The following is a 56,086-nucleotide window of genomic DNA, read 5'->3' on the forward strand; positions in this document are numbered from 1 at the left end:
GTTACTGCCCGGATACCCCATTCTGGCGGTAACCTCAAGTCTTATGGTTTCCATAGGTAACGTATCGAGCTACCTGACTGGCATCGAAACTCGGAGAACGGAGACCAAGATGAAACTCTACTATTCCCCCGGCGCCTGTTCGATGGCGTCCCATATCGTCCTGCGCGAGCTGGGCGAAAACTTCGAGCTGGAGCGCGTCGATACCGCGACCAAGAAGACCGAGAAGGGCAGTGACTTCTACGCGGTCAACAGCAAGGGCAAGGTGCCCGCACTTGCCGTCGATGGCGAAGTGCTGACCGAAGGCCCCTCCATCCTGCAATTCGTGGCCGACCGTGCGGGCGACCGGCATCTGGCGCCGCAGGCCGGAACGCTCGACCGGGCGCGGGTGAACGAGCTTCTGAACTTCACCGGCACCGAACTGCATGTGGCCTTCCACCCGCTCTTCAACCCAGCCTCGACTGATGCCGCCAAGGAGGCAGCGCGCAAGAATGTCGGCACCAAGTTCGACTGGCTGGAGGCGCGGCTTGCCGACGGGCGCCTGTATCTGACCGGCCAGAATTTCACCGTCGCCGATGCCTATGCCTTCGTCGCCTCCAACTGGGCCAACTTTACCGGCATCGACCTTGGTGCCTGGCCGAAGCTCAAGGCCTTCGTCGAACGCGTCGCGGCGCGCCCGGCCGCCCAGGCGGCGATGAAGGCCGAAGGGCTGATCGCATGAGCGCGCATGCGGCGGAATATGGCGCCGTCGCGGCAGTGATCGAAGAGTATTTCGACGGGCTTTATCACTCTGATACCAAGCGGTTGCGGCGGGTCTTTCATCCTTTGGCGCAGTATGTCTGCGTCACGGACGGCACGCTGCTTTACCGGACGATGGAAGAGTATTTCCCGGTGGTCGACGCCCGTCCCGCGCCCTCAGCGCGGGGCGAGGCACGGGCCGATCGCATTCTCTCGATCGAATTCGCCGGGCCGGGAATGGCCCGCGCGGTCCTGAACTGCGCGATCGGCGACCGGTTCTTCACCGACTGGCTGACCTTCATCAAGCTCGAAGGTCGCTGGCAGGTGATGTCGAAACTCTTCCACTATGAACCGAGAGGGGCCGCCTGATGCCTTACGTGAACATCAAGATCACCCGCGAGGGGGCGACGGCGGCGCAGAAGTCCGAACTGATCAGCGGCGTGACCCAGCTTCTGGTCGATGTGCTTGACAAGAACCCGGCCACGACCTTCGTTGTCATCGACGAGGTTGCGCTGGAGGATTGGGGCGTCGGCGGTCTGCCGGTCGAGGACTATCGTCAAAGCCTTAAGTCCCAGGGCTGACGGTCGGGCCGCGGCGGGTTCCCTCACCCCCATCTCAGCCGCCGCGGCCCACTTCGATAGCTTCCGCTCAGGACAGGAGAGTCATTTGGAAACAGCGCGTTACACACTTGTCATGCTTCTGGCGGGGATCGGCATTCCCGTTCTGGCGGCGCTCAATGCGCAGCTTGGCACCCGCGTCGGATCGCCCGCGGCGGCGGCGCTGATCCTGTTCTTCGTCGCGGCGACGGCGGCGGCCGTCATGGCGCTGGTGACGGGCGGTCTTCCGGCGCTGCCGTCGGCGCGCGGCCAGCCGCCGCATCTTTTCCTCGCGGGGCTGCTTGTCTGTTTCTACGTCCTGTCGATCACCTGGATCGCGCCGCACTTCGGTGTCGGCAACGCGATCTTCTGCGTGCTTCTGGGGCAGATGATCTCTGCCGCCGCGATCGACCATTTCGGGCTTTTCAACGCAGCGGTCAGGGCGCTGACGCCGCTCCGCGCCAGTGGAATCGCTGCGATGGCGGCGGGGCTCTTGATGGTGCGGCTGGGGTAGATGCCCGGGTTCGGGGGCGCCCGCCGAAGCACTGCTTTTTTGCGTGAATTCCGGGCGTTAACTGTTGAAATCCGCGGGTTCTTCTGCGACCAATTCTTATGGCCCGTCCCGCGGGACCAAATCATAACAACCGGGAGGTAATCACACCGATGGACCGTCGTTCCTTTCTGACCAAGGCCGCCGTTGGCGCGGCCGGAAGTGCCGTTCTGGCGGCACCTGCAATCGCGCAGGAAAATCCCAAGCTCAACTGGCGCGTGACCTCGTCCTTCCCCAAGGCGCTCGACACGATCTATGGCGCGGCCGAGACGATGGCGAAATATGTGAACGAGATGACCGAGGGCGGGCTGACCCTTCAGGTCTTCCCGGCGGGCGAACTGGTGCCCGGCCTTGAGGCCGCCGATGCGGTGACGAACGGCACGGTCGAGGCCTGCCACACCGCCTCCTACTATTTCTGGGGCAAGGACCCGACCTATGCGCTTGGCACCTGCGTGCCCTTCGGCCTGAACTATCGGCAGATGAACGCCTGGCTTTACTACGGCGGCGGCATCGACATGCTGAACGAGTTCTTCCACACCCAGAACCTGCATTACATGCCCTGCGGCAATACCGGCGTGCAGATGGGCGGCTGGTACCGCAAGGAAATCAACTCTGTCGCCGACCTGCAGGGCCTGAAGATGCGCATCGGCGGTTTCGCGGGCAAGATCATCGAGAAACTGGGCGTCGTGCCGCAGCAGATCGCCGGCGGCGACATCTATCCGTCGCTGGAAAAGGGCACGATCGATGCCGCCGAATGGGTCGGTCCCTATGACGATGAGAAGCTCGGCTTCTACAAGGTCGCGCCCTATTACTACTACCCGGGCTGGTGGGAAGGCGCGCCGACGCTGTCGACCATGGTCAACCTCGACAAGTGGAACGAGCTTCCGGCGCACTATCAGTCGGTTCTCAGCACGGCCTGCGAGGCGGCGAATTCCAACATGATGGCCTCCTACGACCACAAGAACCCCGGGGCGCTCCGCTCGCTCGTGGCGAACGGAACGCAACTTCGTCCGTTCCCGCAGGATGTGATGTCGGCCGCTTTCGATGCGGCAATGGCCACCTACGAGGAGGTTTCGGCAACGAATGCCGCCTTCAAGAAGATTCACGACAGCCAGAAGGCCTTCAAGGCCGATGCCTATCTTTGGGCGCAGCTTTCGGAATACAACTATGACGTCTTCATGATGGGCCAGCAGCAGGCCGGCAAGCTCTGAGCTGAGCTGAAGCGAGATGAGGAAAGGCCCCGACGAATGTCGGGGCCTTTTTCATGTGCGCCTCCTCGTCGCCTTCGGCGCTCGTCGGTCGCGGCGTCCGCCGGGCACCTCCGACGAGAAGCCGGAGGCGCCCGAGGAGGTCTCGCGTCAGGGATTGACGACCGGTGCGCCAAGCTTCGGGGCGCCGAGGGTTGGCAAGCCGCCCGTTCCGCCGCCAAGCGGCTGCAGCGTCGGCACGGTGATCTCCACCGTCGAGGGATCGATCACCTTGCCCTTGTAATGCATGACCATGCCGGGGAAGCCGATGGTGATGCCGATCATCACCACCTGGATCACCACGAAGGGCACGGCCCCCCAATAGATCTGCCCGGTCGAGACGCCTGCCAGCTTCTCGCCTGTCACCTTGTCCAGGTAAGAGCCGCGCGGCGCGACCGAGCGCAGATAGAACAGCGCGAAGCCGAAGGGCGGGTGCATGAAGGATGTCTGCATGTTCACGCCAAGGATCACCCCGAACCAGATCAGATCGATCCCCAGTTTCTCGGCCGCCGGGGCCAGAAGAGGGACGATGATGAAGGCCAGCTCGAAGAAATCGAGGAAGAAGGCCAAGAGGAACACCATGATCGAGACGATGATCAGGAAGCCGAGCTGCCCGCCGGGCAGGCCGGTCAGCAGATGCTCGACCCAGAGATGGCCGTCGACGCCGTAGAAGGTCAGCGAGAAAACCCGCGCGCCGACGAGGATGAACATCACGAAGGCCGAAAGCCGCGTGGTCGCGGTCAGCGCCTGCTGCACGACGTTCATCGTCAGCCGCCGTTTCATCGCCGCCAGTCCCAGCGCGCCGACCGCGCCCATGGCGCCACCCTCGGTCGGCGTGGCGATGCCGAGGAAAATCGTGCCGAGGACGAGGAAGATGAGCGCGAGCGGCGGGATCAGCACCATGATCACCTGTGCGGCGAGCCGGGACAGGAGGCCGATGTTGAGTGACCGGTCGAGGACAGCGAAAAGATAGACCGCGCCGATGCCGGCACAGGTGCCGAGGATGCCGGCGTTAGAACCGTGGCCCGGCCTCAGATAGCCGGTCGCGAGATAGGCGACCGCGACGCCCGCCGCGAGCGCCAGGACTAGAGAGGCGACGCCCGACCCGAGCGTGCGCGCCTCTTTCGGCAGCGCCGGCACCCAGGCGGGCCGGAAGACCGAGACGAGAAAGACATAGCCCATGTAAAGCCCGGTCAGCACCAGGCCCGGCACCAGCGCGCCCTTGTACATATCCCCGACCGAACGGCCGAGCTGGTCGGCCAGAACGATGAGGACAAGCGAGGGCGGAATGATCTGCGCGAGCGTACCCGAGGCCGCGATCACCCCAGTCGCCACCCGCCGGTCATAGCCATAGCGCAGCATGATCGGCAGCGAGATGAGGCCCATGGCGATGACCGAGGCCGCGACGACGCCGGTCGTGGCGGCCAGAAGCGCGCCCACCACGATCACCGCATAGGCGAGGCCTCCGCGGATCGGACCGAAAAGCTGGCCCACGGTGTCCAAGAGGTCCTCTGCCATGCCGGACCGTTCCAGCACGATCCCCATGAAGGTGAAGAAGGGGATGGCCAGAAGCGTGTCGTTCGACATCACCCCCCATAGTCGCTGGGGCATGGTGAAAAGGAGCGGCCAGTCGAGATGGATCGAGTCGGAGAAGGGCGCGAGCCAGACGCCGATGGCGAAGAACACCAGCCCGTTGGCGGCAAGCGAGAAGGCGACCGGATAGCCAAGCAGCAGAAAGACCACCAGCGAGGCGAACATGATCGGCGCCATATTGTGGGCGATAAGCTCGATCATTTCGCATCTTCTCCCTTGGTCTGCTGTGCGAGTGCGGCACCTTCCAGTTCCGCCGCCTCATGGGCAGAGACGAACGGGTGGGGGTCATCGATCAGGCCGCGCATGACAGCGATCTTCTTGATGATTTCGGAAATGGCCTGTGCGACCAGAAGGATGAACCCCAAGGCGAGGAAGGCACGGGCGGGCCAGATGATCAGTCCGCCGGCGTTCGTCGAAATCTGGCCGATCCGCCAGGCCTGAAGCGTGTAGGGGACCAGCATCCAGCTCATCAGGGCAACGAAGGGCAGAAGGAAGAAGACATGGCCTATGAGGTCGATCCAGTGCTGGGTCCGGCGGGTGCGGGTGCCGTAGAAGATGTCGATGCGGATATGTTCGTTCTGCATCAACGTATAGGCCGAAGCGAGCATGAAGGCGGCGCCGAAGAGATACCATTGCGCCTCGAGCCAGGCGTTCGACGACATGTTGAAGAGCTTCCGGATGATGGCATTCACCGCGCTGATCATGATCGCGGCAAAGATCAGCCATGATACCCAGCGGCCGATGAAGCCGTTGATCCCGTCGATCAGCCTCGACAGGCCAAGCAATATCCCCATTCATTCCTCCCGCGCGGCGTTGACGCCGTCATTCTCGAAAATTGGTATAGCTACCTTACCAGTCTGGCAAGATTGACGTGGCCGCCGATCCTGCTGTTTGCCATCTGGGCGCAGCTTACCCGGTGCGGACGAAGGGCGCATCGGAAATCAGGCGCTCCGATCCATGGACCCTCGCTGCGGGCGCTCTCTGCCGCCTTTGTCTACGCCGGTATACAATCAGCGGCGGGTTCGGAAATCAACCCTGTGGATAGCGTTCGATCAGGTCCCAGCGGTTACCGAACGGATCCCTCCACACCGCGACGATGCCATAGGGTTCGTGCCGGGGTGCTTCCTCGAATGTGACGCCGGCGGCCAGCATCGCCGCATGGTCGCGGGCGAAGTCGTCGGTTTCGAGGAACAGGAAGACCCGTCCTCCGGTCTGGTTGCCGATGGCAGATGTCTGCGCCTGGCCCACGGCCTTCCCCAGCAGCAGCGCTGCGCCGCCTTCCGGCGCGACGGTGACCCAGCGCTTGTCCGGGCCTTGCCGGATATCCTCGATCAGCCGGAAACCGAGCCGCCCCACGTAAAACTCGATCGCTTGATCATAGTCAGGCACGACAAGCGCGACGGTAGAAAGCGTACGATACATCGCTGGCGGTCAGCGCACGGGGCGCGCTTCGGGCAGCGTGATCCGCGCCACCTGCTCGGCGATCGGGTCGACCGAGAGGGGATGGGTCTCGCCCGTATGATCGGCCGGGTCGCCGATCGGCTGCCAGCGGCCGGACTTGTAAATCTCGACCGCGGTGAAATTGGCCTTGTAACCCATCTTGCGGCTGCCGGGCACCCAATAGCCGAGATAGACATAGGGCAGACCCGCCGCGCGGGCGATCTCGACATGGTCAAGGATGATGTAGGTGCCAAGGCTGTCGCCTACCTTGTCGGGGTCGTAGAAGCTGTAGACCATGCTCACCCCGTCATCGAGCACGTCGGTGAGGCAGACGGCGGTCAGCGCGCGGCGCCCGTCGAGTTCCGAAGGGGGCGCGACATATTCGATGACGCGGCTCTTGACCGGCGTCTCCTCGATCATCGCGGCGAATTCGAAGATGTCCATGTCGGCCATGCCGCCGTCGGAATGGCGGCTGTCGAGATAGCGACGGAAGAGCGCATACTGATCCTCGGTCGCCCAGGGGCTGGTCGCCTCGCGCCTCAGGTAGCTGTTCCGGCGGATCGTGCGGCGCTGGCTGCGGGAGGGTTCGAAATCGGCCACCCGGATGCGGGCCGAAAGGCAAGCCGTACAATCGGCGCAGGACGGGCGATAGAGCACGTTCTGCGACCGCCGGAAGCCCTGTTTCGACAGGGCGTCGTTCAGCCGCACCGCATTGTCGCCCGGCAGCGCGGTGAACAGCTTTCTTTCATACCTGCCGTCGAGATACGGGCAGGGCTGCGGAGCCGTCACATAGAACTGGGGCGCGATGGGCAGCGTATGGCGCATGGACCTGCAGGACTTTACCTGCCCGTCACGTTAGCAAGGCCCGGACCGTCCGCCAAGAGTGCTGTTGCAGCGGTCCGGGCGGCAGCGATTCACGACGGGAAGGCCCGGTATTGGATGAGGCCCGGAAACGGTACGGCGGGCACAAAAGGCCCGCCGCCGGTTCATTCCGCGACCTGCGGGAACTGGGCCTTGCCACCGCCCAGCCGGTCCTCCAGCGCCTTAAGCCGCTCGCCGATGGACGCAAGCTCGGCCTTGCCTGCATCGACGGCCTCGGCGAGTTCGATCGGGTCGGGCGCCTCGGGCTCTTCTTCCTTCGGACCGATGAAGAACGACGCGCCCTTCGCCAGCCAGTGCTGAAGGTCGTCCATGATAAGGTAGAAGGACGGCACAACGACTAGCGACAGCACTGTCGAGACGATGATGCCGCCCATCACCGCGATGGCCATCGGCGCGCGGAAAGCGCCGCCTTCGCCCACGCCAAGCGCCGAGGGCAGCATGCCCGCCGACATGGCGATCGAGGTCATGACGATGGGCCGCGCCCGCTTGTGGCCCGCCTCGATCAGCGAATCCAACCGGTCCATGCCCTGACGCCGCATCTCGATGGCGAAATCGATCAGAAGGATGGCGTTCTTCGCGACGATCCCCATCAGCATCAGCATGCCGATCATCACCGGCATCGACAGGGCATTGCCGGTGACCAAGAGAGCGGTGGCCACGCCGAGGATCGACAGGAACAGCGAAAAGACGATGGTGACCGGCTGCAGCGCGCTCTTGAAGAGAAGGATCAGGACCGACGCCATGAGCATCAGGCCCATGATCATCGCATTGACGAAGCTCTTGTTCAGTTCGGCCTGAATCTCGGCATCGCCGGATTCGGTCAGCTTGACCGACGCAGGCAGGCTAACCGATCTGGTGATCTCCTCGAACCGGGCCTTGCCGGTGTCGAGCGCCACGCCGATGGGCAGGCTCGCGCCGATCGTGACCTTGCGCTCGCGATCAAGGCGGTCGATCGTGCCGGGGCCGACGCCCACGCGCACGTCGGCGACCGCCGAAAGCGGCACGCTCGCGCCCGTCGCCGTGGTCAGGCGCAGGGCGGCGATGCGGTTCACGTCCTTCTGCACTTCATCCGTCAGCTGGACGCGCACGGGAATGAGCCGGTTGTCCATCGAGACCTTGGCCAAGGCCTGATCGACATCGCCGATGGTCGCGACGCGCAGCATCTCGGCGATCTGCGCCGTCGAAATGCCAAGGCGCGCGGCTTCTTCCAGTCGCGGCGTAACTTGCAGTTCCGGCCGGGGCAGGGCGCCTTCGTAGGACACGCCCGCAAGAAGCGGATCGCCCCTGAGCGCCGCCTCGAGCTTGTTTGCGGCAAGGGCGAGGTCTTCGCTGTTGGGCGAGCGGATCGAGAAGGAAATGTCGCGCTCAAGCCGGTCGTTCAGCTTGGTGATCCGCACGTCGGGCACCGAGGCGAGCCGCGCGAAGACCTCCTCCTCGATGGCGTTCTGGGGCCGGACCCGGCCTTCGGGCGCGACGGCGGGAAGGATCGCGCCGACAACCGGAATGGATTCGACCATTTGCGACAGCTTGAAGAGCAGCGTCTGGTCCAGATGCTCAAGCTCGACAGTGATCGCGGCGCGGCGCAGGTCAAGATCGCCCTTGGGCGAGGCGCCGTTCAGGACGAAGATACCCTCCACCCCTTCGACATCCTTGATCAATTCGCGCATGGCTTCGGTCTTGCGGTCGGTATCGTCAAGCGACGAGCCCGTCGGCAATTCGACCGAGATCATGAATCGCGACACATCCTCGGGCGGCAGGAAACTGCCGGGCACGCGCAGGAGAAGGACGATCGACAGGGCGAAGATGACGAGCGCACCGAGCAGAGTGAGGTAATAATTGCCGAAGTTGAAGCGTGTGCGCGGAATGCGCCAGCTGTTCAGCGTGTGATGCACGACCCAGAGATAGCCGCGCATCACCGGCCCGTCTTTCTCATGCTCCAGATCTGCGTCCTTGGCACTCATCAGATAGGCGGCCATCATCGGCGTGATGAGGCGGGCGACCAGCAAGGAGAAAAGCACCGCGACCGCGACCGTCAGACCGAACTGGCGGAAATATTGCCCCGGGATGCCCGGCATGAACGACACGGGTACGAAGACCGCGACGATGGTCATCGTTGTGGCAATCACCGCAAGGCCAATCTCGTCCGCCGCCTCGATGGCCGCGCGGTAGGGGGTTTTCCCCATGCGGATGTGACGGGCGATATTCTCGATCTCGACAATCGCGTCATCGACGAGGATGCCGGTGGCAAGCGTCAGCGCGAGGAAGCTCACGAGATTGAGCGAGAAGCCCAGAAGGTCCATCACGTAGAAAGTGGGGATCGCCGACAGCGGCAGGGCGACCGCCGAGATAAGCGTGGCGCGCCAGTTCTTGAGGAAAAGAAGCACCACGATGACGGCGAGAAGCGCGCCCTCCAGCAACGTGTGCAGCGCGGATTCGTAATTGCCATAGGTATAGAAGACCGCGTCGTCGACCTTGCTGATGGCGATCTCGGGATGATCCTTGCGCAACTGGTCGATCACGCCGTTCACGGTCTGATCGACGGTCACCTCGCTCGCCCCCTTGGCGCGGAAGATCGCGAAGGTGACGACCGGCTCGCCGTTGAAGCGCGCGAAGGAGCGCAGTTCCTGATAGGTGTCGGTGATCTGGCCGAGGTCGCCCAGCCGCACATGGCGGCCCGAGGGCAGGGCGATGGTGGTCTCGGCCAGGCTTTCGGCCGACTGCGCATCCCCGAGCGTGCGGATCGCCTGCTCACCGTCGCCGAGCTTGGAACGGCCCGATCCGATATTGGCGTTTGTCGCGCGCAGTTGCGCGTTCACCGCATTGGCGGTGATCCCGTAGCTGTCTAGCTTCAGCGGATCGAGCTTGATCTGGATTTCCCGGTCTGCGCCGCCATAGCGGTCGACCCGGCCGATGCCGGATTTCGCGCGCAGCGCGCGGGTAACGGTGTCGTCGACGTACCAGGATAGTTCCTCGACCGTCATGCCGGGCGAAGACACGGCAAAGCTGAGGATCGCATTACCCTCGACATCGATCTTCTGGATGATCGGCGTGTTCGCCTCGGGGGGCAGGTCTCCCTGCACCCGGTCGACCGCGTCCTTCACATCGTTCAAGGCCGTCTGGGTCGGTACAGACATGTCGAATTCGGCATAGGTCATCGCGCTGCCGTCATTGACGGTCGAGCCGATGTGCTTCACGCCCGAGATGCTGGCGATGGCATCTTCGATCTTGCGGGTGACCTGCGTTTCCAGTTCGGCCGGGGCCGCTCCGGGCTGGCCGACGCTGACCGCGACGACCGGTACGTCGATATTGGGGAACTTGGTGATCGGCAGCGAGAAGAAGGACTGGATCCCCAGGACCATGAGGATCACGAAGGCGAGGATCGAGGCGACCGGGTTCTTGATCGACCAGGCAGAGAAGTTCATGACAGGCTCCTCAGTTGGTCATGTTGGCCGCGTCGAGCGGGACCGGATCCACAAGATCGCCATCGCGGACAAAGGATGCGGCCTTCGCAACCACCAGATCCCCCGCCGAGACGCCGCTTTCGATCTCGATCATGCCACCGTCCTGAACGCCGGTGAGCACCTCGGTGCGGTGGACCATCCCCTCGGCGTCGACTGTCATTAGAAAGGCCCCGTCGGCGTCGGTGCCGAGCGCATTGATAGGCACAGCCACGACCTCGCGTGTCGAAATGTCGATCTCGGTTTCAAGGAAGGTCCCGGAGCGGACGCGGTCGGGCTGATCGAGGGTGATGCGCACGCGGCCAAGCCGGGTCAGAGGGTCGATGGTCGGCTCGACCAGCCGCACGACGCCGGTCAGCGGCTCGCGCTGGCCAGCGGCGCGCAAGGACACCTTCTGACCCGAGGCGACGCGCGCCAGATCCTGCTCGGCCACGTCGGCGTTCAGTTCCAGAAGGCCGTCGCGCACGATGACGAACATCGGCTGGCCCGCGGCGCTGGCGATACCCCCGGCCACCGCGTTCTTTTCAACCACCTCGCCCGCGAAGGGCGCCTTGATCTCGGTCCGGCTGAGTTGCAGCTCGACATTGGCGATCTGCGCGTCAACGAGTTCGAGTTGTGCCTTGGCGGCGGCAGACCCCTGGGTCGCGACCATGACCCGGGCATTTGCCGAGGTGAGCGCGGTCGCCGCCTGATCGGCCGCCGCCTGCGAGGCATTGCCCTGCTTGCGCAGCTGTTCGGCCCGGTCGGCGTTGCGCTTGGCCTCGGCGGCCGAGGCGTTCGCATCGACAAGCTGGGCCTCGGACTGGGCGATCATCGCCAGCGCATTGGCGCGCGAGGCGGCAAGCTGGCTTTTCTGCAGAAGAAGGGCTGTGTCCGACAGGCGGGCAAGAACCGCGCCTTCGGCGACATGATCGCCGACCTCGGCGAGGATCGCGTCGACCGCCTGGCCCTCGACCTGCGGCTGGACGAGCACCCGTTCGACCGCGCCGACAAGGCCCGAGGCGCGCACCCGGTCCTTCAGGACCGCCGTCTGCACGGTCGCGACCGAAATCGCGGGGCGGCTCGCCTTGGTTTCCGGTGCCGCACCCGCTTCGGAAGCAAACTCTGTCGGTGCGTTGGCGGTGTCCTCGCCCGGGGACAGGGCGACATATCCTCCAGCCGCGACGACAAGGGCACCGGCGATCCAGAATAGCGTGTTCTTCTTGGTCATGATCTCAGCTCAGTTCCTGCGACCGTCCGCCGCGACTGCGGCAATGGTCTGTTCGATAGAGTTCTTTACAAGCCGGCGCACAGGGTCTTGCGCATCCTTGGGCATATTGCAACCCTGCCCGTGCAACCTTTGCGCGATGGTCTTGAACAGCAGCATCACGAACCAGGCCTGGCCCAGATAACGCTGCCGCGCCACCTCGGGGCTGCATTGGGCGATGCGGGCAAAGACGGCGAAAAGAAAGGCACAGACTTCGGTTTCCATCGTGCCCGCGACCTGGGCGATCTCCGGGCGGCGGCGGGCGGCGGCGTCGATCTCGGACCAGAGCGGGCCATCGTCGCAGTCGAGCGTGTCGAGCTTGTGCTCGAACGCGGCAAGCAGAGCCGTCGCCGGATCGTCAGAGGCCATGACCTGACCGAAGGCTTCCTTCACCTCCTCGAGGTCGCGCGCGATCATCGCCTCGATGATGGCATTTTTTGACGGGAAATAACGGTAGAAATTGCCCGCGCTCATCCCGGCTGCGCGCGCGAGGTCCTGCATAGACGCCCCGTCGAAGCCCTTCTCCGCGAAGGCCTTTTTCACCGCCTCGAGGATCGCGGTCGTCCGGGTGTCATATGTGCCAAGGGTATCGGCCATGAATCAACTCGCGAGAATGAACGTTCATTCAGCGATCTATGCCGTAACGTCGCCTTGGTCAAGGGGCCTTCAGGTAGCGCCGGTCAGATCAGGGCGGGAAGCGCCTCGCAGATCGCATAGCGGCCTGCCAGATGGGCGGGCGCAAGACCCGCGAGCCGGTCAAGTTCCGCTAGGACCGCCGCGCGCCCGAGCAGTCGCGCGCTTTCGAACGGGCCGCGCGGGAAGTTGAGGCCGAGCCTCAGCGCCCGGTCGATATCGTCCGGCGCCGCGCCGCCCGCCGCGACCAGGGTCGCGGCCTCATTGGCAAGCGTCGCCTCGACCCTCAGCCGGATCGCGTCCGCGTCGGCGGGTGCTGCGGCCGGAACGGTCGGGAACAGGAAGCCGTGGCCCGACTTGCGGCCAAGGTGTCCTGCCGAAACCTGAGCCTCCAGCGCCTTGAAGACATGGTAGCGCGGGTGGTTCGACATGGCGGCCGCGAGGCCGCGCGTCGCCGCGAGGTTGATGTCGGCGCCGACAAGGTCGATCAGGCTGAAAGGTCCCATTCGGTAGCCCGCCGCCACCATTGCCGCATCGACGTCGGAGGCGCTGCGGCCTTCCTCGAAGAGCGCAAGCGCCTCGCCATAATAGGGCCGGGCACAGCGGTTGACGATGAAGCCGGGGCTGTCCGCGCAGGCGATGACCTCCTTGCCCGCCCGCGCGGTCATGGCGCGGGCGCGGGTCAGGGCGCCGGGGCTGGCGCCGGGATGCGCGACAAGTTCGACAAGCCTCATCACCGGGGCGGGGTTGAAGAAATGCAGGCCGACGAGCATCTGCGGCCGGGCAAGCGACGACGCAAGCGCGCCCACCGACAGGGCGGAGGTGTTGGTGGCGAGGATGGCCTCTGGCCCCGAAAGGCTTTCGACCGCGCGCAGAAGGTCGCGCTTGACGGCGAAATCCTCGATCACCGCTTCGATCACCAGATCGCAGGGCGCGAGTGCCGAGAGGTGCGGGGCGATGGCGATGCGGTCGAGTATCGCGTTCATCTCTTCGGCAGGCAGTTTTCCGGTTGCGACGCGCGGCTCCAGGCTGCTTCGCATCCGGTCCGGCGCGCTGTCGCGCGCGGCCGCGCTTGCGTCGAAGGCAATGACCGCATGGCCCGCCTGCGCATAGACCTGCGCAATGCCAAGGCCCATGGCCCCTACTCCGACGATGCCGACCTGTTCCATCCGTCCTCCTGTCGTCCCGAGCATCCCGCGCGTCGGCGGAAACTTCAAGATAGAAATTTCAAGCTTGAAATATCTATCCCCCGATGGCAGGCTCGGAGGCGAAGCGATGCGAGGAGGGGCCAGTGAAGATTCTCTGTCTGGGCGGCGGACCGGCGGGCCTTTACTTCGCCATCTCGATGAAGCTGCGCGACCCATCGCATCAGGTGACGGTGCTGGAACGCAATCGTGCCAACGACACGTTCGGTTGGGGCGTTGTTCTCTCGGACGACGCGCTGGGCCGGATGCAGAAGAACGACCCCAATTCCACCGACGCTATCCGCTCGCACTTCGCCTATTGGGACGATATCGCCGTTGTCCACGACGGGCGCCGTACCGTGTCCGGCGGCCACGGCTTCGCCGGGATCGGGCGCAAGCAGATGCTGGTCCTTCTGCAGGAACGCGCCCGCGAACTCGGCGTCGAGATGAGGTTCGAGACCGAGTTCCGCTCGGCCGAGGACTACCGGCGCGACTATGATCTGGTGGTGGCCTGCGACGGGATCAATTCGGTTGTGCGGCGCGAATATGAGGCGACCTTCAAGCCCGATATCGACACGCGCAAATGCAAGTTCGTCTGGCTCGGCACCCATCAGAAATTCGACGATGCCTTCACCTTCATCTTCGAGAAGACCGACCATGGCTGGGTCTGGGCGCATGTCTACCAGTTCGACGCCAAGACCGCGACCTTCATCGTCGAATGCCTGCCCGAGACCTGGGACCGCTGGGGTTTCGAACGTATGTCGAAGGAAGAAACGGTCGAGACCTGCCGCAAGATCTTCGAACGCCATTTGGGCGGCCATGACCTGATGTCGAACGCCGCGCACCTGCGCGGCTCGGCCGTCTGGATGCAATTTCCCCGCGTCATCTGCGAGCGCTGGTATCACGAGAATGTCGTTCTGATGGGTGATGCCGCCGCCACGGGGCATTTCTCGATCGGGTCAGGCTCGCGTCTGGCCTTCGACAGCGCCATCGCGCTGGCCGACTATCTGCACAGCGAACTCACTCTGGAAGCGGCCTTCGAGCGTTATCAGGAGGAGCGCCGGGTCGAAGTCCTGCGCCTGCAGTCGGCCGCCCGAAACAGCCTGGAATGGTTCGAGGAGGTCGAACGCTATCTCGACATGCCGCCCCTGCAGTTCGCCTATTCGCTGCTGACGCGCTCGCAGCGGATCAGCCACGAGAACCTGCGCCTGCGCGACCCCGCATGGCTGCGGGAGGCCGAGGACTGGTTTCAGACACAGGCCGGCGGCAAGCCCGGCCGCGCGCCGATCTTCGCGCCCTTCCGGCTGCGCGACATGACGCTGAAGAACCGCATCGTCGTGTCGCCCATGGCGCAGTACAAGGCGGTGGACGGATGCCCGACCGACTGGCATTTCATCCATTACGCCGAACGCGCCAAGGGCGGCGCCGGGCTTGTCTATGTCGAGATGACCTGCGTCAGTCCCGAGGGGCGGATAACGCTCGGCTGCCCCGGCCTCTATGCAGCGGAACATGAAAAGGCTTGGAAACGGCTGACTACCTTCGTCCATGCCGAGACCAGTGCAAAGATCTGCTGCCAGATCGGTCACGCGGGCCGCAAGGCGTCCGTTCAGGTGCCGTGGGAAGACGATGAGGCGCCGCTCGGGTCCCGCGGCTGGGAAACCATCGGCCCGTCAGCACTCGCCTGGTCGCCCGCCCATCCCGCGCCGCGCGAGATGACGCGGGCGGATATGGAACGGGTGACGGGCGAGTTCGTGCGTGCCACGGAAATGGCCGCGCGCGCGGGCTTCGACATGGTCGAACTGCATGCCGCGCATGGCTATCTGATTTCCTCCTTCATCAGCCCGATGTCGAACCGCCGGGCCGATGCCTATGGCGGGTCGTTGGAAAACCGCATGCGCTGGCCGCTGGAAGTCTTCGCGGCCATGCGCGCCGTCTGGCCCGCGGAAAAGCCAATGTCCGTCCGCATCTCGGCGAACGATTGGGTCGGCGATCACGGCGTGACACCAGCAGAGGCGGTCGAGATCGCGCGGAGGTTCGCGGGCGCGGGCGCCGATATCATCGACGTGAGCGCCGGTCAGACCTCGACCGAGGCGAAACCGGTCTACGGCCGGATGTTCCAGACGCCCTTCTCCGACCGGATCCGCAACGAGGCGGGGCTGGCCACCATGGCCGTCGGCAACATCACCGAGGCCGATCAGGCCAATTCGATCCTGCTTGCAGGCCGGGCCGATCTTATCTGTCTCGCCCGGCCCCATCTCGCCGATCCCTACTGGACGCTTCACGCGGCCGTCGAACTCGGCGATGCTGAGGCGGACTGGCCCTTGCCCTACCGCGCGGGCCGCGACCAGGCACGCAGGTTGCGCGAAAAGGCACAGGAGGCGATCCGCGCATGACGCTGAGCGGCAAGCGGGTGCTGATCACCGGTGGCGGCTCCGGCGCCGGGGCCGACCTCGCGCTGGGCTTCGCCCGGGCGGGGGCGGAGGTGGTCATCACCGGTCGGCGGCTGGATGCGCTGGAATCCACCGCCCGCCAGTCGCCTGCGATCCGGCCGGTCCGGGCGGATGTGACGCGCGAGGCGGATGTGCGGGCGATGTTCGCGGAAGCCGGGCCCTGCGACATCGTCATCGCCAATGCGGGGGCGGCCGACAGCGGGGTGATGGCGAAGACGACGCTCGACCAGTGGAATGCGATGATCGCGGTCAACCTGACCGGCGTATTCCTGACGCTCCGCGACGGGCTCAACCAGATGCCGGGCTGGGGGCGGCTGATCGCGATCGCCTCGACGGCGGGGCTGAAAGGCTATGCCAAGGTCGCGCCCTATGCGGCGGCGAAACATGGGGTCGTGGGCATGGTCCGCTCGCTCGCGCTGGAAGTGGCCCGGCGGCCGGTGACGGTGAACGCGCTTTGCCCGGGTTTCCTTGACACGCCGATGACCGATCATTCCGTCGAGGTCATTGCCGAAAAGACCGGCCGCAGCCTGGAGGAGGCGCGGGCAGCCCTGGAGGCGATGAGCCCGCAGAACCGGCTCATTGCGCCCGCCGAGGTGACGGCCGCGGCGCTTTGGCTTTGCGCACCGGGGTCGGAAGGGATGAACGGCCAGGCGATCGCCATCGCGGGAGGAGAACTGTGAGCGACCTGTCGAAACGCCGCCTGAAACTCTGGATAAGGCTTCTGGGCGTGACACGCGCGTCCGAGAACCATCTGCGCGACTATCTGCGGGTGACCCATGGCACGACCCTGCCGCGCTTCGACGTGATGGCGGCGCTTTACCGGCGGCGGGACGGCGTGACGATGAGCGAGCTGTCGCGGATGCTTCTGGTGTCGAACGGCAATGCAACGGCGGTCGTCGATCGGCTGGAAGGCGACGGTCTGGTGCGCCGCATGCCGTCGGAAAGCGACCGTCGCACGGTGTTCGTGGCACTGACAGCCGAAGGTGTCGGCACCTTCGAAGCGCTCGCCTCGGGCCACGAGGCCGAGGTTGACCGGCTGTTCGCGGGCCTGAGCGAAGCGGACATCGACCAGATGGCCGAGATATTGAAGAGGGCTGCGAAACCATGAGCGACCTGTCCGGGCTGAAGCCCCGCCATTTTCTGTGGGAGGTGCGCGACCGGATCGGCACGGTGCGCCTGAACCGGCCCGAGCGGAAGAACCCGCTGACGTTCGAGAGCTATGCCGAGCTTGGCGCGCTTTTCTGGGCGCTGCCTGCGGCGGGCGATGTCGATGTGGTGATTTTCGCCTCCCACGGCGGCAATTTCTGTTCGGGCGGCGATGTGCACGAGATCATCGGGCCGCTGATCGGCCTGCCGATGAAGAAGCTTCTGGCCTTCACCCGGCTGACCGGCGATCTGGTGAAGGCGATGATCCATTGCACGAAGCCTGTGATTGCTGCCGTGGATGGCGTGGCGGTGGGGGCGGGTGCGATCATCGCCATGGCCGCCGACCTGCGGCTGGCGACGCCCGAGGCCAAATGCGCCTTCCTCTTCACCCGCGTGGGCCTTTCGGGTGCGGACATGGGCGCCTGCGCCATGCTGCCGCGGATCATCGGGCAGGGCAGGGCGGCGGAGCTTCTTTATACCGGGCGTGTGATGGGGGCCGAGGAGGGCCTGAATTGGGGCTTCTGGAACGCGCTTCATGGCCCCGAGCGGCTGGACGAGGAAGCGCGGGCATTGGCGCTGCGGCTCGCCGCCGGGCCCACGTTCGCGCATGGCGTGACCAAGACCCAGCTTAACCAGGAATGGGACATGGGGCTCGATCAGGCGATCGAGGCCGAGGCGCAGGCCCAGGCGATCTGCATGGGGACGAGGGACTTCGAGAGGGCTTTCCGGGCCTTCCTGGCGAAGGAAAAACCTGTGTTCGAGGGGAATTGAGGGGAAGGCCGGGGAGGCGCTGCCTCCCCGGACCCCTCCGAGGTATTTGGACCAAGATGAAAAGATGAGCGACAGGAGTTTTCTGGACTGGCCCTTCCTAGAGGCGCGGCACCGCGATCTGGCGGCGCGGCTGGAGGAATGGTGCGGGGCGCATCTGCAGGTGGATCACGGTGATGTCGATGCGGCCTGCCGGTCCTTGGTGGCGGCGCTGGGCGCGGGCGGCTGGCTTGCCCACACGGGCGCGGGTGAGGGCGAGCGGCTTGATATCCGTACACTTTGCCTGATCCGCGAGACCCTGGCGCGCCACGACGGGCTGGCGGATTTTGCCTTTGCCATGCAGGGACTGGGAATGGGGGCGGTTAGTCTCTTCGGCTCGCCGGAGCAGCGGCGCTGGCTTGCCCGGACGCGGGCGGGCGAGGCGATTTCGGCCTTTGCGCTGACCGAGCCGGGGTCAGGATCGGACGCGGCGAATTGCACTTGCGCGGCCGAGCTGGTCGCGGGCGGTTGGCGGCTGTCGGGTGAGAAGACCTATATTTCGAACGGCGGGATTGCCGATATCTATCTGGTGATCGCCCGCACCGGCGAGGCGCCGGGGGCGAAGGGTCTGTCGGCCTTCCTTATGCCCGCCGGGGCGGATGGCCTGTCGGTGGTGGAGCGGATCGACGTGATGGCACCGCACCCGCTGGCGCATCTCAGGCTCGATGGGGTCATGCTGCCCGAAAGCGCGCTTGTCGGGCGGGCGGGGGATGGGTTCAGGATCGCCATGACGGTCCTTGACCATTTCCGTCCCACGGTCGGGGCGGCGGCGCTCGGGTTTGCGCGCCGCGCGCTGGACGAGGCGCTGGCGCGGGTGCGGCGGCCGCGACCCTCGGGTCCGCTTGCCGATTATCAGATGGTGCAGGGCCATCTGGCCGACATGGCTGTCGAGATCGACGCGGCGGCGCTGCTTGTGTACCGGTCCGCCTGGGCGAAGGACATGGGCGCGGCGCGGATCACGCGCGAGGCGGCGATGGCGAAGCTATTCGCCACCGAAGCCGCGCAGCGGGTGATCGACATGGCGGTGCAGCTGCATGGCGGCGACGGGGTGCGGAGCGGTACGGCGGTCGAAAGCCTCTACCGGGAAATCCGGGCGCTGCGGATCTACGAAGGCGCCTCGGACGTGCAGCGTCTGGTGATCGCGCGGAGCCTGCAGCAATGACCTACCGCCGCCAGATTCAGGTCGAGTTCAACCATTGCGACCCGGCGGGGATCGTCTTCTATCCGCGCTATTTCGAGATGACCAATTCGGTCACCGAGAATTTCTTCGCCGAGGTGGCGGGTCGGTCCTACGCGCAGATGACCATGCGCGACGGAAACGGCGTGCCGACGGTGAAGATCGACGCGGATTTCCGCGCGCCCTCGCGCCTTGGGGACAGGCTCGACTTCACGCTCGACATCGCGCGGCTGGGCACATCGTCGGTGACGTTGGCGATCGCGGCGCGGGGCGAAGGCGAGATCAGGATGGAGGCGCGGCTGACGCTGGTCTGGGTCTCGACCCAAGGCCGCGCCGCGCCCTGGCCCGAAGACATGCGCGCGCGCCTGCAGGCCGTCATGGAAGGACAGAGCCTATGACCGACAGCCCCCATCAGTTCCTGCATCCCAAGGGCTGGAAGGCGACGCCCGGTTATGCCTGCGGCGTCGCGGCGGAAGGGCGGATGATCTTTCTGGGCGGGCTGATCGGCTGGAATGCCGGTCAGGAATTCGAGACCGACGATTTCGCCGGGCAGGTGCGGCAGGCGCTGGAGAATATCGTGGCGGTCCTGGCCGAGGGCGGGGCGGCGCCCCACCATATCGTGCGCATGACCTGGTATGTGACCGACAAGCGTGAGTATCTGGCCAGCCTCAGGGAAATCGGCGCGGCCTACAAGGCGACCATCGGCCGCCATTACCCGGCGATGGCGCTGGTGCAGGTGGCGGGCCTCGTGGAGGACCGGGCGAAGGTCGAGATCGAGGTGACGGCTGTCGTGCCGGAATGACGCGTCCCCGGGGAGGGGGAGGCGAAGGGAGGAAGGAATGCTGGGACCATCGGCCCATGTCGATACATTCGCACGCGACCGCTTGCCGCCTGCGGACCAGTGGCCCGAGCTGCTACTTGACGGGTTCGATTACCCCGAGCGCCTGAATGCGGCGGTGGAACTGACCGATCGGATGGTCGAGAAGGGCTTCGGCGACCATACGGCGCTTATCGGCAACGGGCGCATCCGGACCTACAAGGAACTGGCCGACTGGTCGAACCGGATCGCCCACGCGCTGGCCGAGGACTACGGCGTCAAGCCCGGCAACCGCGTGCTGATCCGCTCGGCCAACAATCCCGCGATGGTCGCCTGCTGGCTGGGTGCGACCAAGGCGGGGGCGGTGGTCGTAAACACGATGCCGATGTTGCGTGCGGGCGAGCTGGCCAAGATCGTCGACAAGGCCGAGGTCAGCCATGCGCTGTGCGATACAAGGCTGATGGAGGAACTGGTCGCCTGCGCCAAGGGCTCGCGCTTCCTCAAGACCGTGATCGGCTTCGACGGCACCGCGAACCACGATGCCGAGTTGGACCGGATCGCCTTGTCGAAATCCGTCCGCTATCAGGCGGTCGAGACGGGCCGCGACGATGTGGCGCTGCTGGGTTTCACCTCCGGCACCACGGGCGAGCCGAAGGCCACGATGCATTTCCACCGCGATCTGATGATCATCGCCGACGGTTATGCGAAAGAGGTGCTGAAGGTCACGCCCGAGGATGTATTTGTGGGCTCGCCGCCCCTGGCCTTCACCTTCGGCTTGGGCGGGCTCGCGGTCTTTCCCCTGCGCTTCGGCGCGGCGGCGGCGCTTCTGGAACAGGCGACACCGCCCAATATGATCGAGATCATCCAGAGCTTGAAGGCCACGGTTTGTTTCACCGCGCCAACGGCTTACCGGGTGATGCTGAAGGCGATGGCGGAGGGCGCGGACCTCTCGTCGCTGCGCGCCGCCGTCAGCGCGGGCGAGACGCTGCCCGCCCCGGTCTATGAAGAATGGATGGAAAAGACCGGAAAGCCGATGCTGGACGGGATCGGCGCGACCGAGATGCTGCATATCTTCATCACCAACCGCTTCGACGATCACCGCCCGGCATGCACGGGGCGGCCCGTCTCGGGCTACGAAGCGCGGATTGTCGATGAGGAGGGCCGCGAGCGCCCGCGCGGCGAGGTCGGGCGGCTGGCTGTGCGCGGGCCCACCGGCTGCCGCTACATGGCGGACGACCGGCAGGCGAAATATGTCCAGAACGGCTGGAACATCACCGGCGACGCTTTCTGGCAGGATCAAGACGGCTATTTCCACTTCGCCGCCCGCAATGACGACATGATCGTCAGCGCCGGCTACAATATCGCGGGGCCGGAGGTCGAGGCGGCGCTGCTTTCCCATCCCGCCGTCCTCGAATGCGCGGTGATCGGCGCTGCGGACGAGGAGCGTGGCCAGATCGTCGAGGCGCATGTGGTGCTTGCCGCCGGTCAGAGCGGAAGTGAAGGCCTGATCAGGGCTTTGCAGGATCACGTCAAGGCGACCATCGCGCCCTACAAATACCCCCGCCGCGTCGTCTTCACCGAGGCGCTGCCCAAGACCCAGACCGGCAAGATCCAGCGGTTCCGGCTGAAGTCGTGATCAACCGGGGCAGGCGGCAGCTACGATTGACTTCAGCCCCGCATCGCCCAGCGAGCGAGGAATCCAGCGGCTCCAGGACAGGCCATAGACCTGGCCGTCCGGGCCCCGGTTCACGAACTCAGCCACCTTCTGGCCCTGAGGGTCGAGGATCAGGATGCGGCCGCGGTTCTCCTCCTCGACGATCACATGGCCGTTGTCGGTGAAATCGACGAGGCCCTCGGTCACCGACAGCACGTTCTCTGCCTTCATCGTCTCGTGGTAGGGCGTGGTGATCGTGTCGGTCGCGAAATCATAGACCATCACCTCGTTCACCCCGTCGATATACCAGCCCTTGCCGCGGTCGTAGGCATTGTTGTCGAAGATGGCGATCCGGTGATCGTCGAGAATGTTCACATCATGCTGGGCGAGCCAGGGGCCGATCTTCCACCAGACGATCTTCTGGGTCGTGGGGCGGTAAAGCATGACCATCGACAGATGCCGCGCCGACAGGAAGACATCGCCCGCCTGCCAGTAGGGCCCGTCACCGGGCACCGGCTGGATGTCATTGAGGTGGATCGCGTCGCTTAGATACCCGCCCGATGTGAAGGCCATGGCCATCATGCCGTTCGCCTCCATCACCCGCGCCAGTGAGACTTCCGACAGGACCTTGCCGTCGACGGTCATGTTGACCAACCCATCCTCGAAGAACTTCGGACCATATTCCTCGTTCGGCGGGTCGATGACCGACGGCACCCACATGGTGCCGTCCGGCGCCAGTTCCAGCGAATGGTGGTAATTGCGGTCGGCATTGGTCCAGATCGTGCGGCCGCAGGCGTCGATCCGGGCGATGGGCGACTGGTGATCCTTCACGATCAGGTCGCCGTTCTCGAACATCAGCGGATGGACAGGTTCAAAAAGCGCGCGGTTCCAGCGGTCGGTCTTGGTGATCTGGAAATCGCGCCGCACACCCGCAAGGAACTCGTCGGCATTCGGCATCCAGGTGTGTTTGACGGTGAAATCGCTGAGGTCGAGCAGTTCCACGACATTCTGGTCGGCCTCGATCTTGGCGCGCGACAGAAGAAGATAGCCGTCGATGGGCGCCGTCTTCAGCCCGGGCGAGAGCCACCAGCCCGCCTTGCCCTCGAATTCCTGCGTGCGCCCGGCAAGGCGCGCGTCCTTCTGCTTGGTCCAGTCGATCAGCGTCTGGGGCATCTCGGCGATGGTCAGCGCGGCGGTACCGATCGCGCCGGTCCGGTGTTTTTCGCGCGCCTTGTCGAGGGCGAGCGCGGCAAACAGGATCGAACCCACCACTGCCAGAATGGCCAGAAGCAGAACGATCCAGGTTTCGACTTTCGAGAAAAGAAATTTTTCCATGATTATCCCTGTGCCGGGGCCGGGTGGATGGCGATCACGCCCGGGCCATCGATGGTAATTGAGAGTCGCCCGTCGGCGCCGACTTGCACGATCTGTGGCGGTCCGGAGGGCGAAGCAGTCGCGGTTTCCTCAAGATAGGCGCCTGCGGGCAGGCGCGTGATCACTGCCGATCCGGCGCGCCTGGCCATCAGCACGACCGACATCGTGCCATCGGCCTTGCGGAACGCGACGGGAGAGAAGGGCGACAGCCAGGGCGCCTCGGCGCCGATGCGCACGTCGCCGGGGCGGATCGCCTCGAAATAGAGGCGGTCATATCGGATATCCTCGGCGATCTTCAGCGATCCGTCGGGCTGTATCTCGTAGAAGGAATAGACCGCGCGGGGCTGCCAGGAACTGACATTCGCGACTGTCAGATCCTGGTGCAAGACCTGATAGGTCGCGCGCCCGAACCAGTATTCGAGCATGCCCGAGGTCACGCCCATCTCGGCGGCGCGCGCCGCGATTGCCTCAAGGCTCGCGCGGTCGGCGCCCTTGTAGCGGTGAAAGGAAATCTCGGTCAGATCGGCGAGCGCGCCGTCTGTCTCTCCGATTCCGTCAAGCCAGCGCAGGGTTTCGCCTGCGTCGCTGACCGAGGGCAGGATGACGCCGGGATGGAAGCCCGCCCCATGCAGCCGGTCCATCGCCGCCCTGATCGCCGGGCCCAAGGTCTCGGGCGTCCAGGCGGGGACATTGTCCGGCTCCAGCAGCGGGTCGAAATAGTCGGGCACGACGCCGTATTTGTCCCGAAGGTGCTCGAAGGCGGCAAGGATGAATTCGGCATATTCGGCCGGGTCGGTATGCAGATAGCCGCCCTCCCTGATCATCTTGGTGAAGGCGACATAGGTAAGCGTCAGCCGGTAGCTTTCGCCGCGCGCACTTGCGCGCTCGATCATCGGCAGGACGGTATTGTCCATCCGGTAGTCGAGGTCGAAGAAGTCAAAGCCTGCCGGATTGATATGGTTGGGGTCATCGTCGTCGTTCTGCGTCGGGTAGCGAAGGGCTTTCCAGGTTTCGATATCGATCTCGCCCGCCAGATAGCGCTGCATGCCGCGATAGCGGCTTTCGGCGCCGGAAAAGACCTCGACCCGCAGGCGGGTCAGGGGGATCTCCTTCGCGATCCGGTCGAAGATGTCGAAGCGGTGCCTGCGTTCCTCCTCGCCGCCGAGCAGCACGGGTGTCGCCTCCCAGTCGCGGAAGGTCTGATAGGTCACGTCGGGCAGAAGACGGATGGTGACGGTGCGGTGCGTGCCCCCCCAGAAGACCGCCCCGGCCGCCACGAGGCCGAGCGCGAGGATGAGGATAAAGCGCCGGATCACCAGCCGCCTCGCGCTTTGGCGGGCCGCCCGGGCGCCTGCCGGCGGACCGGCTCGCCCAAGGCGGTGAGGTTCGGAATGTCCAAATTCATGCCGTCGGCGCCTCTGCTGTCTCGCCGCGCCATTGTTACCGGTCCGCTGCCCGGCTGGCAATCGACGGGACGGGCGCGGTCACCTGCGCGCGTCGCGCGTTCATGGGGAAATCCATGGAAAACCAGCTGAAAAACAGGGGGATGTGTCACAGGTCCGCTGCCCGCGCCCGGCGATGCGACCCGCCTGCAAGACTGAATCTCTGTGGCATTTTGCGAGACAATCGCGGGCGGAATCTGCTATTGCCTCCGGGGTAACTTCGGATCGGGAGGAGGAGACGCATGGGCATTGCCTTCGCGCGCTGCCTTCCGCGATAGTGCGCCTGCCAGCCCCGAGAGGGGCGCAGGAATTTTGGCGAAAGGTGATTTGTCGATGAAGTGCGTCATTCTCGCCGGGGGTCTCGGCACCCGGCTGGCCGAGGAAACCGTGCGCATCCCCAAGCCGATGGTGGAAATCGGCGGGCGCCCGATCCTGTGGCATATCATGAAGATCTACGGCGCCCATGGCATCACCGACTTCATCGTCTGCCTTGGGTACCGGGGCTATGTGATCAAGGAATATTTCGCCAACTTCTACATGCATTCCTCGGATGTGACCGTCGACCTCTCGACCGGCTCGATGGAGATGCACCGCAATTCGTCGGAGCCCTGGCGCGTGACGCTCGTCGATACCGGGCAGGAGAGCATGACCGGCGGGCGCCTTGGGCGCGTGATGCCCTATCTGAAGGATGAAGAGGCCTTCTGCCTGACCTATGGCGACGGGGTGGGGGATGTGGATATCTCGGGTGCAGTCGCCTTCCACAAGGCGCATGGCAAGATGGCGACCGTAACCGCCGTGCCGCCGCCGCGCCGGTTCGGGCAATTGCATCTTGACGGCGCGCGGGTCGATGACTTTTCCGAAAAGCCGGCGGGCGAGGGCGGGCTGATCAACGGCGGCTTCTTCGTCCTGTCGCCGAAGGTCGCGAAATACCTTTCGGGCGATCAGACGATCTGGGAGCAGGCGCCCTTGCGTGGCCTCGCGGACGATGGCGAGCTGATGGCCTGGGAACACAAGGGCTTCTGGCAGCCGATGGACACGATCCGCGAACGCCAGGAGCTTGAGGAACATTGGGCGTCGGGCAAGGCGCCGTGGAAGATCTGGGCGTGAACAGGAATTTCTGGAAAGGACGGCGGGTCTTTCTGACCGGCCATACCGGCTTCAAGGGCGCCTGGGCCGCGGCCTGGCTGACGCGCCTTGGCGCCGAGGTCACGGCATTCGCCCATGCGCCGGAGACCGAGCCGAACCTCTGGACACTTCTCGGCCTGTCCTCTGTCCGTTCGGTCGTCGGCGATCTGAACGACCGGGCGGCGCTCGACGCCGTACTTGCCAAGGCGCGGCCGCAGGTGATCCTGCACCTTGCCGCGCAGGCGCTGGTGCGGCGCAGCTACCGCGACCCGGTCGAGACCTTCGCCTCGAACGTGATGGGCACCGTCCAGCTTCTGGATGCCGCGCGGGTCTGCCCTGACCTTGCGGCAATCGTCGTGGCCACGTCCGACAAGGCCTATGAGAATGTCGAGCAGATCTGGGGCTACCGCGAAAGCGACCCGATGGGCGGACGCGATCCCTATTCCGCCTCGAAGGGCGCCTGCGAGATCGCGGCGCAGTCGATGGCGAAAAGCTTCTATTCCCCCCATGGCGGGGCGGGCGCCCATTCCGCGCGGGTGGCGACGGTCCGGGCCGGCAATGTGATCGGCGGCGGCGACTGGTCGGAGGACCGGCTGGTGCCGGACATCGTGCGCGGCTGCCTCGGGCCAGGGGCCACCGTAACACTGCGCGCGCCAAATTCGGTCAGGCCGTGGCAGCATGTCCTTGAACCGCTTCGGGGCTACCTGATGGTGGCAGAGCGACTGTCGGCGGGCGACGATGCCGCCGCTTCGGGCTGGAACTTCGGGCCTGAACGCACAGATGAACGCGCGGTGATCGAGGTGGCCGAGGCCGTGGTCAGCGCACTGGGCCAAGGCCGCATAGTGACTGATGAAGGGGCCGCGACCGTCCATGAGGCGAAGCTTCTGCGGCTTGACTGCACCCGCGCGCGGCTGGAGCTGGGCTGGGTGCCCGCGCTGCGTTTTGACGATTGTATCCGACTGACCGCCGACTGGTATGGCGGCTGGGCCGCCGGCCATTCGGCCGCCGCGCTCTGCGACAGCCAGCTCGCATCTTACGAAGGCCTTTTGACAGAATGACCCTTTCCTCTCAGCCCGTCTGCCGGTCCTGCGGCGCCCCCCTGAAGCTCACGCTCGTCGATCTGGGGCTGTCGCCTCTGGCCAATTCCTACATTCCGCTGGCCAGGGCCGAAGCGCCGGAGGCGAAATACCCCCTGCATGCGCGGGTCTGCGAGAGATGCTGGCTGGTGCAGGTCGATGATGTCGTGCCTGCCGATCACATCTTCCACGGCGATTATGCCTATTTCTCCTCCTTCTCGGAAAGCTGGCTTGCCCATTGCAAGGCCTATGCAGCGAAGATGACGGACGAGCTGAAGCTGAACGGCCGCTCGCTGGTGGTCGAGATCGCGTCGAACGACGGCTATCTCTTGCAGTATTTCAAGGGCGTTGGCGTGCCGGTCCTTGGCATCGAGCCTTCGGGCAACACCGCCGCCGAGGCCGAGAAGAAGGGCGTGCCGACGCTTGTGGAATTCTGGACCGAGGCGCTGGCAGAACGGCTTCTGGCCGAAGGCAGGCGCCCCGATCTGATCTGTTCGGCCAATGTGCTGGCCCATGTGCCCGACATCAACGATTTCGTGCGCGGCGTGGCGCGGCTTCTGACCGGGGACGCGGTCTATACGGTCGAATTCCCGCATCTTCTGAACCTGATCCGGCAGGTGCAGTTCGACACGATCTATCACGAACATTATTCCTACCTGTCGCTTCTCGCGGTCGAGAAGATCTTCGCCGATGCAGGTCTCAGGGTCTTCGAGGTCGAGGAACTGCCGACCCATGGCGGTTCCCTGCGCGTCTATGCCTGCCTCGAAGGGGCAAGCCATGCCGAACGGCCCGGCGTTGCCAAGGTGCGCGCCGACGAGAAAGCCGCGCATTTCGACAGTGCCGAAGGCTACAAAGGCTTCACCGCGCGGTGCGAGGCGGTGCGCGATGGGTTGAACGATTTCCTTCTGACCGCCCATCACGGCCGCAAGACCGTGGCCGCCTATGGCGCGGCGGCCAAGGGCAATACGCTTCTGAACTATTGCGGGGTGGGGGCGGACCAGATCGCCTATTGCGTCGACCGCAATCCGGCCAAGCAGAAGACGCTTCTGCCCGGCAGCCGCATCCCCGTCTTCGACGCCGATGAACTGCGCCGCCGCCGCCCCGATTTCGTGCTGATCCTGCCCTGGAACATCAAGGACGAGGTCATGGACCAGTTGCAGGACCTGAGGGCGAAGGGCACGCGCTTCGTGACCGCCGTGCCGAATGTGTCCGTGATGGTATGAGCGCGCCTGTCGTCCTCCTGACCGGCGCCACCGGGCTGATCGGGCGGCAGACGGTTGAGCCGCTTCGCGCCGCCGGGTTCCGCGTGCTGGCCGCTTCGCGCGCGGGCGGGGATGTCGCGGGGGCGGCGGGCGTGGCGCTCGATTGCCTCGACCGGGCATCGGTGCGCGCCTGTCTGGAACGGCACCGGCCGAGCCATCTGTTGCACCTCGCCTGGCATGACGGGGCGAAGGATCGCTGGACCTCTCCTCACAATCTCGACTGGGTGGGTGCCACGCTCGACCTCCTGCGCGGCTTCGCCGCTTCGGGTGGCAGGCGCGCGGTTCTGGTCGGCTCATGCGCAGAATATGACTGGACGCGGGCCGCTCGCGGGCCGCTCGCGGAGGACGCTCCGCTGAGGCCCGCCACGCTTTATGGTGCGGCGAAGGCCGCGACCGGCATCGCCGCTGTCGCGGCGGCGCCTGTGTTGGGCCTGTCGCTTGCCTGGGCGCGGCCGTTCTTCTGCTATGGCCCGGGCGAGCCCGAGGGGCGGCTTGTCGGCGACCTCATCGCCGGGCTGCGCGCCCGTCGCGTGGTCGACTGCACCGACGGGCTGCAAAGGCGCGATTTCCTGATGACCGGGGACCTCGGCCGCGCGCTTGCCGCTCTTGCCGAAGGTAATGTCGAGGGGCCGGTGAACGTCGCCTCGGGCGAGGCGCCCGAGGTGCGCGAGGTGATCATGGCCTTCGCCGGGGCGATGGGCTGTTCTGATCTGATCCGTCTTGGCGCCCGGTCGCGTCCGGCGGGCGACCCGCCGCTGATCCGGGCCGACGTGACCCGGCTCGGCGAGGAAGTTGGCTTCCGGCCCGCGCACGATCTGGCTTCTGGCGTCGCGACCACCTTGCGCGCCGAGGGATTGATTCCATGAGCGGCGACAGGGTCAGGTTTGTGAAGTTTCTCGCGGTCGGCGTCCTCAACACCGCCGTCGGGCTTGGTCTTTACTGGCTGTTTCTCTTGCTCGGGCTGACGCCGCAGCCCGCGCTGGCGGTCGCCTTCGCGCTCGGGGTCCTGTGGAACTACCTGACCCATGCGAGGCTCGTTTTCGGAACCGGCGGTCTGAGCCGCCTCGCGCCCTACATAGCCGCCTACCTGGTGCTTTACGGGCTGAATGCCCTGTCGCTGCGCGCGCTCATTGCCTCGGGCGTCGGCGCCTATGCGGCGCAGGCGATCCTTGTCCTGCCGATGGCGGCGATTGCCTTCGTGTTGATATCCTATGTGCTGACCGGCCGCCTGCCGCTGACCGGCGCGCCCGAGGGAGAGTGAGATGGCCACCCGCCTGAGATCAGACCAGACCGCGCTCCGCCTTGCCCTGCTTGTCATCCTGTCGGGTCTTGTGACGGCACTGACCGTCGCGCCGGTGCGCGAGACCCTGTCGCTCTGGCCGCTAGGCGCGGGCCCACATCCCTATTTCATTCCCTCGCATGCCTTCTCGCTCTATCTGATCACCCCCGCCGCCGCGCTTGCGGCGAGCTTCTTCTTCCTCGCGCCCGGTCTGCTGCTCGCGGCCGGTTTCGGGCGCGAGAAGGGCGCCGCGCACTGGCTGATCGCCGGGCTTGCCGCCTCACTGCTCGTCAATATGGCGGTGGTCACCGTGGCAGAGCTTCTGCTCGGCCACAGCCTGACAGGCGCGTCTTTCGTGGCACTGATCGGATGTCTGAACGGCGCCTGCATCGGCCTTGTCGCGCTCAGGATGGCGGGGGGCACGCCCTTGCGGCTGTCGCTGAAGGGGCAGGGCGGCGATCTTCTGGCAGCGGCGGCCCTCTTCTGGGTGGCGCTGATCCTGATGGCGCCGAAATTCTACTGGGAGAATTTTTCGGGCGACGGGTCGGGCTCGCTGCAATTCACCCGCAACCTCATCCACAGCCACTGGCCCTTCTGGTCGCCCGAAGCGGGCGTGATCCAGCAGGCGCCGGGGCTGACCTCGTTCCTGTTCGTCATTCCCGACAGCTGGTTTGTACGGCTCTGGGGCGAGTGGGAGTTTTCCGTCCGCATCCTCACGCTCACGGCGCTCGCACTGCTTTATCCGGTGCTCACCGCCCTCATCCGCCATGGACGGGCGGGCGAGGAGATGCGGACCCTCGATCACCTTCTTCTGATGGCGGCGCTGGTGCTCTATGCTTTCGCCAACATCTATTCCGGCGGCTATCACGCGTGGTTCGGCGACAGTCCGATGCCTGCCGCGCGCGAGACGCTGGCGATGGTCGCCTTCATGGGCTACATCCTCGCCTTCCTTGACAATCGCCGCGCGCTGATGGTGACCGCGGGCGTGATGGCGCATCTGTCGATCCCGACCGGCGGGCTGTGGCTCTTGCTTTGGCCAATCGCCGTCTGGCTCGTCTGGCGGCCGCGCCCGATCGAGGCGCTGCGCTCGGCCGCGCTGACGCTTGCCGTCGCGGCGGCAATCTCGGTTCTGGTGCCTGTAATCGTGAAGCTGGCGGGCCTGCCGATCCCCGGCAATGAATTCTCCGCCGAGGCGGTGGTGCAGCGTCTGCGCTTCGTCGCCTTCACCGACTGGAACCGGTTCGCCTTCCTGGCCGTGCCCTGCGGGCTTCTGCCCGCGCTTGCGCTTCTGACCTGGCGGCGGCAGGACCGGACGGCGCGCGCGCTCACGCTCCTGACGCTCGCCTTCTTCCTCTTCTTCTACCTTCAGGGTTACCGGGTGCTGCTGCATCATTTCATCCCGGCGATGATCCCGCCTCTGGTGGTGATGTGGCGCTCGGACCTGATGGAGCGTGCGGGCGCGCGTATCGCTGTCACGCTTGGCCTTGCGGCCTCGCTCTGGCTTGCCTGGCCGAAGGAGGTGGGGCTTCACCATCACGACCGCGATTTCGCCGCCTTCATCGCCACCGAGGGCGACCGCTACGCCTCTGCCGAGCCGGGGCCGGGCGAAAAGTTCCGGGGCTTCGATCCCAAGGCGCTCGATACATTTCACGAACTGTTCGGCCGCCTCCTGCCCATCGGCTATGGCGAGAGCGAGCCGGGCGAGCGCTTCTTCGGCGCGCCGCTCGTCTGGTGGTACTATTCTGAATTCCCCAAGGTCGAGGGACAGAAGATCAACTATGTGCTGAAGCCCGTGGCCGACGCCACACCCGAAGACGGCACGTTGTTCGACAGCTATGATGGCTACGGACTCTATATCCGCGACATGGCGCTGTTTGAAACACACCGGACGCAGCGCCTGCCGATCGACACCGGCGCACCGCTACTGGCGACGCCGCGCCCGGTGCTCTTTGGACGCGGGGCGCATTGGCCCGAAAGCTGGTCGGACCGCACGGTCATCGACCTTGTCGCCATCGCCAAGACCATTCTCGGCAAGTCCTGAACCGGGGCAGGAGGACTAATGGATTTCTCGAAAGCAGTTTTCTACGCGGGCGCGGCCGCCCTGGTGGTCGGCGGGTCGCTTGTGGTCGGCATGGCCTCGGTCAAGCGCGACATGGGGCTTTATCACGCGGTCTGGGGCACGCTCGACAATGCCAAGACCATCTGGGAGGAGATGCCCAACCTGCGTGGCACCGAGCCCATTCATTTCCTTGTACCGTCACGCCATCCGGGCAGCGGCGTGACGGTGAACGAAGGCGCGAAGGCCGACGACCTGATCCTGCTTTCGGGCTTTCTCGGAGACGACAACAAGGCGCGGCTGATGAAGCGCGACGGCACGGTGCTGGCGGAATGGGCCTTCAAGGCACATACGATCTACGATGACCCGTCCTTCTTCCGCCAGCCGCCGATGACCGACTGGAACGCGATTACCCATGGCACGATCATCACGCCTGAGGGGGATGTTGTCTTTGCCTTTGAAAGCGGCGGGCTGGTCCGGATGGACCGCTGCGGCGAGGTCAAGTGGGCAACGCACGACATCGCCCATCACAGCCCGAACTGGCTGGCCGATGGCGGTATCGTTGTTTCGGGCGGCCGCCATGTCGAGGGCGGCGATATCCCGTGGCCGTTCGAGGGGCCCTATTGGGAAGACCTCGTCTTCAAGTTCGACAAGGACGGCAACAAGACCTTCGAGAAGGCGCTGACGACCCTGATGATCGAGAACGGGATGGAGGCCTGGCTGTCCTCGACCGGCGAATTCAAGACGCGGGTGAACGGCGAGTTTCACCTCAATGAGGTCGAGGAACTGTCCCCGTCGCTCGCCCCGGATTTTCCGATGTTTGAGGCGGGTGATCTGATGCTGTCGCTTCGGAACCGCAACATGATCCTGGTGACGGATGCGGATGTCACCAGGATCAAATGGTGGAAGGTCGGGCCCTTTGTGCGCCAGCACGACCCGGATTTCGAGAAGGGCGGCAAGATCACCGTCTTCGACAACCATTCCGACGAGACGCGCGACGGTTCCGTCGCGGGCGGCTCGCGAATATGGCAGATCGACCCCGCAACCGATCAGGCGCAGCTTCTCTACGGCGCCCGCGATGGCCAGTTCTTCTTCTCGCCGGAACGTTCGACCCATCAGACGCAGCCGAACGGCAATCTGATGATCACTGCGGCACAGGAGGGCCGGGCCTTCGAGGTGACGCAGGGGGGCAGGATCGTCTGGGAATATGTGAATCGCTGGGACGAGGGCCGGACTCTCTGGCTCCATGATGCCGAGACCTACGACCCGTCCTATTTCACCGTCGCCGACTGGTCCTGTCCGGCGCCCTGAGGCACAGGCCGGGCCGCTCATCGCGCCTTGCAGCGCTCTTCGCTGTCAGGCGCCTGATCCAGCGATGAGCCCGCTAACGGGCGAAGAGCGGCTCAGCCGTCCGGCTTGATCAGGCCGAGGCCGCGCAGGTAGATGCCGATCCCGGCTTCCAGAAGGTCCTCGGGCGGGAACGGGGCGCGGCTTCCCGGTGTGCCGCGTGCAAAGAGCTCAACCACCCCGTGGCTCATCGCCCAGATATGGGCGGCGAACATCGCCGCCGGGGGGCGACGGCCGGGCGGCAGCTGGTCCGAAAGCGCTTCGGCCGCGCGCGCGAGCACCGTCTGCGCCCGGTTCGAGGCACGGGCGAGGTCGGGGTCGCGATTGAGGTTCAGGCCGCTTTCGAACATCGCCATGTAATGGCCGGGAAACTTGCGGGCAAAGGCCAGATAGGCCCGTCCCGTCGCCTCGAAGGCCCTGAGCGCCGTCGGCTTGCCGCCATTGTAGGCATGGTCCATCAGATCGGCGAAAATCTCGAACCCCTGGCGCGCGCATTCGGCGATCAGATCGTCGCGCCCCGCGAAATGGCGATAGACGGCGGCGGGTGTCACGCCCGCCGACTTGGCCGCATCCGAGAGCGTGAAGCCCTGCGGACCCTGCTGCTCGATCAGCCGCAGGGCCGCCTCGATCAGCGCCTGGCGCAGGTTGCCGTGATGATAGCCCTGCTTAGCCATCGATTATGCCGGGGCCTCCACAGATCTTGTCATCCACCTTGCCGATCGCCTGTCTGTCCTTGCGATGATAGTCGACCGCGTTCAGCACCGTCTGGATTGCCGCGATCCGCGCGCGCGCCTTGTCATCGGCACGAATGACCGTCCAGGGCGCTTCCTTGCTGTGGGTCTTCTTCAGGGTCTCGCCGATCGCCTCGCTATAGGCGTCCCAGCGCTTCAGCCCCTCGACGTCGATCCAGCTGAGCTTCCACTGTTTCAGCGGGTCTTTCTCGCGCGCAAGGAAGCGGCGAAGCTGCTCGGCGCGGCCGACGTTCAGCCACAGCTTCACCAGAACGATCCCCTCGTCGATCAGCATCCGTTCGAAGTCCGGCAATTGCCGGAAGAAGAGCTTGCGCTGCGCGGGCGTGCAGAAGCCGAAGACCTGCTCGACGACGCCCCGGTTATACCAGGACCGGTCGAAGAGCGCGATCTCGCCTGCTGCGGGCAGCCAGTCGATATAGCGCTGGAAATACCACTGACTCGCCTCGCGCTCGGTCGGTTTCGACAGCGCGACGATATAGGCCGAACGCGGGTTGAGATTTTCGCGCATCCGTTCGATCGCACCGCCCTTGCCGGCGGCGTCGCGCCCCTCGAACAGAACCATCAGCCGCTTGCCGGTGGTGCGCAGGTCGTGGAGCATCTTCACCAGTTCGACCTGAAGCTTTTCCATATGCGCTTCATAGTCCTTGTCATCCATCTCGCGCGGATAGGGATAGGACTTGGCCAGAATATCCTTCTTGCGGCCCCTGGCGATCGCCTCTCGGACCTCCTCCGGCGCCTCGCTCTCAAGATATCTGGTGATCTCGCCCACGAAGGGGATCACGTCCGGATCGGGCTTTTCCGGGGCGGCCTTGGTGTTGGTGGTCTCTGCCATCGGGTACCTCCCTGAACTCTTCCGCAGTATGGCCAACTGCCGGACAACGGCAATGGCTGGCCCTTGTCACATCCGGAAATGCTTGGACAGTTTCAGCCCCTGACCCTGATAGTTCGAGGCGATGCCCGCGCCATAGAGCCGTTCGGGCGGCGCCTGCATGCGTTCATAGACAAGGCGGCCCACCACCTGGCCATGTTCGAGGACGAACGGCGCCTCGTGGCAGCGCACCTCCAGAACCCCGCGCGAGCCGCGCCCGCCCGCCGCGCCATGGCCGAAGCCGGGATCGAAGAAGCCCGCATAATGCACACGGAACTCGCCGACCATGGCAAGGTAGGGTGCCATTTCGGCGGCATGGTCGGGCGGGATCGTCACCGCCTCGCGGCTGACGAGAATGTAGAAGGCGCCGGGGTCGAGGATGATGCGACCTTCGCGCGTGCGAACCTCTTCCCAGAAATCGGCGGGCGCATACTGGCCGATCCGGTCAAGGTCGATGACGCCGGTATGGGGCTTGGCGCGGTAGCCCACGAGGTCGCCGTCGCGCGGCGACAGATCGACCGAAAAACCGAGCCCTTCGGAGATCATCGCCTCGCCATCGACCAGCGGCTCGCGGGCGTGAAGGGCGGCAAGCTCGGCGTCGGTCAGGACCGCCTGGCCCTGCCGGAAGCGGATCTGGTTAAGCCGCATGCCCGGGCGGACGAGGACCGAGAAGGACCGCGGGCAGATTTCCGCATAGAGCGGGCCGTCGTAGCCTTCGCCGATCCGGTCGAACTCCACCCCGCCATCGGTGATGGTGCGGGTCAGAAGGTCGAGGCGGCCGGTCGAGCTTTTCGCATTTGCGACGGCGGTGACGCCTTTCGGCAGCGCCAGCCGTTCCATCAGCGGCACGACATAGACGCAGCCCTTTTCGAGGACAGCGCCGGCGGAGAGATCGACGCGGTGCATCTCGAATTCCGCGATCCGCTCGGCGACCGTGCGGCCCTGACCCGCCAGGAACGAGGCGCGGACCCGGTAGGCGACGGTCCCGAGCCGCAGGTCGAGGCTCGCGGGCTGGACCTGCGCGTCGGTCACGGCCGGATCGGCCGTAATCTGGCCCGCGCCGATCATCGCGCGGATCGCCCCGTCGGCAAGGACGCCAATGCCGGTCATTCTTTCCCCCGGATATGCCAAGGCCCACCCCGTTTCAGGGATGGGCCTTTGTCGAAATGGTCGGGCCGGTGAGATTCGAACTCACGACCTTCCGCCCCCCAGACGGACGCGCTAACCAGGCTGCGCCACGGCCCGACAGGGGGCTCTATAGGCTGAAGGACGGGGCGGGGGCAAGCGGCAAAACGCATTGATAAGGCGCGGCCTCTCAGGACCGGCGCGCGCGGCGCCGCTCGTAAAGCGCGTTGAGTTTCAGATAGACCGCGCGCAGTTCCTCGCGCCGCGACTGCGCGTGATGTTGGGTCATGGCGCGCAGCATGGCGGCGGCGGGAATCCAGTCGCCTTCGGCGCGCGCAGGGTCGAAATGGCTGTCGGGCGCCAGCGGCACGGCGCGGGCCCGTTCTTCCTCGCGCGCGCGCTGCAGGTCGGCGCGGCTTTCGGCGGCTTCGGTAACGCTGGCGCGCGCGGGCGAGACGGGATCGGCCCTGAGGCCCGCATCAAGCGCGGCGCTGTCGTCGGGAGCAAGCATCTCGTCCGGCGAGGCAGGCTCCTCGTCCGGCATATCCCGGTCGATCCGGTCCAGACGACGCGGCGTGGCGGGGGCAGCTTCAAGTTCCGTGGTTCCGTCGGCAAGTCCGGCAATCTGCCGTACGCCCTGTTCGCGCAAAAGCTTCTGCACGCCCCGTATGGTCAGCCCGTCTTCGTGAAGCAGCTTCTTGATCCCGGCCAGAAGGGCGACATCAGCGGGGCGGTAGTAGCGCCGCCCGCCCGCCCGCTTCACCGGCTTGATCTGCGAAAACCGGCTTTCCCAGAAGCGCAGCACATGGGCGGGCGTGTCGAGATGCTCGGCCACCTCGCTGATCGTGCGGAAGGCTTCTGCCGATTTCGACATTCACCCGCCTCAGCGCTTGTTCCCGGCCGCCACGCGATCCTTCATCAGGTGGGAAGGCCGGAAGGTCAGCACCCGGCGCGGATGGATCGGCACTTCCTCGCCGGTCTTGGGGTTGCGGCCGACGCGCGCGGTCTTGGCGCGGACCGAGAAGGTGCCGAAGGACGAAATCTTCACCGTCTCGCCGGACACGAGCGCATCCGACATATGCTGCAGGACGCTTTCCACCAGCTGTGCCGATTCATTGCGCGAGAGGCCGACGGCAGTGTAGACCGCCTCGCTCAGATCCATCCGCGTAAGGGTCTTTTCACCCATGACTCCCCCCGAAATGCGTGCGCGCCACGTTCTTTGCTGGAAGCGAGATTGGGGGCATTGAATTTCCGAGTCAATATCAATGACTTGGAAAGCGCCTTTCAGGCGGTCTTTCACCACCTCAGAACGACGGATCCCCAGGCGAGGCCACCGCCGATCGCTTCGGTGACCAGAAGGTCGCCTTCCTTGATCTGGCCGCGTTCCTTGCCGACCGAGAGGGCCAGCGGGATCGAGGCGGCCGAGGTATTGCCGTGGTCCTGCACGGTCACCACCACGCGTTCCATCGGCACCTGCATCCGTTTCGCCGTGCCCTCGATGATGCGGATATTGGCCTGATGCGGCACGATCCAGTCGACATCGCCGCCATCGAGCCCGACCTTGGCCAGCGCGGTATGGGCGGTTTCGGCAAGCTTTTCAACGGCATGGCGGAAGACCTGATTGCCCTGCATTCTCAGGTGCCCGGCGGTTCCGCTGGTCGAGACGCCGCCATCGACATAGAGAAGATCGCGGTAGCTGCCATCGGAATTGAGGTCGGTCGACAGGATGCCGCGATCCTCGGTCGTGCCGGTGCCCCCCACAGCCTCAAGCACGACGGCCCCGGCGCCGTCGCCGAAGAGAACGCAGGTCGAGCGGTCCGTGAAATCGAGGATGCGGCTGAAGGTCTCGGCGCCGATCACCAGCACGCGCCGTGCCTGACCGGACAGGATCAAGGCATTGGCATTGGCCAGCGCATAGACATAGCCCGCGCAGACCGCCTGCACATCGAAGGCAAAGCCGCGCGTCATGCCGATCTTGGCCTGCACCATGGTGGCGACGGACGGAAAGGTCAGGTCAGGCGTCGAGGTGGCGACGATGATCGCGTCCAGCGCGTCTGCCTCAAGACCCGCGTCGGCGAGCGCCGCACGGGCGGCGGCGGCGCCCAGATCGGATGTCGTCTCGCCCTCGGCCGCGAAATGGCGCCGCTCGATGCCGGTGCGGGCGCGAATCCATTCGTCGCTCGTCTCGACCTTGCCTTCGAATTCGCTGTTCGGGACGGTTCGGGCAGGCAGATAATGCCCTACGCCCTTCACTACGGCACGGATGGTCATTCTTGGTCTCTGCTCTTTTCCCCGGTGCCCATCGCGGCATCCTGCCCCGGCAGCATCGCCGACGCAACCCGGGCTTTCAGCCGTTCGGTGAAGCCTGAAAGGGCCAGCCGCCGCGCAAGCTGGATCGCGGCCGAAACCCCGGTCGCGTCGGCCGAGCCGTGCGACTTCACCACCGTGCCGTTCAGGCCGAGGAAGACGCCGCCATTCACCCGGCGCGGGTCAATCCGCATCTGCAGCCGCTTCAACGAGTTGAGCGCGAGGAGGGCCGCGAATTTCGACAGTATCGTCGCGTTGAAAGCTTCCTTGAGAAAATCGCCCACGAGCTTTGCCGTGCCTTCGCCGGTCTTCAGCGCGATATTGCCGGTGAAACCGTCGGTCACGATCACGTCGACCCGGCCCGACGGCAGGTCGTTGCCCTCGACGAAGCCGACATACTCGAAAGCGCCCGCCTCGGTCGCCTTTCCGATCAGGTCGTTGGCGTCCTTGATCTCGGTCCGGCCCTTGTGTTCCTCGGTGCCGACATTCAGGAGCCCGACGCGCGGCCGGGCAAGGCCGAGGCCGTTTCTCGCATAGGAGGCGCCCATCAGCGCATATTGCAAGAGGTCCTGGGGATCGGCTTTCACATCTGCGCCCACATCGAGCATCACCGCAAAGCCATGCGGCGCCCGGCAAGGCCAGAGGCAGGCGATGGCGGGCCGGTTGACACCGGGCAGCTTGCGCAGACGCAGCATCGAGACCGCCATCAGCGCGCCGGTATTGCCGCAGGAGACGGCGGCCTGCGCCTGGCCTTCCTTCACCGCGTCGATTGCCGACCACATCGAGGTCTTCTGGCCATGCCGCATCACCTGGCTTGGCTTGTCCTCCATCGTCACCACCTCTTCGGTGGCAACAACCGTGGTGCGCGCGGCCAGATCGGGACGCTTGGCCAGAAGCTGCGTCAGTTCCGGCCCGTTGCCATGGACGAGGAAGGCGAGGTCGGGGCATTGGGCCAGGCTGTCGGCCATGCCAAGCACAACGGCGACCGCCCCGCGGTCGCCGCCCATCGCGTCGACGGAAATGACGATTCGGCCCGGCTGGCCCGCTGTCTGGTCGTCACCCGGAACGGTATGACTGGAGGACATGGGTCAGACGCCGGTCGCGCCGCCTTACGCGGCAGCGTCGTCCAGGTCGATTTCGGTCGCCTGAGCGACAACTTCCTTGCCGTCATAATGACCACAGGCGCCGCAGACATGGTGCGGGCGCTTCAGCTCGCCACAGTTCGGGCATTCATTGGGGTTCGCGGCGACCAGCGCATCGTGGGCGCGGCGCATGTTGCGGCGGGACCGCGTGGTGCGGTTCTGAGGGACAGCCATGTCTCAACCTCGGGTTTTTGGGGGCCATTGCCCCGGTTTTCCAGGGGTTTCGTCACTGGTTGCCTAAGCGCGACCGGGTGCGAACCCAAGTTACAAGCGAGGCCGGGAACATACTGCGATTCCGGGCGGGCGCAAGTCTTTTCTGGCCGGATTCATGCGCCTGCTGCAACGCAGCATCAGCGGAGCCAGACGCCGCACTCATTCCGGGCTGTCCTTACCCTTCAAGAGGTCGGCGAGACCTGCGAAAGGCCGCAGTTTTTCGTCGGTCAGCGGCTCGGCTCCCGCCTCCGAGGCGATCTGCCCCTCGAAAGTGGCACCATCCGCGCGCGGATAGAGCGGCAACGCCAGCGAGAGCGCCTCGACCAGAACCGCGCCAAGGTCGATCACCTCGCCAAGGGCCTCGGTCGTGTCATCCTCGGGCATCTCGACATCGTCGCCCTGGGGCTCCTGATAGTCTGCCATGTAGCGCCGCGTGACCGGCTCGTCGATCCGGGCAGGGACGGGCGCCAGCGTGACCACACAGGGCTGCACCACGCCGGCCGAAAGCCGGGCATCCAGCACGAAATCGCGGCGCCCCGACGGGCGCAGTTCGCCCTTAAGGCGGACGGACGGCAGGTCAAGAAGGCCGAGTTCGGCGGCGATTGCCGCGCGTGCGGCCGCATCGGGCGACAGATCGAAGCAGTGCGGCTTGCGCTGGGGCAGGGCGGCGGTGCGGACCGGATGCGAATAGGGGGTGTCTGCCGCCATTCTCTCTCTCCTTTGAACAATCGGCGGTCGCGTCGGCACCGGCCTTTGGCCAACGTGCGGTTTCGGTCCTTGTCGGACCCGGGCGCCTTGTTGTAAGCCGGATAAAAGGCTTCCGCCGTGATGGCAAGCACAAGACAAGGGAACAGGGGGCGGGTGTGACGTTGGGCAATTTTGGCGGCAAGTTCGGGTCCGTCCTGCGGATCAGCATGGCCGGGCTCGTGCTCGCCGTCCTCGCGGCCTGTTCGGCGATCTATTCGAACCATGGCTATGTGCCGACCGACAAGGACCTCGAAGAGGTGGTGGTCGGTCAGTCCACGCAGCAGGACGTGGCGGATGCGGTCGGCAGGCCTTCGTCGATCGGCATCCTGACCGGGTCGGGCTGGTATTACGTCGGCTCGCGCTTCAGACAGGTCGGCCTGCGCGCCCCGGTAGAGATCGACCGCCAGGTCGTCGCCATCAGCTATGATGACGAGGGCGTCGTCTCGAACGTCGAGCGTTTCGGGCTGGAGAAGGGCCAGGCGGTCGTGATCTCGCGCCGGGTGACCGACAGCAACATCAAGGGCTTGAGCTTCCTGCAGCAGCTTCTGGGCAATATCGGCAACCTCAGCGCCGCCGATTTCCTCAACAAGAACTGAGCCGGTGGGCGGCGAGGGCAGGGCACTTTCCATGCCGGAGCCCGCCTTCCTGCCTCTGGTTGCGGGCGGGGGCCTCGCGCTGGTCGAGGCCCGTTCCACCGAGGCGGTGGCCGGGGCGATTCGTGCGCGCGCGTCCCGCTTCCGTCCGTCCGGGCTCCCGGATGGCGATCGGTTCGATCCGTTCTGTCGGCATTTCCTTCTGCGACGAGAGAGTGACGCGGTCGCGGTCGGCGGCTTTCGCCTGCAGCTTTTTGCGGACGGGTCGGCAGCGGCAACCGGCTATTCCGCCGGGCGCTACGACCTCGCGCCGCTTGCGCGGATCGGGCGTCCGGTGGCCGAGCTTGGCCGGTTCTGGCTCGACGCGCCTCAGGGGGGCGCGACAGATGGGATACGCCTGATGCTCGCGGGGCTGACGCGGCTGGTGCTCGCCAACCGGATCGCGCTGCTGTTCGGCTGCGCTTCCTTTCCGGGGGCGGAGGCCGGGCAACATGCTGCCGCGCTGAGCTGGCTTCAGGCGCGCCACGCGGGTCCGGCGGACCTTGGACCCAAGGCGTGGCATCCGGCGCCAGTGCCGTTGGCCGAACCGGCTGCGAAAGGCCTGCCGCCGCTCCTGCGCCTTTACCTCGGAGCGGGTGCCTGGGTCGGCCCCGACGCGGTCGAGGATGCCGACCTGGGAACGACGCATGTCTTCATGGCGCTGGAGCCCGCGCGTGTACCGCCCCCGCGGGCAAGGGCGATGAAGGCGCTCGCACGACTTGCGCTGTGCAAGGCGAAATAACCGGCGCTGACCATCCAGGCGGGCTCATCGTCGCCTTCGGCGCTCTTCGCGCGCCCGCGACGAGCGGCCGGAGGCCGACGAGGAGCCGTGCCGACATAATGTTGCGCCAGTTCAGGCGCGGGCGCGACGACCGCCGCGACGGCCCGATGCGGCGCTCGACTGCGCAGCCGAGGCTTCCGCGAACGTCATGCCGCCCTCGACCGCTTCGAGAACCTTCGAGAAGCGGATCCATTCGCCGCCGTTCGGGTCGTGGTTCATCAGGAGGTTCGCGGCGCGGATCGCCTCCATCTCGACCTGGCGGACCGGGTTCATGATGGCGCTGGTCATGCCGGCCGAGATCGCCATCGGCAGGAAGGCCGCGTTGATACCGTGACGGTTCGGCAGGCCGAACGAGATGTTCGAAGCGCCGCAGGTGGTGTTCACGCCCAGTTCCTCGCGCAGGCGCTTGACCAGCGCGAAGACCTGCTGGCCTGCAGTCGCCATGGCGCCGATCGGCATCACCAGCGGATCGACCACGATGTCATGTGCCGGGATGCCGAAATCGGCGGCGCGCTGGACGATCTTCTTGGCCACCTCGAAGCGGACATCGGGGTCTTCGGAAATTCCGGTGTCATCGTTCGAGATGGCGACGACCGGCACGTTATATTTCTTCACGAGCGGCAGGACGAGTTCCAGACGTTCTTCCTCGCCGGTGACCGAGTTCAGGAGCGGGCGACCCTCGGCCGCCTCCAGCCCCGCCTTCAGCGCGCCGGGCACCGACGAGTCGATGCAGAGCGGCACATCGACAAGGCCCTGCACAAGCTGCACCATTGAGGTCATCAGGGGCGGCTCGGTGAGGTTGGGATCGGGGTTCGAGTTGTAGACGACGCCCGCGTTGATATCGAGCACCATGGCCCCGCAGGCGACCTGCTCCAGCGCGTCCTTCTCGACGGTCGAGAAATTTCCGGCTTCCAGCTCGGCGGCCAGCTTCTTGCGGCCGGTGGGGTTGATCCGCTCGCCGATCACGCAGAAGGGCTCGTCAAAGCCGATGACGACGGTTTTGGTCTTCGATTCCAGGACGGTGCGGGTCATTCTTATGCCTTTTCTCAGTTCTTTGCGGCTGGGACGGCACTCTTGCCGCCATGCTCGATGGCCCAGGTCGCGTTGGTCTTGATCCCGCCAAGCGGGAAGAAATGCACGGCAGCGATGCCGAAATCGGGGTTCGCCGCCTTGTGCGCCGCCAGTTCTGCCACAAAATCGTTCGGCTCGTAAGGCAGGAGAAGCTTGGTCACATCCATCGCCCGCTTCTGCAGAACCTTGAGCGAGGGGCCAACACCGCAGGCGATGGCGAACTTGATAAGCGTCTGCAGCTTTGCGGGGCCTGCGACGCCGATATGGACAGGCAGCTTGATGCCTTCGGCATTGAGCCGGTTCACCCAATCGATCACCGGCTTGGCCTCGAAGCAGAACTGGGTGGCCATGGCCATCTTGGCATCGGTCCGCTCGCTGAAGGCCTGCTTCCAGCGCAGCGCCTCCATCACGTTGCGGTCAGACCCGTCGGGGTCGATATCCTTGTTGCCCTCCGGGTGGCCTGCGACATGCAGCCGCTCGAACCCGTCGAACAGGCCGGTTTCGATCAGTTGCATCGAATTGTCGAAATCGCCATGCGGGGTCGAGACGCCGCCGCCGAGGAGGAGCGCCTGGCGCACATCCGCCTCGCCCTGATAGCGGGCGATCCAGTCGGCGAGCGTCGCCTTGTCCTTGATGATGCGCGCGGGGAAGTGCGGCATCACCTTGAAGCCTTCGGCATTGATGCGCTTCGCCGTCGCCACCATGTCCTCGATCGGCGTGCCGTCGATATGGGCGATGTAGACCCGGGTGCCTTTGGGCAGCAGCTCGCGGAAATCCTCGACCTTCTCGGCGGTGCGCGGCATCACCTCGATCGAATAGCCTTCGAGAAAGGCCTCGACCGTCTCGCCGCTCACCTGCGGTGCGGGGGCTTCCTTGCGGCGGAAGTTCAACAGTGCCATTGCAGCTCTCCAGAGGCCTTGGCCGGGCACGTCACGCCCAGCCGTCATTCGCGATCAGCGCCTTGATGCGCTCTTGGTCATATTCGGCGTCGAGCCGCGCGGCTTCCGCCGCCGCGACCGCTTCGTCCTCGCCCTCGACCACGACCGCAGGCGCCTTGCGCCATTCGGCGAGATAGGCGTCGGTGTCGCGCGCGCCCACCTTCATGGCGCAGCGGTCGATGGCTTGTTCGAACCGTTCGGGCAGCACTTTCTTCACGCCCCGGCGCCCCTTGCCCACGATGACCTGGGCCGGGATGTCGCGCCAGTAAACGATCGTCACGTCTGCCATGATGACTCCGTCGGTTTCGGCCTCTCATACCGCCCCGTTCGCGACACCAAACGTCGGATTTCGACATGGCGCGCGATCAGAGCGACTTGCATGCCCAGCGATAGCGCGAACGGCCGCCGAGGGCGAGCGGCCAATGCCGGAAAAATTCTCATGAACATCGTGAGAGCGCCCCGGCCGCCGACCGCGCGGATCGCGCTTTTGATCGTTTGATCAACAAAGAATCGTGACAAGGGCGAACGCAGGACCCGCTGTGCCTTGATTGCGTCCGGGCGCGGGGGTAGGTTGGGGATAAGTTGATTTGGAGGGCGTTATGAAGGCGCCCAGGCGTCCCGGCGGTCAGGGTGTGTTCCCGGTACCGGTTGAGCCCCCGACGATCGCCAAACCAGACCCGGCGCAGCTGTATGCTGCGCTCGACCTCGGCACGAATTCGTGCCGGATGCTGATTGCGCAGCCGAAGGGCAGCCAGTTCCACGTCATCGACAGTTTCTCGAAAGCGGTCCAGTTGGGGCAGGGGCTTGAGGCGTCGGGCAAGCTCAGCCGTGCCTCGATGGGGCGCACGGTTCAGGCACTGCATATCTGCCGCAAGAAGATCGAGCAGCATGGCGTGAAGCGGATGCGGCTGGTCGCGACCGAGGCCTGCCGCCGGGCGAAGAACGCCCGCGAATTCCTGAAGTTCGTCCACCGGGAAACCGCCCTGCCGCTGGAGATCATCCAGCCCGAGGAAGAGGCACGGCTTGCGGTCATTTCCTGCGCGCCGCTCGTCTCGACCCGCACCGAACAGCTTCTGGTCGTCGATATAGGTGGCGGCTCGACCGAGCTTGTCTGGATCGACCTCTCCGCAGTGCCGCGCCACGACCGGCCGCGCGCAATCATGCGCCTGCATGCCGGTTTTCATACGGTCGACAGCCCCTTCCCGGCGGCGAAGGTGGTGGACTGGATATCGGTGCCGCTTGGGGTCGCCACGCTCAAGGACCAGTTCAGCGATGTCGACGACGATGCGGCGCGCTTCGCGCTGATGTCTTGGCATTTCGAGGAGCAGTTGGCCGATTTCTCGCCCTACAACGCCAGCCAGCCGCGCGAGGGGTTTCAGATCATCGGAACATCCGGCACGGTGACGACGGTCGCCGCCAGCCATCTGGGGCTTCGCCGTTACGACCGGACCAAGGTGGACGGGCTGAGGATGACCTCCGACCAGATCGACCGGGTGATCCGCGATTACCTGAAGCTCGGCCCCGAAGGCCGCAAGAACGACCCGCGCATCGGCCGCGACCGCCATTCGCTGATCATGTCCGGCTCCGCGATCTTGCAGGCCCTGATGCGGGTCTGGCCGACCGACCGGCTGTCGGTCGCCGACCGGGGCCTGCGCGAGGGGCTTCTCTATGCGCAGATGTCGGCGGACGGCGTGCTGGAGGAAGGGCCGTTCTGATCCTGCGGGCCGGGGCGATTGCGGCCAGCGCGCGATCTGAGTATTTGGGCAAAGAAGAAGCTGGAACCCGGACAGGAGGGGAAGATGGCAAAGACCCCTTCGGGGAACACATCGGGACGCGGACAACGCGAGCTGCGGGTGCGGGTGAAGACGGCCAAGGGGCGAAAGCTTTCCTCGACGCTCTGGCTCGAACGGCAGCTGAACGACCCTTATGTCCAGCGGGCCAAGAAGGAAGGCTACCGGGGCAGGGCGGCTTTCAAGATCCTCGAGCTTGACGACAAGTTCCGCTTCCTCGTGCCGGGTGCCCGCGTCGTCGATCTGGGCTGCGCGCCGGGGGGCTGGTGCCAGGTGGCGGTCAGGCGCGTGAATGCACTTGGCGAGAAATCGGGCAAGAAGGTCGGCAAGGTGCTGGGCGTCGATCTGCAGGAGGTCGAACCGATCGCAGGTGCCGAGGTCCATCAGCTGGACTTCCTCGAGGATGGCGCCGACAACAAGGTCAAGGCCTGGCTGGGCGGCCCGGCCGATGTGGTCATGTCGGACATGGCGGCGGCGGCATCCGGCCACAAGGGCACCGATCACCTGAGGATCATCGCGCTTTGCGAGGCGGCGGCGGAATTTGCCTTCGATGTGCTGGAAGAGGGCGGAACCTTCGTCGCCAAGGTTCTGGCCGGCGGGGCCGAGAACGAACTTCAGGCGATCCTGAAGCGCGCCTTCACCAAGGTCGCGAACGTCAAGCCGCCCGCGAGCCGGGCCGACAGTTCCGAGAAATTCGTGGTGGCGACCGGCTTTCGCGGACGTCGCGCGGAAGATGCGCCATCGGCTGCGACGCCTGCGTAGGATAAGCCCCGCCCGCCTAGAAGGGCGCTTAAGACGGACGGGGCCCCGCGCCCTTCAGGGAGCAGTCTGTAGCGTCATCCCTTCGGCCTGGATGCCGGCGGGCTGACCGCAATGGAACAGGTAGTAGGTCACCATCGTTTCCGGCTTCCTCATAACGCCGGGACGGCCGATCAGTTCCCGCGCCGTGCGGGTCTCTTTCGAGAAGTTCATGGTCTGGGTCTGAACCCTCTGGGCGGGTGACACGGTCATGTCGCGCGCGGGCAGGCCGGGCCCGAGCGCCCCGGCCCGGATCAGGATCGGCTGGGCATCGGGAAACGAGGTCAGGAAGCCTTCGTCAAGCTGCACCTTGTCGATCCAGGCGATGCGCCTGATCTGGCCGTCGTCCAGGCGCAGCGGATCGTGCTGGCGCAGCACTTGCACCGGCAGCGCCCCGAACGAGGTCATGACATTGGCGTTCCAGCACAGGCCCGGCAGCGACCAGAGCTTGCTTGGGCGTTCCGCCGGGCCATCGGGCGCGGTCGGCGGCGCCGTGAAGGGGCGCGGTGAGGCGGAGCCTATAGTCTCGGTCGTGAATCGCATCAGGTCAAAATTCATGGGATATGTCCAAAAGCGGACACCGCCTTGCAAAGCGGGCCGCACACTAGAATGTGGTGTTCAACAAAATCACTACCAGCGATACCAATTACGCTTCCGCCCCGCAGGAAGTCGCGACGAAAATATGTCACGGGGCGCTTCTTCTGATGATGCACCCTAGGCCGTTGCCGCGAGCGATCAAAGCTTTCGGTCGGTGCCGTCGCTCCGGGTTTCTGCCTGGCGCACAAATTTCGACGATCGGCCTGATAATCGCGCTTCCGGGATGAAATCGCGCACGGCATCGGCCGGCAGACGATTCGTCGCACCGTCACGGATCGCGGTTGGCAAATGGGCCCGGACGGAAAGCAAACCTGCTGGCGAAGGGCGGTGATTTCGTATATATGATCAAATTATGCATATGAGGGTTCAGTTGAAATGCTTCGGTGCGGCACGGCGCTCGCGTCGCGCAAAGCTGCCCGCACCTCTGTGCCGTGGCTTCGAACGTCAGCGTTTTGGCCTGCCTGCACCGCCCGCCGCCTGATCCGCCCAACCATTCTCTCAACAGATCAGGTGACCCATGACGACTTCCACTGACATGATCGGCGGTGTGTCCGCCGAAAGGCTGGCCGCCATTTCGGCGCGCGAGGCCGACATCTATGCCGCCGCGCGGCCGAAGACCCGCGCGGCGCTTGCCGCCGGAACCGCCGCCTTCCTCGACGGCGTGCCGATGCTCTGGATGAAGGACTGGCCGCAGCCCTTCCCGATCCTCGTGGCCAAGGCGAAGGGGGCGGAGCTTGTCGATATCGACGGCAACCGGCTCGACGATTTCTGCCTCGGTGATACGGGGTCGATGTTCGGCCATTCGCCCGAGCCGGTGGCGCGCGCGCTGGCCGAACAGGGGGCGAAGGGCCTGACCTACATGCTGCCCACCACCGATGCGCTTGAGGTCGGGCGGCTCTTGCAGGAGAGGTTCGGCCCCTTCGTCTGGCAGATTGCCACGACCGCGACCGATGCCAACCGCTTCTCGATCCGGGTGGCGCGGGCGGTGACCGGGCGACCGAAGATCCTGTTCTTCGCAGGCTGCTATCACGGGGCGGTCGATGACGCGATGGTGCGCCCTGTGGAGGGCAAGACGGTCGAGCGGCCGGGCCTCGTGGGGCAGGTCGTCGATCTCTCGACCACTTCAAAAGTTGTCGAGTTCAACGATCTGCCCGCCCTTGAAACCGCGCTTGCGGAAGGCGACGTGGCGGCGGTGCTGGCAGAGCCGGTGATGACCAATTGCTGCATGGTCCTGCCGGACCCGGGCTATCACAAGGCGCTGCGCAGCCTGACGCGCAAGTATGGAACGCTTCTGATCATCGACGAGACCCATACGATCTCTTCCGGCCTTGGCGGCTATACCCGCACCCACGGGCTGGAGCCCGACATGTTCGTGGTGGGCAAGCCGGTGGCGGGCGGGCTGCCCGCTTCGGTCTGGGGCATGACCGGGGAGGTTGCGCGCCGGTTCCGCGACTATGACGCGGCCCGGCCCGCGGGCTTCTCCGGCATCGGCACAACCCTGTCCGCCAATCCCCTGCAGTTCGCGGCGATGAAGGCTAACCTTTCACAGGTGATGACCGCCGAGAACTACGCCCATATGGAAGCCGGTGCGGCACGGCTGGAACGCGGCCTCGCCGATGTCATCCAGCGCCATGGCGCGCCCTGGCATGTGGTGCGCGTCGGCGCGAGGGTCGAATTCATCTGCCACCCGACGCCCCTAAGGAACGGGTCCGAAAGCCATGAGGCGCACAAGCCTGCGCTGGAAAAGGCGATCCACTCTGCGCTGGTCAATCGTGGCTGCCTGATCGCGCCCTTCCACAACATGATGCTCGTCTCGCCTGCGACGGGCCTTGACCAGATCGACCGGCTGATCGCCGCCTTCGACGCCATCACTGCGGAGCTGTTCCAATGACTGCCGATACCTGCCCGTCGGGCGCGACCGTCGCCGAGGCGGAAGAATTCCTTGCTGCCCATCCCGAGATCGAGGCCTTCGACATCGTGCTGCACGATTCGAACGGCATCGGGCGCGGCAAGATCATCCGTCGGCACGAGCTTCTGTCGATCTACAAGTCCGGTCGCCATCTGCCGATCTCGATCCTCGGGCTCGACATCTGCGGCGAGGATGTGCATGAGACCGGGCTGATCTGGGATCAGGGCGATGGCGACGTCCGGGGCTGGCCGGTGCCGGGCACGCTCGTGGCCCTGCAGGGCACGAACCCGCCGCGTGGCGAGGTCTTCCTGTCGCAATATACGCTCGACGGAAAGCCCATGTATTCCGATCCTCGCCATGCGCTTGCCGCCCAGGTCGCGGCGATGGAGGCGGAGGGGTTCTATCCGGCCGGCGCGTTCGAACTGGAGTTCTTCCTGCTGGCCAACGACCGCGATGCCGACGGCCGGGTCCGCCCGGCCGATGCGGTGCTGGACGGCCGCCGGTCGGACAAGACAGAGGTCTATTCCGTCGATCACCTGCACGGGATGGAACCCCTGTTTTCCGAGATCTACGCAGGCGCCGCCAAAGCCGGGATCAAGGCCGAAACCGTGATCTCGGAATATGCGCCGGGGCAGTATGAACTGACGCTGCATTACCGGACGAATGTGCTTCAGGCCGCCGACGACCTGATCCGGCTGAAGCGGATCGTGCGCCTGACGGCGCGGCGCTTCGGGGTGACCGCCTGTTTCATGGCCAAGCCCATCGAGCGCTATGCCGGGTCGGGGATGCATTTGCACGTCTCGCTGCAGGACGGACAGGGCGGGAACCTGTTCGCCGAGGAGGTCGAGGGCCAGTGGAACCCGCTTCTGCTGCATGCGCTTGGCGGCATGCGCGCGACCATGGCCGAGACGATGCTGGTCTTCGCGCCCCATGCCAACAGCTGGCGGCGCTTCGCCAACCAGTCCTATGCGCCGGTGTCGATCAACTGGGGGGTGAACAACCGCTCGGTCGCGCTGCGCATCCCGGCAGGCGCGAAGGCGGCGCGCCGGATCGAGCACCGGCCGTCAGGCGTCGATGCCAACCCCTATCTGGTGGCAGCGACCGTGCTTGCCGCGATTCGCCATGGAATCGCGAACCGCATTGATCCCGGTCAGGAAACAACCGGGAATGGCTATTCGGACGAGGCGAGCGCGGCGATGCCGCGCGACTGGCGCAGCGCGATCGAGGCTGCGCGCGGCTCCGACTTCCTGCGATCTGCCTTGGGCGCAGAGATGCACCGGACCTTCGTCGCGGTGAAATCCGCCGAGTATGACCGGGTCAACCGCACGATATCTGACGTGGACTACGACCTCTATCTGCATACTGTATAAAGAAAAAACACTGTTTCGGACGAAACAACCGTTTGACGATAGCGCGAAGTCGGTGCAATCAGGTGCAGACGCGCCAAAGCTGGCCGGGGGCCGCCGCTTCCGACCAGCTGGTCCTCGGGGTCAGTGTGGTGACTCCGAGGACCATCCTGGCGACAGATTGTTTCAGACGACGGCGAAATCAGTCGCCGTGAGGGCGAGACCCGCGGTCAGGGTGGCAAACTGAATCCCCGCGCCCGCACCGTTGCCATCGGCATCATAGACCAGCGCACCCGTGGTGCTATTGTATAGGATCACCTGGCTGGCTGTGGTGGCTTGACCGGTGGCGCTGGCATGGAAGAAGGCGCTGCCGAGCGTACCAAAGGTGTTGCCGAGCGCGCTCATGACTGTATGTCCGAGCCGGATGACATCTTCCCCCACAGTGAAGTCGGTTATCAGATCGACATTGGTGGCGGCATCGAGGACACCCCTGAAGACGAAGGCATCGTTGCCGGCGCCCCCTCTCAGCCAGTCGTTCCCGGCGCCCCCGCCAAGCACGTCGTTGCCATTGCTGCCGTACAACGTGTCATCTCCATTCCCGCCCCAAACGGCATCGTGGCCCACCGATGCATTGATTAAATCGTTGCCGTTGTCGCCATAGATGGCATCGTTTCCAAGGGAACCGACAAGCGTGTCGCCAAAGCGGCTGCCGACGAGCTTCTCGATAGAGATGAGCGAGTCGCCCGCCGCTTCACCCGAACTTCCACGGCCCGTGGTAAGATTGACAACCACACCTGACGCCGCAGACAGATAGGAGGCGGTATCGAAGCCATTCCCGCCGTCCAGAACGTCAGCGCCACGCCCGCCCACGAGAATGTCATTATCATCGCGCCCGAAGATGACGTCATTGCCGTCGTTTCCGAACAGAAGGTCGTCGCCGGCATTTCCCAGGAGGAAGTTGCCGTTCCCGTCGCCAAAGAGCGTGTCGGCATGGGACGATCCAAACAGATGTTCGATCCCGGTATAGATGTCGCCGGCCGCATCGCCAGTGTTGATCGACGAATTTTTCAGGTTCGCCATGACGCCGCTGGCCGAATTGCCATAGCTCGCCGCGTCGATGCCGACGCCGCCATGAAGCACATCCGCGCCTGCGCCGCCCAGCAGCGTGTCATTGCCGGACTGGCCCATTAGGGTATCATTCCCGACGCTACCGGACAGAAAGTTGGCAATGTTGTTGCCCTCGATCCAATCGTTACCGCTCCCGCCTATGGCGTTCTCGATCAGCGACTGCTGATTGCCGTGATACAGAAGCGCGTTGTAGATGTTTCCCGACGCATAGTGATTGACGCCAAGATAGGCGCTCTGCGACGCGGAGAAGAGCGAACTGGCGCCCGCTTGCAACGAGATCTGCAGGTTATTGGAATAGGATGACAGATCATAGGTGTCGATCCCGCCGCCATCCCAGATCGTCGCGAAGATGCGGTTCGCGCCGGGCGTGATTGCCGCCACGCCGTTCACATAGGTCGTGCCGCTGCCGGGGGTCCACTTGTAGGTCGTATTGCCACTGTTGGTCGTATAGTCCGCGCCGTACATCTCCTGAAGGGCGGCGATGTCGAACATCATGTAGGTCTGGGCGAAGCCGTAATCTTCGTTTCCATAGCCCGTTCCCGTATCGCCGACGAACGAACTATAACTCATGATGGAATATTCCATCGCGTCGTAGCTATAGGGCATCGGAAAGAACGTACCGCCCGGGCCTGTCTCGGTATCATGAGGGTGCTTGAGCCCCAGCGCATGGCCGATCTCGTGGAGAACGGTTGACCACGCCCAATTGCCCGCCGTCGGCGTCTGCAACTCGGGATCGCGCCCCAGCCAGATGTCGCCGGTCCAGCTGCCGGACCCGGGAAAGTAGGCCCAGGCCGTGCTCGGGTCGTCGGAATAGCCGAGCCGGAGGTGGGCGTCGGTGGCAAAGGTCTGCGCGACATCAACGCCGGTGAAGCCTTCGACGGAGAATCCGTCGTTTGCGGCGTTTCCATCGCTCATGTCCAGTGCGAACCGCGTCGCTTGCTCTACGGACCAGGTTACTGGCGAAAAGGTCAGCGCTTCGTCGCCGTACCCGTATTCGTCATAGGTCGGAAACGAATAGGTGATGGTCGCATCATTCCAGGCATATCCGGATAGGACACCATCAATGCCTGCATCGAAGGTCCGGGTAACATATCTGAAAGAGTGTCCGATTCCGCTCATTGCTTTGTCCCTTTATGCTTTCGTGTCTCGGATTGCGGCTTGGAATCCCTTATGGTGAAAATTCGCAACCCCAACTAAACCTCGCTTTTCCACCAGTTCGCGCGGCTTCGGTCAAGCGGCAACATTGTGACGCTGCGGTGCGCGCGCGCGGACCATCGGGTTGTCCCGACAGTCAGCGCCTATGCGCGATGAATGCGCCGATTGTTTGACAATCGTCTTTCGTGAGCATCCGTAGAGGGCGCGGTTATCTGCCAGTTCATGCGACCGTTCGCGACCGCAATTTGACATATTCCTATCGGAAGACTTATGCCGGGCGAACCGCGAGCACCGGTCAGCCTTCGTAAGGCGCCGTGCTGCTGGAGGGCGGAGGCCCGCAAGAGGAGCGAAACGGGAACCATGGCAGGCAGCAACCCTCTCAAGGCGGCGATCGGTCGGCACAGGGGCGCGATCCTTGCGGTCACGCTGTTCAGTTTCTTCGTCAACCTCCTGATGCTTGCCGGGCCGCTCTTCATGCTGCAGGTCTATGACCGCGTGTTGCCCAGCCGGTCGGAGCCGACGCTGATCGCGCTCTTTCTCGTCCTGGGCTTCATGTATGCGGCGATGGCGGTCCTTGACGGGGTCCGGGCGCGGGTCGGCGCCCGCATCGGCGCGCAGATACAAAGCGATCTGGACGCGCCCGCCTTCCGCGCCTCGATGATCGCGCCGCCCGCGCTGGCGAAGGAGGGCGCGACGGCGCTGGCCGATCTGGAGGCCCTGCGCCGCTTTCTTGGCTCGCCGCTCGCCTATTCCTTCCTCGATCTGCCCTTCGCGCCGCTCTTCGCGCTCTCGATCTTCGTCTTCCACCCCTGGCTCGGGGTGCTCGCGACGGTGGGTGGGGTGGTTCTGGTCGTGCTGATGATCCTCAACCAGCGCATGAGCCGGGCGCCCGCAGCTGAGGCGGCGCGTACCGCGAGCGCCTCGACCCGCATCGCCGAACAGATCCGCGCCCAGCCCGAGACCGTGCGCGGCCTTTCCATGGTCGATGCCGCCATCGGCCGGTGGCGGCGCGAGCGCGATGTCGGGCTGACGCGCGAGCTTGGCCTTGCCGACCTGAACGGCGGTTTCGGCACGGTGGTGAAGACTTTCCGGCTTTTCCTGCAATCGGCGATGCTGGCGCTTGCCGCCTGGCTGGTGATCCAGGGCAAGATGACGGCGGGCGGCATGATCGCCGCCTCGATCCTCATGGGGCGGGCGCTGGCGCCGGTCGAGCAGCTGGTGGGCGGCTGGTCGCATGTCGCGCGCGCCGCGCAGGGCCACAGATCGCTGTCGACACTTCTATCCCAAGTGGGCAGCGCGGCGGAACTGACGGCGCTGCCGCGCCCTGCGGCGCGGTTGCAGGTGCGCGATCTGGCTATGGTGCCGCCGGGCGCGACCAAGCCCACGCTCGCGCGGATCAGTTTCGCGCTTGAGCCCGGTCAGGCGCTTGGCGTGGTGGGCGAAAGTGCGTCAGGCAAGTCGACGCTCGCCCGGGCGATCGCCGGTATCTGGCCGCCCGCTGCCGGGGAAATCCGGCTCGATGGCGCGCGGCTCGATCAATATGACGAAGCGGCGCGGGGCGCCTATTTCGGCTATCTGCCGCAGGATGTGGCCTTGTTCGACGGAACGGTCGCAGAAAATATCGCCCGGCTGTCCTCCACGCCCGATGCGGAGGCCTGCGTCAAGGCCGCGCAGGCGGCGGGCGCCCACCAGATGATCCTCGACCTGCCGCAGGGTTATGATACGCCCGTCGGCGCGGCGGGGGCCCGGCTGTCGGGTGGCCAGCGCCAGCGGATCGGGCTGGCGCGGGCGCTCTACCGTTCGCCACAGGTCCTGATCCTCGACGAGCCGAATTCCAACCTCGATGCATCGGGGTCGGAAGCGCTGAACCTCGCGATCCGCGCGCAGAAAGAGGCGGGCGGCGTGGTGATCATCATGGCCCACCGTCCGGCCGCGATTGCCGAATGTGATTTCCTCCTGATGCTCAGAAACGGTCAGCAGGCTGCCTTCGGGCCGCGCGACGAGGTGTTGCGCAAGATCGTGGCGAACCATAGCCAGATCGTGCAGGGCCCGCGGCCGGTGCCGGGCGCGGGGGCGCTGTCATGACTTGGAACATCCGCAGGCCGGTGCTCTTCGGCCTTCTGACCTGCCTTGTGCTTTTTCTCGGAATCTTCGTCTGGGGTGCGCGTGCTTCGCTGTCCGGGGCCGTGGTCGCGACCGGTCAGGTCGCGGTCGAAAGCCGCAGGCAGGTCGTCCAGCATCCCGACGGCGGGGTGGTCGACCGGCTTCTGGTCACGGACGGCGATCTGGTCGAGCAGGGGCAGGTTCTTCTGGTCCTCGACGATGCCGAGCTTCTGTCGCAGCGCGCGATCTTCGCGGGGCAGCTTTTGGAACTGCGCGCCCAGGCGGCGCGGCTGAAGGCCGAGCGTGACGATCTGCCGGAAATCGCCTTTCCCGACGGGCTCGAAGCGCTCGGCACGCCCGAGGCGGTCGAAGAGGTTCGCGCCGGCCAAAGCACGCTTTTCACCGCGCGGCTGAAGACGCTGGAGGAGACCGGCAAATCCTACGGCGAACAGAAACTGCAGGTCGAGAACGAGATCGGCGGCCTCCGTGCGCAGGAAGGGGCGCTGCGTACCCAGATCGAATTGAATGCCTCGGAGCTTTCCGACGTCGAGGACCTGTTCAAGAAGGGTCTGGTCGAGGCGGTGCGTGTCACCGCGCTCCGCCGCGAGGCGGCGCGTCTGCAGGGCTCGCTCGGCGAGGCGGAGGCAACGGTGGCGCGCAACCTCGGCCGGATCGCGCAGCTGGATGTGGAGCAGTTGCAGTTGCGCGCAGAGCGGCGCGAGAAGGCGGTTGGGGAACTTCGCGAGGTCGAGGCGCGGGCGGCAGGTGTCCAGGAACAGCTGAACGCGGTCGAGACAAAGCTCAGGCGGCTTGAACTGAGGGCGCCGATGGCGGGCATCGTCCATGACCTGCGCGTCCATACGATCGGCTCGGTGATCCGGCCTGCCGATCCGGTGCTGTTCGTGATCCCCAGGGACGCGGACCTGACGGTTCTGGCCCATGTCGATATCTATCATATCGACAGCGTGCATATCGGGCAGGCGGCATCCTTGCGCTTTTCCGCCTTTGACGCCCGCACGACGCCCGAGGTGGCGGCGACGGTGCTGAGGCTGTCGCCCGATGTGACCGTCGATGAACGGACCGGCGCGCAATTCTACACCGCAGAACTGCGTGCCGACGAAGGTGCGGCGCTGCCCGAAAAGCCCTTGCTTCCGGGCATGCCGGTCGAGGTCTATATCCGTACCGGCGAGCGTTCGCCGCTCTCCTATCTCATGAAACCCTTCACCGACTATTTTACCCGCGCCTTCCGCGAGTAGAACGGGCGCCGGATTTCGTCACGAAATCCGGTCCGAAATCTTTGAAAGATTTCGGCCGCTCCGGTCGCGCGCGCCTCAGAGCGGGCGGGTGCGGACCTCGATCATGCGCGGGCCGGTGGCCGCTTGCGCGAGCGCGGCTTTCAGGGCGGCGATGTCGAGCGGGACTGATTGAAACGGCAGGTCGCAGGCCGCGGCGAACGGCTCCATCCGGAGCGGCGATGGGTTGCAGCCGATCACCTCGGTATCCGCCGCGACCATCGCGTCGGCAATCTCCTGATAGGAAGCGCTGTTCCAGACGAGGAAAGTGATCGGCAAGCCCTCGTCCACGGCGGTCCTGAGTTCGCCCGGGCTGAACTGCAGCCCGCCGTCGCCGATCAGGCAAATGACCGGCGCGCCGGGCGCAGCGAGCGCCGCGCCGACGGCGGCACCGGGACCGAAGCCGAGCGCGCCAAAGCCGGTTGCCGCATTGAACCAGCCGCCCGGCCGGTCGTGATCATAGGTGATGTTCGCCGCATAGACCGGCTGGGTACTGTCGCCCACGATGATCGCGCCGGGCACCGCGTCGCGCATCGCCTCGACGAAGGGCAGGTAGCGGGCGAGTGTGGGCGAGAGGCCGGTGAGTTCCGCCCGCGCGGCCCGCATGGTCGCCGCGACGCGGTCCGCCGCCCCCGTGGCTTTCTGCTCCAGCAGCGGCAGCAGCGCCTGCATCGCCCGTCCGGCCTCTGCCCGCACCGCCAGCGCCGCCGGGTGGCGGGCAAGCTGCGCCGCGCAAAGGTCGATGCGGATCATGGCGGCGAGGTCGGGCATGCCCTCGGTGCCGTACATGTCATAGTCGGTGACCCCAAGCTCGGT

At 65.3% G+C, this 56,086-nt stretch carries 53 protein-coding genes and 1 tRNA gene (1 of these 54 cut by a window edge); 28 read left to right on the plus strand and 26 right to left on the minus strand.

Annotated elements, in window-relative coordinates:
- Positions 1-109: 109 nt before the first annotated feature.
- From gstA to P0645_RS02465, 5 genes are all read left to right on the plus strand, one after another.
- Positions 110-718 (plus strand): glutathione transferase GstA, encoded by a 609-nt coding sequence (gene gstA, locus P0645_RS02445; RefSeq protein ID WP_284162967.1) that lies wholly within the window; start codon positions 110-112, stop codon positions 716-718.
- The gene (locus P0645_RS02450; protein WP_284162968.1) at positions 715-1,104 is read left to right on the plus strand and encodes a nuclear transport factor 2 family protein; all 390 of its coding nucleotides are present in this window, start codon (positions 715-717) and stop codon (positions 1,102-1,104) included. The genes gstA and P0645_RS02450 overlap by 4 nt, the downstream gene beginning before the upstream one ends.
- Complete coding sequence (locus tag P0645_RS02455; RefSeq protein ID WP_284162969.1) at positions 1,104-1,316, plus strand: tautomerase family protein; 213 nt, start codon at positions 1,104-1,106, stop codon at positions 1,314-1,316. The genes P0645_RS02450 and P0645_RS02455 overlap by 1 nt, the downstream gene beginning before the upstream one ends.
- A 112-nt stretch (positions 1,317-1,428) precedes the next feature.
- Positions 1,429-1,845 carry a DMT family transporter gene (locus tag P0645_RS02460; RefSeq protein WP_284163362.1) on the plus strand — a complete coding sequence of 139 codons (417 nt, stop codon included), beginning with the start codon at positions 1,429-1,431 and terminating at the stop codon, positions 1,843-1,845.
- 149 nt (positions 1,846-1,994) lie between these two features.
- Complete coding sequence (locus P0645_RS02465; RefSeq protein ID WP_284162970.1) at positions 1,995-3,092, plus strand: TRAP transporter substrate-binding protein; 1,098 nt, start codon at positions 1,995-1,997, stop codon at positions 3,090-3,092.
- Between the two features lie 147 nt (positions 3,093-3,239).
- On the opposite strand, the gene P0645_RS02470 is transcribed toward P0645_RS02465, so the two are convergent.
- The 8 genes from P0645_RS02470 to P0645_RS02505 form a co-directional block, all read right to left on the minus strand.
- A complete protein-coding gene (locus P0645_RS02470) occupies positions 3,240-4,922 on the minus strand; it encodes a TRAP transporter large permease (RefSeq protein WP_284162971.1) in 1,683 nt (560 codons plus the stop codon).
- A complete protein-coding gene (locus P0645_RS02475) occupies positions 4,919-5,515 on the minus strand; it encodes a TRAP transporter small permease subunit (RefSeq protein WP_284162972.1) in 597 nt (198 codons plus the stop codon). The genes P0645_RS02470 and P0645_RS02475 overlap by 4 nt, the downstream gene beginning before the upstream one ends.
- A gap of 235 nt (positions 5,516-5,750) precedes the next feature.
- Positions 5,751-6,143, minus strand: coding sequence for a VOC family protein (locus P0645_RS02480; RefSeq protein WP_284162973.1), 393 nt, complete (start codon positions 6,141-6,143; stop codon positions 5,751-5,753).
- 9 nt (positions 6,144-6,152) lie between these two features.
- Entirely contained in the window at positions 6,153-6,986 is an 834-nt protein-coding gene (locus tag P0645_RS02485) for an arginyltransferase (RefSeq protein ID WP_284162974.1), read from the minus strand.
- Between the two features lie 161 nt (positions 6,987-7,147).
- A complete protein-coding gene (locus P0645_RS02490) occupies positions 7,148-10,465 on the minus strand; it encodes an efflux RND transporter permease subunit (protein WP_284162975.1) in 3,318 nt (1,105 codons plus the stop codon).
- Between the two features lie 10 nt (positions 10,466-10,475).
- Positions 10,476-11,711 carry an efflux RND transporter periplasmic adaptor subunit gene (locus P0645_RS02495; protein WP_284162976.1) on the minus strand — a complete coding sequence of 412 codons (1,236 nt, stop codon included), beginning with the start codon at positions 11,709-11,711 and terminating at the stop codon, positions 10,476-10,478.
- A gap of 9 nt (positions 11,712-11,720) precedes the next feature.
- Positions 11,721-12,344 (minus strand): TetR/AcrR family transcriptional regulator, encoded by a 624-nt coding sequence (locus P0645_RS02500; protein ID WP_284162977.1) that lies wholly within the window; start codon positions 12,342-12,344, stop codon positions 11,721-11,723.
- Positions 12,345-12,427: 83 nt separating this feature from the next.
- Complete coding sequence (locus tag P0645_RS02505) at positions 12,428-13,549, minus strand: 3-hydroxyacyl-CoA dehydrogenase (RefSeq protein ID WP_284162979.1); 1,122 nt, start codon at positions 13,547-13,549, stop codon at positions 12,428-12,430.
- Between the two features lie 122 nt (positions 13,550-13,671).
- Here P0645_RS02505 and P0645_RS02510 point away from each other — a divergent pair, with 122 nt between their 5' ends.
- The 8 genes from P0645_RS02510 to P0645_RS02545 all read left to right on the plus strand — a co-directional run bounded on the left by P0645_RS02510 (position 13,672) and on the right by P0645_RS02545 (position 21,597).
- Positions 13,672-15,957, plus strand: a complete 2,286-nt coding sequence (locus P0645_RS02510; protein ID WP_284162980.1) for a bifunctional salicylyl-CoA 5-hydroxylase/oxidoreductase — start codon at positions 13,672-13,674, stop codon at positions 15,955-15,957.
- Positions 15,954-16,694, plus strand: coding sequence for an SDR family NAD(P)-dependent oxidoreductase (locus P0645_RS02515; protein ID WP_284162981.1), 741 nt, complete (start codon positions 15,954-15,956; stop codon positions 16,692-16,694). The genes P0645_RS02510 and P0645_RS02515 overlap by 4 nt, the downstream gene beginning before the upstream one ends.
- Complete coding sequence (locus tag P0645_RS02520; protein WP_284162982.1) at positions 16,691-17,122, plus strand: MarR family winged helix-turn-helix transcriptional regulator; 432 nt, start codon at positions 16,691-16,693, stop codon at positions 17,120-17,122. Before P0645_RS02515 ends, P0645_RS02520 begins: the two co-directional genes overlap by 4 nt.
- Positions 17,119-17,931, plus strand: a complete 813-nt coding sequence (locus tag P0645_RS02525; RefSeq protein WP_284162983.1) for an enoyl-CoA hydratase family protein — start codon at positions 17,119-17,121, stop codon at positions 17,929-17,931. Before P0645_RS02520 ends, P0645_RS02525 begins: the two co-directional genes overlap by 4 nt.
- A gap of 64 nt (positions 17,932-17,995) precedes the next feature.
- Entirely contained in the window at positions 17,996-19,129 is a 1,134-nt protein-coding gene (locus P0645_RS02530; protein ID WP_284162984.1) for an acyl-CoA dehydrogenase family protein, read from the plus strand.
- Positions 19,126-19,542, plus strand: a complete 417-nt coding sequence (locus P0645_RS02535; protein WP_284162985.1) for an acyl-CoA thioesterase — start codon at positions 19,126-19,128, stop codon at positions 19,540-19,542. Before P0645_RS02530 ends, P0645_RS02535 begins: the two co-directional genes overlap by 4 nt.
- Positions 19,539-19,946, plus strand: coding sequence for a RidA family protein (locus P0645_RS02540; protein WP_284162986.1), 408 nt, complete (start codon positions 19,539-19,541; stop codon positions 19,944-19,946). The genes P0645_RS02535 and P0645_RS02540 overlap by 4 nt, the downstream gene beginning before the upstream one ends.
- A gap of 37 nt (positions 19,947-19,983) precedes the next feature.
- On the plus strand, positions 19,984-21,597 hold the full coding sequence (locus P0645_RS02545) for an AMP-binding protein (RefSeq protein ID WP_284162987.1): 1,614 nt from the start codon (positions 19,984-19,986) through the stop codon (positions 21,595-21,597).
- Here P0645_RS02545 and P0645_RS02550 read toward each other — a convergent pair whose 3' ends face one another.
- Entirely contained in the window at positions 21,598-22,950 is a 1,353-nt protein-coding gene (locus tag P0645_RS02550) for an arylsulfotransferase family protein (RefSeq protein WP_284162988.1), read from the minus strand. It abuts the gene before it with no gap.
- 2 nt (positions 22,951-22,952) lie between these two features.
- A complete protein-coding gene (locus P0645_RS02555; RefSeq protein ID WP_284162989.1) occupies positions 22,953-24,305 on the minus strand; it encodes a hypothetical protein in 1,353 nt (450 codons plus the stop codon).
- Positions 24,306-24,764: 459 nt separating this feature from the next.
- Between P0645_RS02555 and rfbF the strand changes: the two genes are divergently transcribed.
- Genes rfbF through P0645_RS02590 form a run of 7 tightly spaced genes read left to right on the plus strand, consistent with a single transcriptional unit; the run spans position 24,765 to position 32,540 of the window.
- Positions 24,765-25,538, plus strand: coding sequence for a glucose-1-phosphate cytidylyltransferase (gene rfbF, locus P0645_RS02560; RefSeq protein WP_284162990.1), 774 nt, complete (start codon positions 24,765-24,767; stop codon positions 25,536-25,538).
- Complete coding sequence (gene rfbG / locus P0645_RS02565; RefSeq protein ID WP_284162991.1) at positions 25,535-26,614, plus strand: CDP-glucose 4,6-dehydratase; 1,080 nt, start codon at positions 25,535-25,537, stop codon at positions 26,612-26,614. Before rfbF ends, rfbG begins: the two co-directional genes overlap by 4 nt.
- On the plus strand, positions 26,611-27,855 hold the full coding sequence (locus tag P0645_RS02570) for a class I SAM-dependent methyltransferase (RefSeq protein WP_284162992.1): 1,245 nt from the start codon (positions 26,611-26,613) through the stop codon (positions 27,853-27,855). Before rfbG ends, P0645_RS02570 begins: the two co-directional genes overlap by 4 nt.
- Entirely contained in the window at positions 27,852-28,760 is a 909-nt protein-coding gene (locus P0645_RS02575; protein WP_284162993.1) for an NAD-dependent epimerase/dehydratase family protein, read from the plus strand. The genes P0645_RS02570 and P0645_RS02575 overlap by 4 nt, the downstream gene beginning before the upstream one ends.
- Positions 28,757-29,155, plus strand: a complete 399-nt coding sequence (locus tag P0645_RS02580) for a GtrA family protein (protein WP_284162994.1) — start codon at positions 28,757-28,759, stop codon at positions 29,153-29,155. The genes P0645_RS02575 and P0645_RS02580 overlap by 4 nt, the downstream gene beginning before the upstream one ends.
- A gap of 1 nt (position 29,156) precedes the next feature.
- Positions 29,157-31,214, plus strand: a complete 2,058-nt coding sequence (locus P0645_RS02585) for a hypothetical protein (protein WP_284162995.1) — start codon at positions 29,157-29,159, stop codon at positions 31,212-31,214.
- Between the two features lie 18 nt (positions 31,215-31,232).
- On the plus strand, positions 31,233-32,540 hold the full coding sequence (locus tag P0645_RS02590) for an arylsulfotransferase family protein (RefSeq protein ID WP_284162996.1): 1,308 nt from the start codon (positions 31,233-31,235) through the stop codon (positions 32,538-32,540).
- A gap of 92 nt (positions 32,541-32,632) precedes the next feature.
- Here the strand turns inward: P0645_RS02590 and P0645_RS02595 are convergent, their stop codons facing one another.
- From P0645_RS02595 to P0645_RS02640, 10 genes are all read right to left on the minus strand, one after another.
- A complete protein-coding gene (locus tag P0645_RS02595) occupies positions 32,633-33,250 on the minus strand; it encodes a TetR/AcrR family transcriptional regulator (protein WP_284162997.1) in 618 nt (205 codons plus the stop codon).
- On the minus strand, positions 33,243-34,160 hold the full coding sequence (ppk2, locus tag P0645_RS02600) for a polyphosphate kinase 2 (RefSeq protein WP_284162998.1): 918 nt from the start codon (positions 34,158-34,160) through the stop codon (positions 33,243-33,245). The genes P0645_RS02595 and ppk2 overlap by 8 nt, the downstream gene beginning before the upstream one ends.
- Before the next feature lie 66 nt (positions 34,161-34,226).
- The gene (locus P0645_RS02605) at positions 34,227-35,306 is read right to left on the minus strand and encodes a 2'-deoxycytidine 5'-triphosphate deaminase (protein ID WP_284162999.1); all 1,080 of its coding nucleotides are present in this window, start codon (positions 35,304-35,306) and stop codon (positions 34,227-34,229) included.
- Positions 35,307-35,363: 57 nt separating this feature from the next.
- A tRNA-Pro gene (locus tag P0645_RS02610) sits at positions 35,364-35,441 on the minus strand.
- A gap of 70 nt (positions 35,442-35,511) precedes the next feature.
- The gene (locus tag P0645_RS02615) at positions 35,512-36,195 is read right to left on the minus strand and encodes a MerR family transcriptional regulator (RefSeq protein WP_284163000.1); all 684 of its coding nucleotides are present in this window, start codon (positions 36,193-36,195) and stop codon (positions 35,512-35,514) included.
- 9 nt (positions 36,196-36,204) lie between these two features.
- Entirely contained in the window at positions 36,205-36,507 is a 303-nt protein-coding gene (gene ihfA, locus P0645_RS02620) for an integration host factor subunit alpha (RefSeq protein ID WP_284163001.1), read from the minus strand.
- Positions 36,508-36,617: 110 nt separating this feature from the next.
- On the minus strand, positions 36,618-37,592 hold the full coding sequence (locus P0645_RS02625; RefSeq protein ID WP_284163002.1) for a beta-ketoacyl-ACP synthase III: 975 nt from the start codon (positions 37,590-37,592) through the stop codon (positions 36,618-36,620).
- Positions 37,589-38,713 carry a phosphate acyltransferase PlsX gene (gene plsX / locus P0645_RS02630; RefSeq protein WP_284163003.1) on the minus strand — a complete coding sequence of 375 codons (1,125 nt, stop codon included), beginning with the start codon at positions 38,711-38,713 and terminating at the stop codon, positions 37,589-37,591. The genes P0645_RS02625 and plsX overlap by 4 nt, the downstream gene beginning before the upstream one ends.
- 24 nt (positions 38,714-38,737) lie before the next feature.
- Entirely contained in the window at positions 38,738-38,944 is a 207-nt protein-coding gene (gene rpmF / locus P0645_RS02635; RefSeq protein ID WP_267631836.1) for a 50S ribosomal protein L32, read from the minus strand.
- Positions 38,945-39,142: 198 nt separating this feature from the next.
- Complete coding sequence (locus tag P0645_RS02640) at positions 39,143-39,691, minus strand: YceD family protein (protein ID WP_284163004.1); 549 nt, start codon at positions 39,689-39,691, stop codon at positions 39,143-39,145.
- A 206-nt stretch (positions 39,692-39,897) separates the two neighbouring features.
- On the opposite strand from P0645_RS02640, the gene P0645_RS02645 reads away from it, so the two are divergent.
- Both P0645_RS02645 and P0645_RS02650 read left to right on the plus strand, forming a co-directional pair.
- Positions 39,898-40,326: an outer membrane protein assembly factor BamE gene (locus P0645_RS02645; RefSeq protein ID WP_284163363.1), complete on the plus strand. Its 429-nt coding sequence runs from the start codon at positions 39,898-39,900 to the stop codon at positions 40,324-40,326.
- A 31-nt stretch (positions 40,327-40,357) separates the two neighbouring features.
- Positions 40,358-41,104, plus strand: a complete 747-nt coding sequence (locus P0645_RS02650; RefSeq protein WP_284163005.1) for a GNAT family N-acetyltransferase — start codon at positions 40,358-40,360, stop codon at positions 41,102-41,104.
- A 111-nt stretch (positions 41,105-41,215) separates the two neighbouring features.
- On the opposite strand, the gene P0645_RS02655 is transcribed toward P0645_RS02650, so the two are convergent.
- Genes P0645_RS02655 through P0645_RS02665 form a run of 3 tightly spaced genes read right to left on the minus strand, consistent with a single transcriptional unit; the run spans position 41,216 to position 43,441 of the window.
- Positions 41,216-42,175, minus strand: a complete 960-nt coding sequence (locus P0645_RS02655) for a methyltetrahydrofolate cobalamin methyltransferase (RefSeq protein WP_267631839.1) — start codon at positions 42,173-42,175, stop codon at positions 41,216-41,218.
- 14 nt (positions 42,176-42,189) lie between these two features.
- Complete coding sequence (locus P0645_RS02660; RefSeq protein WP_284163006.1) at positions 42,190-43,113, minus strand: methylenetetrahydrofolate reductase; 924 nt, start codon at positions 43,111-43,113, stop codon at positions 42,190-42,192.
- Positions 43,114-43,144: 31 nt separating this feature from the next.
- Positions 43,145-43,441, minus strand: coding sequence for a virulence factor (locus P0645_RS02665; protein WP_284163007.1), 297 nt, complete (start codon positions 43,439-43,441; stop codon positions 43,145-43,147).
- 310 nt (positions 43,442-43,751) lie between these two features.
- Between P0645_RS02665 and P0645_RS02670 the strand changes: the two genes are divergently transcribed.
- Positions 43,752-44,867, plus strand: coding sequence for a Ppx/GppA phosphatase family protein (locus P0645_RS02670; RefSeq protein ID WP_284163008.1), 1,116 nt, complete (start codon positions 43,752-43,754; stop codon positions 44,865-44,867).
- Between the two features lie 84 nt (positions 44,868-44,951).
- Complete coding sequence (locus P0645_RS02675; RefSeq protein ID WP_284163009.1) at positions 44,952-45,704, plus strand: RlmE family RNA methyltransferase; 753 nt, start codon at positions 44,952-44,954, stop codon at positions 45,702-45,704.
- A gap of 54 nt (positions 45,705-45,758) precedes the next feature.
- Here P0645_RS02675 and P0645_RS02680 read toward each other — a convergent pair whose 3' ends face one another.
- Positions 45,759-46,298 (minus strand): Hint domain-containing protein, encoded by a 540-nt coding sequence (locus P0645_RS02680; RefSeq protein WP_284163010.1) that lies wholly within the window; start codon positions 46,296-46,298, stop codon positions 45,759-45,761.
- A 556-nt stretch (positions 46,299-46,854) separates the two neighbouring features.
- Between P0645_RS02680 and P0645_RS02685 the strand changes: the two genes are divergently transcribed.
- Together P0645_RS02685 and P0645_RS02690 are read left to right on the plus strand one after the other, a co-directional pair.
- Positions 46,855-48,228, plus strand: coding sequence for an aspartate aminotransferase family protein (locus P0645_RS02685; protein ID WP_284163012.1), 1,374 nt, complete (start codon positions 46,855-46,857; stop codon positions 48,226-48,228).
- A complete protein-coding gene (locus P0645_RS02690) occupies positions 48,225-49,616 on the plus strand; it encodes a glutamine synthetase family protein (RefSeq protein WP_284163013.1) in 1,392 nt (463 codons plus the stop codon). The genes P0645_RS02685 and P0645_RS02690 overlap by 4 nt, the downstream gene beginning before the upstream one ends.
- A 162-nt stretch (positions 49,617-49,778) precedes the next feature.
- Here the strand turns inward: P0645_RS02690 and P0645_RS02695 are convergent, their stop codons facing one another.
- Positions 49,779-51,839, minus strand: a complete 2,061-nt coding sequence (locus P0645_RS02695; RefSeq protein ID WP_284163014.1) for a M10 family metallopeptidase — start codon at positions 51,837-51,839, stop codon at positions 49,779-49,781.
- Between the two features lie 396 nt (positions 51,840-52,235).
- Here P0645_RS02695 and P0645_RS02700 point away from each other — a divergent pair, with 396 nt between their 5' ends.
- Positions 52,236-53,960 carry a type I secretion system permease/ATPase gene (locus P0645_RS02700; protein ID WP_284163015.1) on the plus strand — a complete coding sequence of 575 codons (1,725 nt, stop codon included), beginning with the start codon at positions 52,236-52,238 and terminating at the stop codon, positions 53,958-53,960.
- Positions 53,957-55,234, plus strand: a complete 1,278-nt coding sequence (locus tag P0645_RS02705; protein ID WP_284163016.1) for an HlyD family type I secretion periplasmic adaptor subunit — start codon at positions 53,957-53,959, stop codon at positions 55,232-55,234. The genes P0645_RS02700 and P0645_RS02705 overlap by 4 nt, the downstream gene beginning before the upstream one ends.
- Positions 55,235-55,309: 75 nt before the next feature.
- Here P0645_RS02705 and P0645_RS02710 read toward each other — a convergent pair whose 3' ends face one another.
- On the minus strand, positions 55,310-56,086 hold the 3' portion of the coding sequence (locus tag P0645_RS02710; RefSeq protein ID WP_284163017.1) for a 5-guanidino-2-oxopentanoate decarboxylase. Its footprint extends 804 nt past the window's final position; the window shows 777 of its 1,581 coding nt (coding positions 805-1,581); its start codon lies beyond the right edge, outside the window — the gene reads right to left on this strand; it ends in the stop codon at positions 55,310-55,312.

The organism is Frigidibacter sp. SD6-1 (genome assembly GCF_030143255.1).
Taxonomy (GTDB): Bacteria; Pseudomonadota; Alphaproteobacteria; order Rhodobacterales; family Rhodobacteraceae; genus TMP-24.

What these genes read in the sequence shown, in the direction of transcription:
- P0645_RS02530 (WP_284162984.1), top strand. Translation starts at nt 17,996, where the DNA reads ATGAGCGACAGGAGTTTTCTGGACTGGCCCTTCCTAGAGGCGCGGCAC.
- plsX (WP_284163003.1), bottom strand. Translation starts at nt 38,713, where the DNA reads ATGTCCTCCAGTCATACCGTTCCGGGTGACGACCAGACAGCGGGCCAG.
- P0645_RS02490 (WP_284162975.1), bottom strand. Translation starts at nt 10,465, where the DNA reads ATGAACTTCTCTGCCTGGTCGATCAAGAACCCGGTCGCCTCGATCCTC.
- P0645_RS02480 (WP_284162973.1), bottom strand. Translation starts at nt 6,143, where the DNA reads ATGTATCGTACGCTTTCTACCGTCGCGCTTGTCGTGCCTGACTATGAT.
- P0645_RS02450 (WP_284162968.1), top strand. Translation starts at nt 715, where the DNA reads ATGAGCGCGCATGCGGCGGAATATGGCGCCGTCGCGGCAGTGATCGAA.
- P0645_RS02605 (WP_284162999.1), bottom strand. Translation starts at nt 35,306, where the DNA reads ATGACCGGCATTGGCGTCCTTGCCGACGGGGCGATCCGCGCGATGATC.
- P0645_RS02495 (WP_284162976.1), bottom strand. Translation starts at nt 11,711, where the DNA reads ATGACCAAGAAGAACACGCTATTCTGGATCGCCGGTGCCCTTGTCGTC.
- P0645_RS02595 (WP_284162997.1), bottom strand. Translation starts at nt 33,250, where the DNA reads ATGGCTAAGCAGGGCTATCATCACGGCAACCTGCGCCAGGCGCTGATC.
- P0645_RS02475 (WP_284162972.1), bottom strand. Translation starts at nt 5,515, where the DNA reads ATGGGGATATTGCTTGGCCTGTCGAGGCTGATCGACGGGATCAACGGC.
- P0645_RS02680 (WP_284163010.1), bottom strand. Translation starts at nt 46,298, where the DNA reads ATGAATTTTGACCTGATGCGATTCACGACCGAGACTATAGGCTCCGCC.
- P0645_RS02550 (WP_284162988.1), bottom strand. Translation starts at nt 22,950, where the DNA reads ATGGAAAAATTTCTTTTCTCGAAAGTCGAAACCTGGATCGTTCTGCTT.
- P0645_RS02615 (WP_284163000.1), bottom strand. Translation starts at nt 36,195, where the DNA reads ATGTCGAAATCGGCAGAAGCCTTCCGCACGATCAGCGAGGTGGCCGAG.
- P0645_RS02575 (WP_284162993.1), top strand. Translation starts at nt 27,852, where the DNA reads ATGAGCGCGCCTGTCGTCCTCCTGACCGGCGCCACCGGGCTGATCGGG.
- gstA (WP_284162967.1), top strand. Translation starts at nt 110, where the DNA reads ATGAAACTCTACTATTCCCCCGGCGCCTGTTCGATGGCGTCCCATATC.
- P0645_RS02585 (WP_284162995.1), top strand. Translation starts at nt 29,157, where the DNA reads ATGGCCACCCGCCTGAGATCAGACCAGACCGCGCTCCGCCTTGCCCTG.
- P0645_RS02690 (WP_284163013.1), top strand. Translation starts at nt 48,225, where the DNA reads ATGACTGCCGATACCTGCCCGTCGGGCGCGACCGTCGCCGAGGCGGAA.
- P0645_RS02505 (WP_284162979.1), bottom strand. Translation starts at nt 13,549, where the DNA reads ATGGAACAGGTCGGCATCGTCGGAGTAGGGGCCATGGGCCTTGGCATT.
- ppk2 (WP_284162998.1), bottom strand. Translation starts at nt 34,160, where the DNA reads ATGGCAGAGACCACCAACACCAAGGCCGCCCCGGAAAAGCCCGATCCG.
- P0645_RS02455 (WP_284162969.1), top strand. Translation starts at nt 1,104, where the DNA reads ATGCCTTACGTGAACATCAAGATCACCCGCGAGGGGGCGACGGCGGCG.
- P0645_RS02570 (WP_284162992.1), top strand. Translation starts at nt 26,611, where the DNA reads ATGACCCTTTCCTCTCAGCCCGTCTGCCGGTCCTGCGGCGCCCCCCTG.
- P0645_RS02540 (WP_284162986.1), top strand. Translation starts at nt 19,539, where the DNA reads ATGACCGACAGCCCCCATCAGTTCCTGCATCCCAAGGGCTGGAAGGCG.
- P0645_RS02625 (WP_284163002.1), bottom strand. Translation starts at nt 37,592, where the DNA reads ATGACCATCCGTGCCGTAGTGAAGGGCGTAGGGCATTATCTGCCTGCC.
- P0645_RS02660 (WP_284163006.1), bottom strand. Translation starts at nt 43,113, where the DNA reads ATGGCACTGTTGAACTTCCGCCGCAAGGAAGCCCCCGCACCGCAGGTG.
- P0645_RS02545 (WP_284162987.1), top strand. Translation starts at nt 19,984, where the DNA reads ATGCTGGGACCATCGGCCCATGTCGATACATTCGCACGCGACCGCTTG.
- rfbF (WP_284162990.1), top strand. Translation starts at nt 24,765, where the DNA reads ATGAAGTGCGTCATTCTCGCCGGGGGTCTCGGCACCCGGCTGGCCGAG.
- P0645_RS02465 (WP_284162970.1), top strand. Translation starts at nt 1,995, where the DNA reads ATGGACCGTCGTTCCTTTCTGACCAAGGCCGCCGTTGGCGCGGCCGGA.
- P0645_RS02655 (WP_267631839.1), bottom strand. Translation starts at nt 42,175, where the DNA reads ATGACCCGCACCGTCCTGGAATCGAAGACCAAAACCGTCGTCATCGGC.
- P0645_RS02665 (WP_284163007.1), bottom strand. Translation starts at nt 43,441, where the DNA reads ATGGCAGACGTGACGATCGTTTACTGGCGCGACATCCCGGCCCAGGTC.
- ihfA (WP_284163001.1), bottom strand. Translation starts at nt 36,507, where the DNA reads ATGGGTGAAAAGACCCTTACGCGGATGGATCTGAGCGAGGCGGTCTAC.
- P0645_RS02580 (WP_284162994.1), top strand. Translation starts at nt 28,757, where the DNA reads ATGAGCGGCGACAGGGTCAGGTTTGTGAAGTTTCTCGCGGTCGGCGTC.
- P0645_RS02685 (WP_284163012.1), top strand. Translation starts at nt 46,855, where the DNA reads ATGACGACTTCCACTGACATGATCGGCGGTGTGTCCGCCGAAAGGCTG.
- P0645_RS02695 (WP_284163014.1), bottom strand. Translation starts at nt 51,839, where the DNA reads ATGAGCGGAATCGGACACTCTTTCAGATATGTTACCCGGACCTTCGAT.
- P0645_RS02515 (WP_284162981.1), top strand. Translation starts at nt 15,954, where the DNA reads ATGACGCTGAGCGGCAAGCGGGTGCTGATCACCGGTGGCGGCTCCGGC.
- P0645_RS02460 (WP_284163362.1), top strand. Translation starts at nt 1,429, where the DNA reads ATGCTTCTGGCGGGGATCGGCATTCCCGTTCTGGCGGCGCTCAATGCG.
- P0645_RS02500 (WP_284162977.1), bottom strand. Translation starts at nt 12,344, where the DNA reads ATGGCCGATACCCTTGGCACATATGACACCCGGACGACCGCGATCCTC.
- P0645_RS02700 (WP_284163015.1), top strand. Translation starts at nt 52,236, where the DNA reads ATGGCAGGCAGCAACCCTCTCAAGGCGGCGATCGGTCGGCACAGGGGC.
- P0645_RS02590 (WP_284162996.1), top strand. Translation starts at nt 31,233, where the DNA reads ATGGATTTCTCGAAAGCAGTTTTCTACGCGGGCGCGGCCGCCCTGGTG.
- rpmF (WP_267631836.1), bottom strand. Translation starts at nt 38,944, where the DNA reads ATGGCTGTCCCTCAGAACCGCACCACGCGGTCCCGCCGCAACATGCGC.
- P0645_RS02675 (WP_284163009.1), top strand. Translation starts at nt 44,952, where the DNA reads ATGGCAAAGACCCCTTCGGGGAACACATCGGGACGCGGACAACGCGAG.
- P0645_RS02670 (WP_284163008.1), top strand. Translation starts at nt 43,752, where the DNA reads ATGAAGGCGCCCAGGCGTCCCGGCGGTCAGGGTGTGTTCCCGGTACCG.
- P0645_RS02640 (WP_284163004.1), bottom strand. Translation starts at nt 39,691, where the DNA reads ATGGCGGCAGACACCCCCTATTCGCATCCGGTCCGCACCGCCGCCCTG.
- P0645_RS02650 (WP_284163005.1), top strand. Translation starts at nt 40,358, where the DNA reads ATGCCGGAGCCCGCCTTCCTGCCTCTGGTTGCGGGCGGGGGCCTCGCG.
- P0645_RS02525 (WP_284162983.1), top strand. Translation starts at nt 17,119, where the DNA reads ATGAGCGACCTGTCCGGGCTGAAGCCCCGCCATTTTCTGTGGGAGGTG.
- P0645_RS02470 (WP_284162971.1), bottom strand. Translation starts at nt 4,922, where the DNA reads ATGATCGAGCTTATCGCCCACAATATGGCGCCGATCATGTTCGCCTCG.
- P0645_RS02645 (WP_284163363.1), top strand. Translation starts at nt 39,898, where the DNA reads ATGGCCGGGCTCGTGCTCGCCGTCCTCGCGGCCTGTTCGGCGATCTAT.
- P0645_RS02705 (WP_284163016.1), top strand. Translation starts at nt 53,957, where the DNA reads ATGACTTGGAACATCCGCAGGCCGGTGCTCTTCGGCCTTCTGACCTGC.
- P0645_RS02535 (WP_284162985.1), top strand. Translation starts at nt 19,126, where the DNA reads ATGACCTACCGCCGCCAGATTCAGGTCGAGTTCAACCATTGCGACCCG.
- P0645_RS02485 (WP_284162974.1), bottom strand. Translation starts at nt 6,986, where the DNA reads ATGCGCCATACGCTGCCCATCGCGCCCCAGTTCTATGTGACGGCTCCG.